The organism is Proteus terrae (assembly GCF_003144325.1).
Lineage (GTDB): Bacteria > Pseudomonadota > Gammaproteobacteria > Enterobacterales > Enterobacteriaceae > Proteus > Proteus terrae.
The window spans coordinates 115,343-173,013 of record NZ_PENS01000010.1; the positions used below are offsets into that span (position 1 = coordinate 115,343).

The 57,671-nt window shown below is 37.0% G+C and carries 56 protein-coding genes, 2 tRNA genes and 1 riboswitch (2 of these 59 running past the window's edge); of the genes, 42 read left to right on the forward strand and 16 right to left on the reverse strand.

Features of this window, described 5'->3' with window-relative positions:
- From DK857_RS11520 to DK857_RS11565, 10 genes are all read left to right on the forward strand, one after another.
- Window positions 1–190, forward strand: partial view of a hypothetical protein gene (locus DK857_RS11520; RefSeq protein ID WP_109393452.1) — the 3' end only. Its footprint begins 218 nt before the window's first position; the window shows 190 of its 408 coding nt (coding positions 219–408); its start codon lies off the left edge, out of view; its stop codon occupies window positions 188–190.
- Between the two features lie 310 nt (window positions 191–500).
- Window positions 501–896, forward strand: a complete 396-nt coding sequence (gene ybgC / locus DK857_RS11525; RefSeq protein ID WP_069370103.1) for a tol-pal system-associated acyl-CoA thioesterase — start codon at window positions 501–503, stop codon at window positions 894–896.
- A complete protein-coding gene (gene tolQ / locus DK857_RS11530) occupies window positions 896–1,582 on the forward strand; it encodes a Tol-Pal system protein TolQ (protein WP_075672726.1) in 687 nt (228 codons plus the stop codon). Before ybgC ends, tolQ begins: the two co-directional genes overlap by 1 nt.
- Window positions 1,583–1,604: 22 nt before the next feature.
- On the forward strand, window positions 1,605–2,030 hold the full coding sequence (gene tolR / locus DK857_RS11535) for a colicin uptake protein TolR (RefSeq protein ID WP_023581195.1): 426 nt from the start codon (window positions 1,605–1,607) through the stop codon (window positions 2,028–2,030).
- Between the two features lie 28 nt (window positions 2,031–2,058).
- Complete coding sequence (gene tolA, locus DK857_RS11540) at window positions 2,059–3,126, forward strand: cell envelope integrity protein TolA (protein ID WP_109402236.1); 1,068 nt, start codon at window positions 2,059–2,061, stop codon at window positions 3,124–3,126.
- A gap of 142 nt (window positions 3,127–3,268) precedes the next feature.
- Entirely contained in the window at window positions 3,269–4,564 is a 1,296-nt protein-coding gene (tolB, locus tag DK857_RS11545; protein WP_075672728.1) for a Tol-Pal system beta propeller repeat protein TolB, read from the forward strand.
- A gap of 45 nt (window positions 4,565–4,609) precedes the next feature.
- A complete protein-coding gene (gene pal / locus DK857_RS11550) occupies window positions 4,610–5,104 on the forward strand; it encodes a peptidoglycan-associated lipoprotein Pal (RefSeq protein WP_109393454.1) in 495 nt (164 codons plus the stop codon).
- Window positions 5,105–5,143: 39 nt separating this feature from the next.
- The gene (ybgF, locus tag DK857_RS11555) at window positions 5,144–5,881 is read left to right on the forward strand and encodes a tol-pal system protein YbgF (RefSeq protein ID WP_193528599.1); all 738 of its coding nucleotides are present in this window, start codon (window positions 5,144–5,146) and stop codon (window positions 5,879–5,881) included.
- A gap of 153 nt (window positions 5,882–6,034) precedes the next feature.
- A tRNA-Lys gene (locus DK857_RS11560) sits at window positions 6,035–6,110 on the forward strand.
- Window positions 6,111–6,141: 31 nt separating this feature from the next.
- Window positions 6,142–6,217 (forward strand) — tRNA-Lys (locus tag DK857_RS11565).
- Window positions 6,218–6,390: 173 nt separating this feature from the next.
- On the opposite strand, the gene DK857_RS11570 is transcribed toward DK857_RS11565, so the two are convergent.
- Window positions 6,391–7,278 (reverse strand): aminoglycoside 6-adenylyltransferase, encoded by an 888-nt coding sequence (locus DK857_RS11570; protein WP_109393456.1) that lies wholly within the window; start codon window positions 7,276–7,278, stop codon window positions 6,391–6,393.
- Window positions 7,279–7,530: 252 nt separating this feature from the next.
- Between DK857_RS11570 and pnuC the strand changes: the two genes are divergently transcribed.
- Together pnuC and aroG are read left to right on the forward strand one after the other, a co-directional pair.
- A complete protein-coding gene (pnuC, locus tag DK857_RS11575) occupies window positions 7,531–8,259 on the forward strand; it encodes a nicotinamide riboside transporter PnuC (RefSeq protein ID WP_109402237.1) in 729 nt (242 codons plus the stop codon).
- 243 nt (window positions 8,260–8,502) lie between these two features.
- Window positions 8,503–9,561: a 3-deoxy-7-phosphoheptulonate synthase AroG gene (aroG, locus tag DK857_RS11580; RefSeq protein WP_109393458.1), complete on the forward strand. Its 1,059-nt coding sequence runs from the start codon at window positions 8,503–8,505 to the stop codon at window positions 9,559–9,561.
- A gap of 72 nt (window positions 9,562–9,633) precedes the next feature.
- Here the strand turns inward: aroG and gpmA are convergent, their stop codons facing one another.
- Together gpmA and modF are read right to left on the reverse strand one after the other, a co-directional pair.
- A complete protein-coding gene (gene gpmA / locus DK857_RS11585; protein ID WP_036938379.1) occupies window positions 9,634–10,386 on the reverse strand; it encodes a 2,3-diphosphoglycerate-dependent phosphoglycerate mutase in 753 nt (250 codons plus the stop codon).
- Between the two features lie 389 nt (window positions 10,387–10,775).
- The gene (gene modF, locus DK857_RS11590; protein ID WP_109402238.1) at window positions 10,776–12,242 is read right to left on the reverse strand and encodes a molybdate ABC transporter ATP-binding protein ModF; all 1,467 of its coding nucleotides are present in this window, start codon (window positions 12,240–12,242) and stop codon (window positions 10,776–10,778) included.
- A 193-nt stretch (window positions 12,243–12,435) separates the two neighbouring features.
- Here modF and DK857_RS11595 point away from each other — a divergent pair, with 193 nt between their 5' ends.
- From DK857_RS11595 to DK857_RS11635, 10 genes are all read left to right on the forward strand, one after another.
- Entirely contained in the window at window positions 12,436–13,977 is a 1,542-nt protein-coding gene (locus tag DK857_RS11595) for a ShlB/FhaC/HecB family hemolysin secretion/activation protein (protein ID WP_109402239.1), read from the forward strand.
- 15 nt (window positions 13,978–13,992) lie between these two features.
- A complete protein-coding gene (locus DK857_RS11600; RefSeq protein WP_109402240.1) occupies window positions 13,993–19,302 on the forward strand; it encodes a DUF637 domain-containing protein in 5,310 nt (1,769 codons plus the stop codon).
- Complete coding sequence (locus DK857_RS11605; protein ID WP_082239479.1) at window positions 19,299–19,808, forward strand: contact-dependent growth inhibition system immunity protein; 510 nt, start codon at window positions 19,299–19,301, stop codon at window positions 19,806–19,808. Before DK857_RS11600 ends, DK857_RS11605 begins: the two co-directional genes overlap by 4 nt.
- A gap of 591 nt (window positions 19,809–20,399) precedes the next feature.
- On the forward strand, window positions 20,400–20,906 hold the full coding sequence (locus DK857_RS11610) for a contact-dependent growth inhibition system immunity protein (protein ID WP_109402241.1): 507 nt from the start codon (window positions 20,400–20,402) through the stop codon (window positions 20,904–20,906).
- A gap of 60 nt (window positions 20,907–20,966) precedes the next feature.
- Window positions 20,967–21,293: a zinc ABC transporter substrate-binding protein gene (locus tag DK857_RS11615; RefSeq protein WP_109402242.1), complete on the forward strand. Its 327-nt coding sequence runs from the start codon at window positions 20,967–20,969 to the stop codon at window positions 21,291–21,293.
- A gap of 11 nt (window positions 21,294–21,304) precedes the next feature.
- Entirely contained in the window at window positions 21,305–21,904 is a 600-nt protein-coding gene (locus DK857_RS11620) for a hypothetical protein (RefSeq protein ID WP_109402243.1), read from the forward strand.
- Between the two features lie 242 nt (window positions 21,905–22,146).
- On the forward strand, window positions 22,147–22,653 hold the full coding sequence (locus DK857_RS11625; protein ID WP_109402244.1) for a contact-dependent growth inhibition system immunity protein: 507 nt from the start codon (window positions 22,147–22,149) through the stop codon (window positions 22,651–22,653).
- A 287-nt stretch (window positions 22,654–22,940) separates the two neighbouring features.
- Entirely contained in the window at window positions 22,941–23,216 is a 276-nt protein-coding gene (locus DK857_RS19590) for an endonuclease toxin domain-containing protein (protein WP_326490321.1), read from the forward strand.
- Between the two features lie 3 nt (window positions 23,217–23,219).
- Window positions 23,220–23,726, forward strand: a complete 507-nt coding sequence (locus tag DK857_RS11630) for a contact-dependent growth inhibition system immunity protein (RefSeq protein WP_109393466.1) — start codon at window positions 23,220–23,222, stop codon at window positions 23,724–23,726.
- A gap of 60 nt (window positions 23,727–23,786) precedes the next feature.
- Window positions 23,787–24,119 (forward strand): zinc ABC transporter substrate-binding protein, encoded by a 333-nt coding sequence (locus DK857_RS11635; protein WP_109402245.1) that lies wholly within the window; start codon window positions 23,787–23,789, stop codon window positions 24,117–24,119.
- A gap of 438 nt (window positions 24,120–24,557) precedes the next feature.
- On the opposite strand, the gene modE is transcribed toward DK857_RS11635, so the two are convergent.
- Window positions 24,558–25,349 (reverse strand): molybdenum-dependent transcriptional regulator, encoded by a 792-nt coding sequence (modE, locus tag DK857_RS11645; protein ID WP_109393468.1) that lies wholly within the window; start codon window positions 25,347–25,349, stop codon window positions 24,558–24,560.
- A 159-nt stretch (window positions 25,350–25,508) separates the two neighbouring features.
- Between modE and DK857_RS11650 the strand changes: the two genes are divergently transcribed.
- The 4 genes from DK857_RS11650 to modC all read left to right on the forward strand — a co-directional run bounded on the left by DK857_RS11650 (window position 25,509) and on the right by modC (window position 28,675).
- A complete protein-coding gene (locus DK857_RS11650) occupies window positions 25,509–25,652 on the forward strand; it encodes an AcrZ family multidrug efflux pump-associated protein (RefSeq protein WP_071788544.1) in 144 nt (47 codons plus the stop codon).
- A 484-nt stretch (window positions 25,653–26,136) separates the two neighbouring features.
- Window positions 26,137–26,907, forward strand: coding sequence for a molybdate ABC transporter substrate-binding protein (gene modA, locus DK857_RS11660; RefSeq protein WP_109402247.1), 771 nt, complete (start codon window positions 26,137–26,139; stop codon window positions 26,905–26,907).
- A gap of 17 nt (window positions 26,908–26,924) precedes the next feature.
- Complete coding sequence (gene modB / locus DK857_RS11665) at window positions 26,925–27,617, forward strand: molybdate ABC transporter permease subunit (protein ID WP_075672738.1); 693 nt, start codon at window positions 26,925–26,927, stop codon at window positions 27,615–27,617.
- Window positions 27,611–28,675 (forward strand): molybdenum ABC transporter ATP-binding protein ModC, encoded by a 1,065-nt coding sequence (gene modC, locus DK857_RS11670; protein WP_109402248.1) that lies wholly within the window; start codon window positions 27,611–27,613, stop codon window positions 28,673–28,675. Before modB ends, modC begins: the two co-directional genes overlap by 7 nt.
- A 79-nt stretch (window positions 28,676–28,754) precedes the next feature.
- Here the strand turns inward: modC and DK857_RS11675 are convergent, their stop codons facing one another.
- Entirely contained in the window at window positions 28,755–29,576 is an 822-nt protein-coding gene (locus tag DK857_RS11675) for a pyridoxal phosphatase (protein WP_109393470.1), read from the reverse strand.
- 149 nt (window positions 29,577–29,725) lie between these two features.
- On the opposite strand from DK857_RS11675, the gene pgl reads away from it, so the two are divergent.
- The gene (gene pgl, locus DK857_RS11680; protein WP_109402249.1) at window positions 29,726–30,715 is read left to right on the forward strand and encodes a 6-phosphogluconolactonase; all 990 of its coding nucleotides are present in this window, start codon (window positions 29,726–29,728) and stop codon (window positions 30,713–30,715) included.
- 76 nt (window positions 30,716–30,791) lie between these two features.
- Here the strand turns inward: pgl and bioA are convergent, their stop codons facing one another.
- Window positions 30,792–32,066 carry an adenosylmethionine--8-amino-7-oxononanoate transaminase gene (gene bioA / locus DK857_RS11685; protein ID WP_109402250.1) on the reverse strand — a complete coding sequence of 425 codons (1,275 nt, stop codon included), beginning with the start codon at window positions 32,064–32,066 and terminating at the stop codon, window positions 30,792–30,794.
- Window positions 32,067–32,169: 103 nt separating this feature from the next.
- Between bioA and bioB the strand changes: the two genes are divergently transcribed.
- The 6 genes from bioB to DK857_RS11715 all read left to right on the forward strand — a co-directional run bounded on the left by bioB (window position 32,170) and on the right by DK857_RS11715 (window position 39,405).
- Window positions 32,170–33,207 (forward strand): biotin synthase BioB, encoded by a 1,038-nt coding sequence (gene bioB / locus DK857_RS11690; RefSeq protein WP_098943836.1) that lies wholly within the window; start codon window positions 32,170–32,172, stop codon window positions 33,205–33,207.
- A complete protein-coding gene (gene bioF, locus DK857_RS11695; protein WP_109402251.1) occupies window positions 33,207–34,370 on the forward strand; it encodes an 8-amino-7-oxononanoate synthase in 1,164 nt (387 codons plus the stop codon). The genes bioB and bioF overlap by 1 nt, the downstream gene beginning before the upstream one ends.
- Window positions 34,345–35,109 (forward strand): malonyl-ACP O-methyltransferase BioC, encoded by a 765-nt coding sequence (gene bioC, locus DK857_RS11700; protein WP_075672745.1) that lies wholly within the window; start codon window positions 34,345–34,347, stop codon window positions 35,107–35,109. Before bioF ends, bioC begins: the two co-directional genes overlap by 26 nt.
- Window positions 35,102–35,785 carry a dethiobiotin synthase gene (gene bioD, locus DK857_RS11705; protein WP_109402252.1) on the forward strand — a complete coding sequence of 228 codons (684 nt, stop codon included), beginning with the start codon at window positions 35,102–35,104 and terminating at the stop codon, window positions 35,783–35,785. The genes bioC and bioD overlap by 8 nt, the downstream gene beginning before the upstream one ends.
- Before the next feature lie 471 nt (window positions 35,786–36,256).
- The gene (gene uvrB, locus DK857_RS11710) at window positions 36,257–38,266 is read left to right on the forward strand and encodes an excinuclease ABC subunit UvrB (RefSeq protein WP_109393476.1); all 2,010 of its coding nucleotides are present in this window, start codon (window positions 36,257–36,259) and stop codon (window positions 38,264–38,266) included.
- Between the two features lie 188 nt (window positions 38,267–38,454).
- Complete coding sequence (locus DK857_RS11715; RefSeq protein ID WP_109402253.1) at window positions 38,455–39,405, forward strand: DUF1266 domain-containing protein; 951 nt, start codon at window positions 38,455–38,457, stop codon at window positions 39,403–39,405.
- 103 nt (window positions 39,406–39,508) lie between these two features.
- Here DK857_RS11715 and yvcK read toward each other — a convergent pair whose 3' ends face one another.
- Window positions 39,509–40,447 (reverse strand): uridine diphosphate-N-acetylglucosamine-binding protein YvcK, encoded by a 939-nt coding sequence (gene yvcK, locus DK857_RS11720; protein WP_109402254.1) that lies wholly within the window; start codon window positions 40,445–40,447, stop codon window positions 39,509–39,511.
- Window positions 40,448–40,726: 279 nt separating this feature from the next.
- A riboswitch (molybdenum cofactor riboswitch) is annotated at window positions 40,727–40,870 on the forward strand.
- Here yvcK and moaA point away from each other — a divergent pair.
- The 5 genes from moaA (at window position 40,860) to DK857_RS11745 (ending at window position 43,969) form a co-directional block, all read left to right on the forward strand.
- Complete coding sequence (moaA, locus tag DK857_RS11725; RefSeq protein ID WP_109402255.1) at window positions 40,860–41,840, forward strand: GTP 3',8-cyclase MoaA; 981 nt, start codon at window positions 40,860–40,862, stop codon at window positions 41,838–41,840. Its footprint overlaps the riboswitch before it by 11 nt.
- Before the next feature lie 39 nt (window positions 41,841–41,879).
- Window positions 41,880–42,359, forward strand: a complete 480-nt coding sequence (gene moaC, locus DK857_RS11730) for a cyclic pyranopterin monophosphate synthase MoaC (RefSeq protein WP_072062889.1) — start codon at window positions 41,880–41,882, stop codon at window positions 42,357–42,359.
- Entirely contained in the window at window positions 42,356–42,601 is a 246-nt protein-coding gene (gene moaD, locus DK857_RS11735) for a molybdopterin synthase sulfur carrier subunit (RefSeq protein ID WP_109402256.1), read from the forward strand. The genes moaC and moaD overlap by 4 nt, the downstream gene beginning before the upstream one ends.
- Before the next feature lies 1 nt (window position 42,602).
- Window positions 42,603–43,064 (forward strand): molybdopterin synthase catalytic subunit MoaE, encoded by a 462-nt coding sequence (gene moaE, locus DK857_RS11740; RefSeq protein WP_098943826.1) that lies wholly within the window; start codon window positions 42,603–42,605, stop codon window positions 43,062–43,064.
- Between the two features lie 194 nt (window positions 43,065–43,258).
- The gene (locus DK857_RS11745; RefSeq protein ID WP_036938325.1) at window positions 43,259–43,969 is read left to right on the forward strand and encodes a Bax inhibitor-1/YccA family protein; all 711 of its coding nucleotides are present in this window, start codon (window positions 43,259–43,261) and stop codon (window positions 43,967–43,969) included.
- Between the two features lie 109 nt (window positions 43,970–44,078).
- Here the strand turns inward: DK857_RS11745 and DK857_RS11750 are convergent, their stop codons facing one another.
- Genes DK857_RS11750 through cecR form a run of 5 tightly spaced genes read right to left on the reverse strand, consistent with a single transcriptional unit; the run spans window position 44,079 to window position 49,825 of the window.
- Entirely contained in the window at window positions 44,079–45,188 is a 1,110-nt protein-coding gene (locus DK857_RS11750; RefSeq protein ID WP_109393481.1) for an ABC transporter permease, read from the reverse strand.
- A gap of 13 nt (window positions 45,189–45,201) precedes the next feature.
- Window positions 45,202–46,353, reverse strand: a complete 1,152-nt coding sequence (locus tag DK857_RS11755) for an ABC transporter permease (RefSeq protein WP_075672754.1) — start codon at window positions 46,351–46,353, stop codon at window positions 45,202–45,204.
- Window positions 46,346–48,115 (reverse strand): ATP-binding cassette domain-containing protein, encoded by a 1,770-nt coding sequence (locus DK857_RS11760; RefSeq protein WP_109402257.1) that lies wholly within the window; start codon window positions 48,113–48,115, stop codon window positions 46,346–46,348. The genes DK857_RS11755 and DK857_RS11760 overlap by 8 nt, the downstream gene beginning before the upstream one ends.
- Window positions 48,116–48,128: 13 nt before the next feature.
- Window positions 48,129–49,115 carry a secretion protein HlyD gene (gene hlyD, locus DK857_RS11765; protein WP_109393483.1) on the reverse strand — a complete coding sequence of 329 codons (987 nt, stop codon included), beginning with the start codon at window positions 49,113–49,115 and terminating at the stop codon, window positions 48,129–48,131.
- 11 nt (window positions 49,116–49,126) lie between these two features.
- A complete protein-coding gene (gene cecR, locus DK857_RS11770) occupies window positions 49,127–49,825 on the reverse strand; it encodes a transcriptional regulator CecR (RefSeq protein ID WP_109393484.1) in 699 nt (232 codons plus the stop codon).
- A 371-nt stretch (window positions 49,826–50,196) separates the two neighbouring features.
- On the opposite strand from cecR, the gene rhlE reads away from it, so the two are divergent.
- From rhlE to DK857_RS11785, 3 genes are all read left to right on the forward strand, one after another.
- The gene (gene rhlE, locus DK857_RS11775; protein WP_109402258.1) at window positions 50,197–51,612 is read left to right on the forward strand and encodes an ATP-dependent RNA helicase RhlE; all 1,416 of its coding nucleotides are present in this window, start codon (window positions 50,197–50,199) and stop codon (window positions 51,610–51,612) included.
- Between the two features lie 9 nt (window positions 51,613–51,621).
- Complete coding sequence (dusC, locus tag DK857_RS11780; protein WP_109402259.1) at window positions 51,622–52,554, forward strand: tRNA dihydrouridine(16) synthase DusC; 933 nt, start codon at window positions 51,622–51,624, stop codon at window positions 52,552–52,554.
- Between the two features lie 210 nt (window positions 52,555–52,764).
- A complete protein-coding gene (locus DK857_RS11785) occupies window positions 52,765–53,013 on the forward strand; it encodes a GlsB/YeaQ/YmgE family stress response membrane protein (protein ID WP_088493367.1) in 249 nt (82 codons plus the stop codon).
- A gap of 76 nt (window positions 53,014–53,089) precedes the next feature.
- Here DK857_RS11785 and sseA read toward each other — a convergent pair whose 3' ends face one another.
- The 4 genes from sseA to metC all read right to left on the reverse strand — a co-directional run bounded on the left by sseA (window position 53,090) and on the right by metC (window position 56,995).
- Window positions 53,090–53,932 (reverse strand): 3-mercaptopyruvate sulfurtransferase, encoded by an 843-nt coding sequence (gene sseA, locus DK857_RS11790; RefSeq protein ID WP_109402260.1) that lies wholly within the window; start codon window positions 53,930–53,932, stop codon window positions 53,090–53,092.
- A gap of 13 nt (window positions 53,933–53,945) precedes the next feature.
- A complete protein-coding gene (locus DK857_RS11795) occupies window positions 53,946–54,131 on the reverse strand; it encodes a hypothetical protein (protein WP_109393488.1) in 186 nt (61 codons plus the stop codon).
- A 287-nt stretch (window positions 54,132–54,418) separates the two neighbouring features.
- Window positions 54,419–55,786: a C4-dicarboxylate transporter DcuC gene (gene dcuC / locus DK857_RS11800; RefSeq protein ID WP_109393489.1), complete on the reverse strand. Its 1,368-nt coding sequence runs from the start codon at window positions 55,784–55,786 to the stop codon at window positions 54,419–54,421.
- Window positions 55,787–55,819: 33 nt separating this feature from the next.
- Window positions 55,820–56,995: a cystathionine beta-lyase gene (gene metC / locus DK857_RS11805; protein ID WP_109393490.1), complete on the reverse strand. Its 1,176-nt coding sequence runs from the start codon at window positions 56,993–56,995 to the stop codon at window positions 55,820–55,822.
- A 403-nt stretch (window positions 56,996–57,398) separates the two neighbouring features.
- Between metC and purB the strand changes: the two genes are divergently transcribed.
- On the forward strand, window positions 57,399–57,671 hold the beginning of the coding sequence (purB, locus tag DK857_RS11810; protein ID WP_109393491.1) for an adenylosuccinate lyase. The gene runs 1,095 nt beyond the window's last position; the window shows 273 of its 1,368 coding nt (coding positions 1–273); the start codon lies at window positions 57,399–57,401; its stop codon lies beyond the right edge, outside the window.

A 57,671-nucleotide genomic window follows, 5' to 3' on the forward strand; every position in this document is an offset into this window, starting at 1 on the left:
GAAAATAAAAACGGGCGATTATAAAATAATTTACCAGTCCGATTGTTTGGCGCTTGTCAGATATCAAGAAATACACAGTGAAAATGAGAAAATTCTTATGCGTGAATCTGTGGTGTTATTGAGACGCAATTCTCATGATGAGTGTTGGCAATGGCACTATCTTCATGAAACACCAATCTCAAATAATTGATTGATTTATATGAAAAACCAGTTTTTAAACTGGTTTTTTTCTGTCATTAAAAATAATACTACTAAATAAGACAATCTATGAATTTCTAATTAGCAAGCATTTTTATGTTGTCTTAATAAAAATATTTTTTCTATTCAGAGCACAAAGCATATTGCGTGTTGCAAAGAAGAGTTTATGATTGGCGCCTGAAAACTGCGTTTTCTATTCTTTACGTTACTACGATTCCCTTAGAGCGACCTCTTAAGTATAGTTAGGTAACTTATAACTACATTCTTTATGGACTTAACTCGGGAAATGTAAGGGAGGTAATATGCAGTTTCTTTGGCCTGTTCGTGTTTATTATGAAGATACTGATGCCGGTGGTGTTGTTTATCATGCCAGTTATCTGAAGTATTTTGAACGTGCTAGAACTGAACTACTCAGAGAAAAAGGTTTTCATCAGCATGATTTACGGGAGTATGATCATGTTGTATTTGTTGTACGTAAATTATCAATAGAATATATTGCGCCAGCTCGACTTGATAATCTTTTGCAAATAGAAAGTGAAATTACCACATTGCGTGGTGCTTCAATGACATTTTCTCAAAAGATTATTAATGAAGATGGTTGTGTATTGTGTAGCGCAGAAGTGCTCGTTGTCTGCGTAGATTCATCAAAAATGAAGCCAGTAGCGCTTCCTAAGTCCATTATCGCGGAGTTTAAGTAGTGGCTGACATGAATGTTATCGATCTCTTCCTAAAAGCAGGGCTTTTAGTCAAGTTGATCATGTTGCTTTTAATCGGATTTTCTATTGCATCTTGGGCGATTATTATTCAGCGAACTAAAGTTTTGAATGCCGCCGATCGTGAAGCTGCAGATTTTGAAGATAAATTCTGGTCAGGTACTGATTTGGCACGTTTATATAAAGATAGCCAAGCTCGTCGTGATGAGTTATCTGGCTCAGAGCAGATTTTTCATTCTGGCTTTAAAGAATTTGCACGTTTGCATCAAGCAAGCGTTCATGCTCCTGATGCGGTTGTTAATGGTGCATCAAGGGCAATGCGTGTCTCTTTCAATCGTGAATTAGAATCTTTAGAAAATCATATTCCTTTCCTTGGTACTGTCGGTTCTATCAGCCCATATATTGGTCTGTTCGGTACAGTCTGGGGGATCATGCACGCATTTATTGCATTAGGTAGTGTTAAACAAGCAACATTACAAATGGTCGCACCCGGCATTGCTGAAGCTCTGATTGCAACAGCTATCGGTTTATTTGCGGCAATCCCCGCAGTTATGGCTTATAACCGGTTTACGCAACGTGTAAATAAACTGGAACAAAGTTACGATAACTTTATGGAAGAGTTTCTGACGATTTTACATCGCCAAGCTTTTGCCTCCGCAGAAAAGAAATAGTTAACGCAGAAGGAGAGAGCTGATGGCACGGGGTCGCAGTAGCCGCCGAGGCGTAAAATCAGAGATTAACATTGTTCCTTTGCTAGACGTATTATTGGTACTGTTACTTATTTTTATGGCAACAGCACCTATTATCTCGCAAAGTGTTGAGGTTGATCTTCCTGAAGCAACAGAGACACAAACTGTTTCAAGTAGCGATAACCCTCCTGTGATTGTCGAAGTTGCAGGTGTTGGGCAATACAACATTCGTGTTGATCAGGAAGTATTAGAATTATTACCACAAGAACAGATTATGGCTGAAGCCAAACGACAATTGGAAAAAAATCCGAAAGTTGTATTTCTTATTGGCGGTGCTAAAGATGTTCCTTATGATGAGATAATTAAAGCGCTCAACATGTTACGTCAAGCAGGTGTTAAATCTGTAGGTTTAATGACTCAACCTATGTAATTAGGTTGAAATAAGTTTGGATGATAGCGTGGGAAAGAAGACGAAACCAATCCGAAGTAAATTGAGCGGTTCAGTTATCTTGTCTACCGCCTTGCATTTACTCGTTATCGCATTGCTTATCTGGGGGTCATTAACTCAGAAATGGGATTTAGGTGGTGGCGGTGGAGAAGACGGGCAAGTTATTGATGCTATTATGGTCGATCCTAATGCTGTGGTACAACAGTATAATCAGCAGAAAGCGCAACAAGCTAACGTCCAAAAAGCCGAGCAAGTGCGTAAAGAGCGTGCAGAGCAACAAGAAGAAGAGTTGCGTCAGCAGCAAATGAAAGAACAAGAACGTTTGAAAACGTTAGAAGTTGAACGTTTACAAGCGAAAGAGGCGGCAGAAGCTCAAAAACGTGAAGCTGCATTAGCCGCTGCGAAAGCAAAAGAAGAACAAAAAGTTGCAGAAGAAGCAGCTGCGCAAGCGAAAGCAGAGCGTGATCGCATCTTAAAAGAACAAGCGGATGCTAAACAACAAGCTGAAGCCGAAGCAAAAAAACAAGCTGAGTTAGCAGCGAAACAAAAAGCGGAAGAGGCAAAAGCTAAAGCCGAGGCTGATGCTAAAGCCAAAGCAGAGGCCGATGCAAAAGCGAAAGCTGAAGCAGATGCTAAAGCAAAAGCAGCCGCAGAGGCAAAAGCCAAAGCTGCTGCAGAGGCTAAAGCAAAAGCCGCAGCACAACAGCAAAGTAAAGCGGTAGATAGTTTACTTGATGGCTTAATGGCTGATGGTAGTAAACAAAGTGGTGCTTCAGCAGCGGGGCAAGGCGGTGGAAATCGCACTGGTGCTAATAATGCAGGTGTTGCTACTTATATTGGACAAGTGAAAACGGCTATTGAGCAGAAGTTTATTGACCCTGAGTTGTATAAAGGGCGAACTTGTGAACTAAAAGTCAGTATTGCACCTGATGGCTTGCTAATCAGTGCGAAGGTTGTAGGGGGGGATCCTTCTTTATGTCAAGTGGCATTAAGAGCAGCGAATACCGCTAAATTACCTAAGCCACCGAAAGATGTTTATGAACAAGTAAAATCATCAGTAATTGAGTTTAAACCATAAAACTGTCTGATTGTAGGAAAACATACACTAATTTATAGCTATTTTAGAATGTTATTGATGCGTTGTATGGTGTTGTTGAAAAGCGTTTGTTACTATTCTGTGCGTTATTGCGTAATAACCGCAATAATAAAAGGGAGACATGATGAAGCAGGCATTAAATGTTATTTTCGGACTTTTAATATTATGCGTAACCACTCTGGCTAACGCTGAGGTTCGAATTGAAATTACACAAGGGGTGAATACTGCACGCCCTATCGGTGTCGTTCCTTTTAAATGGGAAGGTACTGGTCAAATGCCAGAAGATGTTGCTGGCATCATTGCAGCTGATTTACGTAATAGCGGAAAATTCAATCCGATTGATGTATCTCGTATACCTCAACAACCGGTTACTGCTTCTGAAGTCCAGCCTGCACTTTGGACTGCATTAGGCATTGATTCTGTTGTTGTGGGACGTGTGCAACCATCAGCGGATGGTCAATATTTAGTTAGCTATCAGTTAGTGGATGTTGCAGGCTCACCGGGTGCAGTTTTATCTCAAAGTGAGTTTAAAGTGCCATCGAAATGGTTACGTTACTCTGCACATACTGCTAGTGATGAAGTTTTTGAAAAACTGACTGGTATTCGTGGTGCATTCCGTACACGTATTGCTTATGTTGTTGTGACAAATGGTGGCGCATATCCTTATGAATTGCGCGTTTCAGATTATGATGGATTTAACCAAGATCGTGTTTATCGTTCATCACAGCCATTAATGTCACCAGCATGGTCGCCAGATGGTGCTAAACTTGCATATGTGACCTTTGAAAGTGGTCAATCTGCTTTAGTGGTACAAACATTAGCAACAGGTGAAATTCGCCAAATTGCATCATTCCCAAGACATAATGGTGCACCTTCATTTTCACCTGATGGTTCTAAACTTGCATTTGCTCTTTCTAAGAGCGGTAGCTTAAATCTGTATGTTATGGATTTAGCGAGTGGGAATATGACACAGGTAACCAATGGTAGAAGTAATAATACCGAGCCAACTTGGATGCCAGATGGACAAACTTTGGTCTATACTTCAGATCAAGGTGGAAATCCTCAGATTTATAAGGTTAATATTAACGGTGGAACACCAGAGCGCATTACTTGGGAAGGTAAACAAAACCAGAACCCAGCAGTAAGCCCAGATGGTAGTTTCTTAGTTATGGTGAGTTCTGAAAGCGGTAGGCAACATATCGCTAAGCAGGATCTGGAAACGAATTCCGTACAATATCTAACAGATACGTTTCTGGATGAAACGCCAAGCATCGCGCCTAACGGCACAATGGTTATTTATAGCTCTACACAAGGCTTAGGCACCATTTTGCAGCTAGTATCGACTGATGGACGTTTCAAAGCGCGTCTTCCGGCGACTGATGGTCAGGTTAAAGCACCTGCCTGGTCACCGTTTATGTGATGCATAAAAATTATGTATGGCAAACAAATAAAGGAACAAATAGAGATGCAATTAAACAAAGTGTTTAAAGGGTTGATGTTAGCATTACCACTCGTTGCTGTTGCAGCATGTAGCTCAAACAAAAACGACGAACAAGCTGATACAAACAATGTACCAGTTGTTGAACAAGGTCCTACTGCTGAAGAATTAGCACGTCAGCAATTAGAACAACTGAAACAGCAAAACATCGTTTACTTCGGTTTCGACAAATATGACATTAACTCAGACTACGCTAACCTGTTAGATGCACACGCAGCATTCCTGCGTGCAAATCCATCAGTACGTATCACTGTAGAAGGTCATGCTGACGAACGCGGTACTCCAGAATACAACATCGCTCTGGGCGAACGTCGTGCTAACGCTGTGAAAATGTACCTGCAAGGTAAAGGCGTATCAGCTGATCAACTGTCAATCGTTTCTTACGGTAAAGAAAAACCAGCTGTACTGGGTCATGACGAAGCCGCTTACGCGAAAAACCGTCGTGCAGTACTGGATTACTAAGAGAACGGCATGAACAACAGTAACTTCAGACCTTTCTTGATGAGTCTGTTGTTACTGGTTGGCGTAGCGGCTCCTGTAGCCGCTATTGCCCAAGCGCCAATCAGTAATATCGGTTCAGGTTCGACCGATGAACGACTCGCCCAACTTGAGCGTTTTTCAAATGCTCACAGCCAGCTTTTGACCCAATTACAGCAACAACTCGCTGATTCTCAGCGTGATATTGATATGTTACGTGGTCAAATTCAGGAAAATCAATACCAGTTAAATCAAGTTGTTGAACGCCAACGCAATATCTATCAACAATTAGATAGCCTTGGTGGCGGAGCTTCAACATCAACAGAAGCCACTCAACCTGATAATACTGCTTCTTCAGCATCTCCTGCTGCAACTAGCTCAGGGCAAGGTGATGAGAAGGCCGATTATAATGCAGCAATTGATATCGTATTGAATTCTAAAGATTACGATAAGGCAATTGTTGAATTAAACAACTTTATCAATAACTATCCAAAGTCTAGCTATCAATCAAATGCACAATTTTGGTTGGGTCAGATGTATTATCTAAAGGGTAATAAGGATCAGGCTGCAAGCACGTTTGCTATCGTTGTTAAAAATTATCCAAAATCTCAAAAAGCAAGTGAAGCCTTTTATAAAATTGGTTTGATCATGCAAGAGAAAGGGCAAAAGGATAATGCTAAAGCTGTTTACCAACAAGTGATTAAGCAATATCCAAATAGCGCTGGCGCTAAATTAGCGCAAAAGCAGCTAGGAACACTTTAATTATTGACCCCGTAATGTAAATGTTGCATTTTCGGGGTTAAATGATTGTTTTTTCAACGGTTGAACTTTTTTTTGAAAAAAAACGTTGCACAAAAACATTAAATCAGTATTATTACCCGCCGTTGCCACAGAGAATGTGGCGAGTTCGAAAAAGGGTCGTTAGCTCAGTCGGTAGAGCAGTTGACTTTTAATCAATTGGTCGGGCGTTCGAATCGCCCACGACCCACCATTTTCGAATACCAATCCGTTTTTATTGAAATGGGTCGTTAGCTCAGTCGGTAGAGCAGTTGACTTTTAATCAATTGGTCGGGCGTTCGAATCGCCCACGACCCACCATTTCAAACCTCTTCCTGTATATTTATTATTCCCTAAACTATCATTCCATAAATAATAAACAAACACTTAGCTTTCTGTTTCTGATAGTGTAATTTATCGCTTTATTAAACAATGAAGATAGTTTTCTCAAAATGGAAAAAACTACCTAACCTTAATCTAAAATGACATTCAAATCAGTAATGACAAATAATTGATGACGTGATTTGACTGTATTCATTTTCAGTCAAAAATTCATTATCGATTAACCAATCACTGACCAATTCTTGCGTTTTTATTGCTGTATCAATAGGGTGATTGAGGCGTTTCGATGCATCAAGAAAAAATGCCATCATAATTGAAAGTGTTGCTGCTGATTCATAGGGGGTACTCATTGCAAGAGTACTTTCCAATGAACGCAATGAATAAAATTTAGGTAGCCATTCTTTTAAGTTTTTCCCTTGATACCACACATCTTGTGTTGGCGCATTGTGTAACGCAACTTGTTCAAGTAACGCCATCAGCCATTCACGCATATCATGTATACGATAATTTGCAGACCAAAATTCATGGCGTAGAATGGCTATAGCGACTTGTGTCGCCTCAAACCAGAATTCTTGAGCATTATTACATGCTTGCTCTTTTGAAAGCGTAGGGGGTGTTATAGTGCCAATTTCAGGAAGCCCGTCACATAAACTCGTTTTATCAAGTAAGATTTGATACCCACGCTGGTAAATTGGGCTAAGCCCTTCAGTTTTCATGTTAAAAATACGCTCAGGCTCTGCCATCATAATGTCTATTTTGCGACCTTGAGCTAAAACATGTAAATAAATAGGCCAAAACTTACTTTTGGGATCTTCACACTCCAACTGTAAGCTGACAAGAGCATCACCGAATTGTGATAACCAATGTTGGTTTTTTGCGAGCTCTGTCGCACCATAACCGATAAGCTCTATATCAATATCAGAATAACTGTCTATCTTTCTATTGCGTCCTAACGATCCTGTTAGTACTACCGCTTCAATTCTAGGATCAAGGAGTGCAAAAGATAGCATGCGATCGATTAAACGTGTTGTTGGCTCCATATTTCTCTCTAATAAGTAAAATGTAATAAAGTTATTTGTCGTTTTTATTGTTTAAAAAGTAAAATTAGAATATTTTGTTTAATATATAAAACATTTGTTTGTTGTTTTTCTAAATCAGAAACACAATGTTTAATATTAGAAACTAAGTACCATTATAAATATGAATTTATAATATATCTTTACTACTTTGCAAAGATGTCGCAATAACCCATATTTTCTTTGTTTTTTCTATGATTAAGTCGGGGTTGTAAAATGGATGTGATGAGTTGGTTTAGTATCAATAATATTTTAGTCAATATCCCACTCGGAGACGGTGGATATCCACTCTCATGGATTGAAGCTGTTGGCACCATCGCTGGTTTATTGTGTATTTGGCTTGCAAGCCAGGAAAAAATTATCAACTATTTATTTGGACTTATTAATGTCACTTTGTTTGCCATTATTTTTTTCCAAATTCAGCTATACGCAAGCTTACTCCTTCAAATATTTTTCTTTGCCGCTAATATTTATGGATGGTATGCATGGAGCAGAGTGAATGACTTTGAGCAAGCTACGCTAAGAATACGTTGGTTAAAATCGAGTCATCGTCTATTCTTAATCGTTGTTTCGATAGCTGCCATTGCTGCTCTTACTTTCAATATTGATACTGTATTTGGTTATTTAGCTGTTGTTGCTGTTGATATATTAAATGTCTTTGGTGCAAGTTTAGCTACACCAGTTCTTGAACCTGATGCTTACCCATTCTGGGACTCTACAATGACGGTTCTTTCCATTGTGGCAATGATCTTAATGACGCGGAAATTAGTTGAAAACTGGCTAGTTTGGTCAGTTATTAATGTGATTAGTATTATTATATTCTACAAACAAGGCGTTTATGCAATGTCTGTTGAATATATCATTTTACTGGCTATCGCTATCAATGGTTCTCGTTTGTGGATCAAAACAGCAAAACGCTCTAGCAAAAATAATTATCTCTCCTAATAAAAAAGGCTGGTAGAGTTATCTTTCTCTCTAGCCTTACTATTCGTTGTCTTTATTCTTATTTTTACCGCAATTTTGAATCATTATTTCGCTTAAATACGCTATTTCCCTTTATGTTGAAATTTTTAGAAAGGTGACTATAGATGCTTTAGGTTGAAAGGGTGTTTACAGATAGAAAATGAATGGTTAGATTGGAAAAGCAATAATAACATTGACTAGATAACATAGAGTGGATACACGGGAATGAATTATCAAAATGATGACCTTAAAATAACACAAATTAATGAACTCTTACCGCCAGTTGCTTTATTGGAAAAGTTTCCAGCAACTGATAACGCGGCTTTTACAGTTCGTCATGCCCGTGAAGCTATTCATCAAATCCTCGCTGGAAAAGATGATCGTCTATTAGTGGTAATTGGACCTTGTTCTATTCATGATCCGAAAGCTGCATTGGAGTATGCGCAACGTTTAAGCCTCATCAGAGAAGAGCTTAAAGATAAACTTGAAATTGTTATGCGTGTTTATTTTGAAAAACCACGCACAACAGTAGGCTGGAAAGGCTTAATTAATGATCCTCATATGGATCATACCTTTGATATTAATGAAGGCTTGCGTATTGCTCGTAATCTTTTATTAACTATCAACGATAGTGGCTTGCCAACTGCTGGCGAGTTTTTAGATATGATAACACCTCAATACGTTGCTGATTTAATGAGTTGGGGTGCTATTGGTGCTCGTACTACTGAATCTCAGGTACACCGTGAGTTATCTTCAGGTTTATCTTGTCCTGTTGGTTTTAAAAATGGTACAGATGGAACTATTAAAGTTGCTATTGATGCAATTAATGCCGCAGGATCGCCACACTGTTTTCTTTCTGTCACTAAATGGGGTCATTCAGCCATTGTGCGCACAGCGGGTAATGGCGATTGCCATATTATTTTACGTGGTGGTAAAGAGCCAAATTACAGCGCTGAACATGTTGCAGTGGTAAAAGAAGGGCTTAAAAAAGCAGGTTTACCACAAAATGTGATGGTTGACTTCAGCCACGCCAATAGTTGCAAGAAATTTGAGAAACAAATGGAAGTTGGTGCCGATATTTGCCAACAAATTAGCGCAGGCGAAAAAGCATTAATTGGTGTTATGGTTGAAAGTCATTTAGAAGAAGGTAATCAATCATTAGAAAGTGGTGAACCTCTGGTTTATGGCAAAAGCATCACTGATGCCTGTATTGGCTGGGATGACACCGAAACGCTGTTACGCCAATTAGCAGATGCAGTTGTAGCACGTCGTAATAAAGCGTAATAATTAAATTTAAGTATAAAAATGCCACTTTTAAAAGTGGCATTTTTTATATAACTCAAAATAACAGTAAAATTACTTGGCTTTACCTTGGTTAGCAACAGCGGCTGCTTTTGCTGCGATTTCGTCAGCATTACCTAAGTAGTAACGTTTGATTGGTTTCATGTTTTCATCAAATTCGTAAACTAAAGGTACTGCTGTTGGGATATTCAGCTCAAGAATTTCATCTTCACTCATGTTGTCTAGGTATTTAACCAGAGCACGCAGTGAGTTACCGTGAGCTGCAATAATCACTTTCTCACCAGAAGCAACACGTGGTTTGATAACTTCTTCCCAGTATGGCGTTACACGGTCGATAGTTAATGCTAGGCTTTCTGTCAATGGCAGTTCTGCCGCAGTTAAAGATGCATAACGAGGATCTTTACCAGGGAAACGTTCATCGTCTTTAGTTAATTCTGGTGGAGTGATAGCAAAACCACGACGCCATTGTTTAACTTGCTCATCACCATATTTTTCAGCAGTTTCAGCTTTGTTTAAGCCTTGCAGAGCACCGTAATGACGTTCGTTTAATTTCCAGCATTTTTCAACTGGCAGCCATTGTTGATCAACTTGATCAAGAATGTTCCACAGGGTGTGAATTGCGCGTTTCAGAACAGAAGTATATGCATAGTCAAAAACGAAACCTTCAGCTTTCAGTAGTTTACCTGCTTCTTGCGCTTCATTACGGCCTTTTTCGGACAGCTCAACGTCAGTCCAGCCTGTAAAACGGTTTTCTTTGTTCCATACACTTTCACCGTGTCGAACTAGCACAAGCTTAGTTACTGCCATAGTTTAGACTCCTATAATTACTTTCTTAATATAAGTTTAAAATTAGCACTTCAATCATTATATGGATCATCGACAAGAACGCCAAACATAAGTGACAAAACAAGGGGGATTAAGTCAAAAATGTCGTTTATTCGATGAATTATTGCGCAGTTGTCACACCTTTTGCTTAATCGTTCAAGCTATTAATCTAGCTGGATCGGCGTAAAAAAACAAAATATCCGTTTTGTATGAAAAATAGACGAAAAAGACGTCCATAAAAACGACAGATCCTTTATTTATTATTGTTTAAATAACAAGCAAGAAAATGTCGATTTAAATAAAAATTCAGACCTAAGTTTAGCGTTAATTTATAAAATCATTGCCCTGATTATGGCAGTAAAAATCAACATTTAACAAATTTCTTGCTGGTAACGATAAATTTCGCCTTCTTTAATAAAAGTCAATCGATGAGTAATACATAATGGCGCATCTTCTTGATGGTGGCTTACAAACAAAAGTTGCGTATTACTGTGGCTTATCATGATATCAATAAAACGCTGTACTAAGAGTCGGTTTGTTGTGTCTAATCCTTGCAGTGGTTCATCGAGAATGAGCAAAGTAGGGTGCTTAACTAATGCTCTAACAATTAAAACTAAGCGCTGTTGACCCCACGACAAGGAATGGAATGGATGATTAGCATGTGCGGTTAAACCAATTAACGCTAACCATTCATCAGCGAGTTTAAGCTGTTTATCTGTAATTGCTTGATAAATGCCAATAGAGTCATGAAAACCTGAAATAATGACATTTTTTACCGTTGAAGAAACACGGTAACTCTGATGTAAGGCATTACTGACATAACCGATATGGCGTTTAATTTCCCATACTGTTTCACCACTTCCTCTTTTACGGCCAAATAGCGTTAAGTCATTGCTGTAGCCTTGAGGGTGATCACCCGTAATTAAACTTAATAGTGTCGATTTTCCTGCACCATTAGGGCCTAAAATCTGCCAATGTTGCTGAGGTTTTACCTCCCAGCTTAAATGGTGAAGAACAGGTTTGTCGTTATAGCTCACTACACCATCGTTTAGCACAATAGGAGAAAGAGTCGGCGATAGTTGAGGAATGGCATCAGGCGAATCTTGTTCAGGTAATGTGAGATTTTCTAGCGTTTCACTGTGAGATAATTGGCCTATTACTGAGTCAGATAAAACTTGTTCTTTCTTGCCGTTGGCTACCAATTCACAATTAATCAGTAGACCTGCATACTGAATAAAATCAGGAATATCGTTAAAACGATTTAGAATTAGTACGATAGTTAGATTTTGTTGATGTAATAGTGTTAACAATTCATTTAAAGCACGGCGAGAATCAACATCTAATCCATCAAAAGGCTCATCTAAAATAATTAAATCAGGTTTATTCATTAAAAGTTGAATAAGCAATATTTTTCGAGATTCACCTGTAGATAGATATTTAAAACGTCTTGATAAAAGGTATTCAACACCAAATTGCTTTGCTAATAAAAAGCATCTGTCATCATCTTTTACCTGCATTTGAATAACTTGAGCAACGGTTAAGCCAGTATCGTCTTCACCTTCACTTAATAAATCTGTGTTATTACGACGCCACTCTTCTTCAATCATTTTTTGCAGTTTTTCAAAAGAGAGACTAATCGGGCGAGAAAATGTATTGATAAACTCACCAGAGAGCAAAATACCTTCTTGGCATAATGCATTTGCTAAGGCGGTTTTGCCACTTCCATTACTGCCTACAAATGCCCAACTTTCACCTTCATTTATGGCTAAATTGTCAATTTGTAAACAGAGTTTATCGCTTAAGCGAAATTGTGTTTTGTTGAGTTGTAAGTGTTTCATTATTATTAGCCTTATTTTTTTAATGTAAGCTAAGTGCAAGTTAAGTATCTAGCAATATAGGGTTAATAGAAACTTGTCAATATTTGCTGAAAGAACTTTTTCCAAAAGCCTTATACATCTACTATTTAATGATAACCTTTAAAATGCGTTTCCTATGTAAATATATAAACATCTCTTTAAGGATGACTTATATATGCATAAATTTAAAAAAATAAACTTATTCTTCTTTATATTTTTACTCGTTAGCAAAAATAGTTTTTCTTTGAATAATAAAAATGTAAATAGTAATTGCTTTCTTATTGATAAAGTTGACCTTACAGGAAATACTTTATTAGATGATAGACAGAAATCTAAAGTAATTTCACCGTACCTGCAACAATGTCTAACATTAAATGATATGCAAGAGGTGGCTAAATCAATTACTAATAATTATATTAAAAAAGGTTACGTTACTTCCCAGGCTATTATACCAGAGCAAGATCTTTCTAATCATAAGTTAGTAATAAAGATTATTGAAGGCAGAATAAAAGATATTTCTATTAATGGTATTTCATCTAGATTAGTCGATATTATTTTTCCTTCCTCCAAAGGAAAAATTTTAAATCTACGAGATTTAGAACATGGATTAGAACAGCTTAATCGGTTAACGACAGCGCAATATGCCTTGGATATTCAACCAAGCGATAGTGTGGGATATTCATCTGTAACTATTAATCGAAAAGCTAAAAAACTCCCTTTAAAGAATCGATTAACAATTGATAATTCAGGAACAGAAACAACAGGAAAGATCTTACTTACTAACACGACAACAATAGATTCTTTATTTGGCTTGGGTGAACAGTGGATTTTTTCACTAAAAACAAATACAGATTTCCCTCATGCTCACTATTCTCGTGCTTATACTGCAAGTGTGAATATCCCTTATGGCTATTGGTTTTATCAATACCAGTTATCTGATAGTAGTTCGTCTTATTCCTTCCAAAATAATCACAAATATATTTATAAAAACAAAAATAGAGATCAGCAATTTGATATTAGTCGTCTAGTTTATCGAGATAATAAACAACGAATAACACTAAAGGGAACGTTAAAGCATAAGAAAGTAAAAACACAGTTAGTACAACAAAAATTATTAATAAATAGTCCCACATTGACTTCTTTATCATTCAGCCCTGAATATACTTTAAGTTTACATAATGGATATTTAATCATTAATCCAACTGCTGAGTTTGGGATCTCTCTTTTTGGTGCGACACCTGATTATATTGCTGATAATTCACCTCGTAGTCAATATCGAAAATTAAGTTTAAATTTAAGCTATCAATATTTATTGACTGATCAGTTTTCCTATCTTACTTCATTTCATAGTCAATATACGCCTGATAATCTTTATGGTTCAGAAAAAATAGCAATAGATGGAATAAAAGCTGTTCGTGGATATAAAGAAATAAATTTTAATGCTAATAGTGGGTTTTATTGGCGCAATGAAATAAATATATCACCAATAACTTCATTTTTAAGTAAGTGGAATTTTATTTTTGCACTTGATTATGGTGTCGCCCATTCAGATCAATATGAAACAGAAAAGAATAAAATAATTGGAAGTGCAATAGGTGCTTCTTTCTATCATTCCACTTTTTCTTCTCAGATATTAATTAATAAACCTATGTTTTATCCCAGATCATTAAAGCCAGATTGCTGGTCTTTTTATTGGTCCATTTCTCTTGCTATTTAAATGTTAGGAGTTTTTATGTGTGAAAAGGATATTTCTTGGAAACAACGTTTAATAAGTTATGGCATAGCTTATGTCATTGCTATTTATCCATTACATCCAGCTTGGAGCTCAGCAATTACGCCATCCGATAAAACGATTAAAGTTAATCAACAAAATACTGTTCCTATTATTAATATTTCAACACCTAATAATCTTGGTATTTCTCATAATAAGTTTCATTCGTTCAATGTTAGCAAGCAAGGTGTTGTACTTAATAATGCGACAACTTCTGTTAACACACAATTAGCCAAACAAGTGAATGCCAATACTCATTTAAAAGGTAGTGCTGCTCATTTAATTATTAATGAAGTGGTGGGAAATGGGCGCTCACAATTACAAGGAAAACTGGAAGTTGCAGGAGAACAAGCGAAAGTTGTTATTGCTAATCCAAATGGCATTACGTGTGATGGCTGTTCGTTTATAAATACCCCAGCAATTACGCTCACAACAGGAAAACCTCTTTTTAACCCTCAAGGTGCTTATTCGGCAATAGAAGTGAAAAAAGGTGGTGTTGTTATTGGTACGCAAGGTATAGATCTCCAAACTCAGGATTATGCCGACATTATCAGCCGTAGTATTGAATTAAATGGAAAAATTAACGCTAAAACCCTTTCTTTAATGCAAGGTAATAACCGTATCGATTTTGATAAAGGTACAGTAAATAGCATTAATGGTGAAGGCGTTAAACCTACGCTGTCTATTGATACGAAAGTGCTAGGTGGAATGTATGCCAATCAAATATGTCTAGTCAGTACAGAAAAAGGTGTTGGTGTTAATTTAAGTAATATTCAGACAAATCAAAACAGTGTGAATTTAACCGTTGATGGAAAAATTACCTTTAATGGCAATATTCAATCTGATCAAGATATTAATGTTAGTAGTAAAGAACTACAAATTAATAGTAATACAAAGTTAAAAGCAAAAAGAGATATTACTTTAGCAACTAATACGCTGATTAATCATAGTGAAGTTATCTCAGAGAAAGATATGCGTTTATTCGCAGATAAACTCACGAATAAAGGCGAAAAAGCGATTATTCAAGCGAAAGATAATTTATGGATACAGAGAAATGCGCAGGGTGATCCAAGTACTTTAATTGAAAATCAATCAGCCACGATAAAAACAGAAAAGGGTGATTTGATTATTCGAACTAAGAAATTGGTTAATGAATCTATAACACCTTTATTTAAAGAGATAAAACAAGAGCCTGATTCTAAACTCTCTATAAATATCGGTAATCACCTCCTCCTTCCATCTAGAAGTCCTACTGATGATTTTCTTTTAGTTATTACATTTCCTGAGTTGAAAAATTTCTCTTATAAAAAATGGTTTGATATTTTAGATTTAAAAAATAATGGAGGAGTTAATGTAGAACGTTCATATTTTGAAAAAAGTAATAAATATGTTCCTAGTATTATTTCTTCAGGAAATAATTTATATATACAATCTAATGATTTTATTAATAACCAATCTAGAATTATTGCAGATAATAATTTAATTGCAACAGGAAGCAGTGCAAGATTATATTATTATCGTTCTGCATATCTTAATAAATGGGAACATTATTCTAATGATAATGCTCATCTTTATTATCGGGATGATATAATAAAATATAAGCTTGATGAAGCTAAATTTAATAAGGTAAGTCATTTTGTTCCTTTTGTGAAAACGGGTAGTCATTATGAATTTTCTGTAAATGATGTCTCTGATTATATAATAAAAGCAGGTAATAATTTAGTATTAGATTTTAAAAACAGTATAGATTTAGAGCGTAAACTTCCATTTACAGAAAAAGAAATAAAAAAATTCAGAGGGTTATCAGATTTTGAAAATACTATATTAGCTAAAAATATATTATTAAATGCTAATAATGTGAATGTTTCTTTAAATTTAACAGCAAACGATTCTTTATCTATTATTGCTGATAAAAGTATAAACATAAATAATTCAAAATTGCTAGCTGATGAAAATATAAGTTTGACATCGATAGATACTATAAAATTTGAGAATATAGATGTAACAGCAAAATATTTTTCTGCTATAACTAAAAAGGGAAATATTAGTCATTTATTTAATCCTACCAAATTTTATACTCTAAAAGGTATTAAATCACCATATGTTGATATTCCTGAAAAAATATATTTTAATTCTGGGAAAAATATTGATATTTCAAATGTAATAATTAATAAATCCAATGAATTAAATTTATCTGCGCTAGAAGATATTAAAATAAATCGTGATGAATCTTTTCTTTTTAATTTAGTACCTTTTATTAGAGATAGTGGGTATATTCCAGCATTTTTAATTAACATGGGGATTTTGGAAAGTAATAATATAGCTTTTACTTCAGGTAAAGATATTATTAGTCAAGGAATAAAATATCATAGTGATAAAGGAATAACCTTTAATGCAGGGCAGGATATTTTCCTTGCTTCAAAATCAATAAAAGAAGCCGATCCTTTCTTTAGTGATATTTATTATCCTCAATTACAATCTAAGTTATTTTCAGACGATAACCTTATCTTAAATGCAGCGCGTGATGTTGATTTAAGTTCAACAGTATTAAATTCAAAAGATAAAGTCATTGTATTAGCTGGTAGGAATATAAAGCTGGGTGCAAATGCTTATTCTGCCATCAAAGACCCCCACGAAGATGCTCAAGACATTCAGTATAGCACAGCGGCTATTATAGGAAATAAAGGTATTTCTATTGCGTCATCAGGTGTGTTAATAACAGAAGGAAGCTCATTCAAATCAGATGGTGACATTACGATATCCAGTGGTGGTAATATTCAATTGGGATCGGTAAAAACACATTTTCGTAAAGAGTCGGGCTCTAAGTTAGAAGAAATTCACAAACAAGTTAGTACTGAAATTAATAGTGGCAATAATTTAACTCTATTATCTGAAGGCAGTATTTTATTTCAAGCATCAAAATTGACTGCCAATAAAGAGATAGATATTGCTGCTAAAGGTGGATTTCTTTACGCACAAGCGATGGAAGAATCGAGTTATTACGAAGAAGAGAAGAAAAAATGTAATCGATGGACTTTATGTACTACCAAAAAGAAATACACGAAAAAACGTCATAATACAAATAATAAAGTTACCGAGTTTATCGCTAATGGCGATATTAATTTATTTGCTAAAGATGATATTACCTTAGAAGCGAGCAAACTAGAAACAGCGAAGAATGCAAAATTAACCAGTAAAATAGGAAAAGTTAATTTTAAAGCAGTTAAAAATACAGCATTTAAGCAAGTTATTACTAATTCAAAAGATATTTATATTACTCAGCGCAATCAGGGATATATCAAAGAGAGTTGGGCATTGCCGACACTTTATATTGGTGGAAAACTGACTATTGATGCTCCTAAAGGTATATCTGCTGATATTAAAGCTCAAAAAGGACAATCACTAGAACAAGCATTAACAGTTTTAAGTAACACTCCAGAATATGCATGGCTTAAAGAGCTTCAACATCATCAAAACGTTAATTGGAATTTAGTTAAAGATACCTATTCTGATTGGGATGATAAAACAAAACAATTAAATCCTGTTGTTGGTGCGGTTATCGCTATTGCAGTGGGAGTTGCCACTTACGGTACAGCAACCGCGGCAACTATTGGTGGAATGGCAAGTAAAGCAACCATTGCGGCGGGTGCTTCAGCAAGCGTGGCTTCAACGGCATCGGTTGCAGCACAAGCAGGTTTTGCCTCTTTAGTTTCGCAAGCGGCGGTCTCTTTAGCTGAAAACCAAGGCAATATCTCTAAAACACTTGAATCACTGGGGCGTAGCGACACGGTCAAGTCTGTGGTGACGAGTATGGTGGTTGCGGGGGCACTTCAGGGTCTTGACCAATTTATGGGTTGGGATCAGGCAATCCAAGGTGGAACATTACCTTCAACAGGCAAGTTACTTGCGACCGATAGCGCAACATGGAATCAAGTTGCACAACGCGTTGCCTCTCATTCAGTCGTTAGTTCAACATTGGGCACAGCCATTCAAGGTGGCAGTTTTATTGATAATTTTAAAACCGCGCTATTAAGCAATATCGGTAGTCAGCTTCATGCCGAAGGCGCCAATTTAATTGGTGATAATGGCGCGGTATTAGGGCATGCAGGAAAGGTTTTAAGTCATGCAACATTATCTGGTTTATCTGCCCAAATTAGTGGAGGAAATATTAATGGTGCAGTTATAGGTAGCTTAGCTGCTGAAATTGCTGCTATTTCATTGGGTGATAACACTATTAAGGCTGAGGGATGGCAGAGAAAATCAGAATCACAAGCGCAATTTGTTAGATTATTTGGTGGTATTGCCGGTGGTGTTTTTACTGGTGAGCCAGGTGGTGTATATAGTGGTGCTAGTTCAGCTGAGAATATATTCCGTTTCAACCATTTATTTCATGATATTTCGATGGATTTCGATCGAGAAATACATAAATGTGGGTCTAATGCTGAATGCCTATCAAAGATAATCGACAAATATACAGTTTTTAGCAATGAAAATAGTTTAAAACTAGATGTTGAATTAAATACTAATCCGTTAGCAGTTATAGAGATCAAGAAAAAAAGAATTGAAAATGCACTTGAATTAACTAAAAGACCATATTGGGCTAGCTATCTTGGTGCTGATACAATGCAAACTGAGATAGCTAAACAATATGTTCAATATTGGAATTCGCAAGATTTAGATAAAATAGATGTAAACACTCCTTCTTGGTTAAAGTTTTCATCGTGGATCTCAGAGCCAGATAACCAGTTTTTTCTTGTTAGTGCTGGTTTTTTAGTTAAAGAATTAAGCGATTTTGCTATTAGATATTTTGGTAGAAATTCAGCAAGTAAAACAATTTCTGCTTCTGAAATTGGTATGAAATGGTCTTCTGGGGGAGGAAATATAAATACACAAGGAATGTCATGGGAAAACTCTATTGCGAAAAGCTTACCTGTTCACACTAGATTGCCAAAAAATTTTAAAACATTTGATTTTTATATTGCTAAAGATAAAGTAGCAATAAGTGCAAAAAGCCTAGATACTCAAACGATGAGTAAACTTAATCGACCAAAACAAATTTATAATACAATTAAAGGTAATATAGATGATGCTGCAAAATTTGAAGGTTATAGATTGTCAGGAGTTAATTTACATTCAGAAATGATAGCAAAACGAGAAATTTGGCTTGCTGTACCACAATCGACAACAAAGGCCCAATGGATTGAAATTAATCGTGCGGTAGCTTATGGAGAAAGTATGAATATTGAAGTAAAAATAACGCAGGTAAAATGATGACGTTTATTAACGATAATGAGTATTGTGCTTTGATAGTAATGACAGATAAATTTTTTTGCTTAAATACGGAATCTGGCTATGGGCTAATGACACTCGATCCTAATTTTTCATCAATTATACTTTCTTTAACATGTTCAAATAAGGAGCTTGGCGAAAGTTTAATTAAAGTTTTAGAGAATAGTCGAACTCAGCTCAAAGATGAGGAATATGACAAACTCTTTAAAAAGGAAAATATAAAAAAAAACTGGGATTCATGGCTAGAATTATTACAGTATAAATATAACTATCGCTCAAAACGTCAACTTTTAGCTAATATGCTAAATTGTTCTGTTTATCTTTCTAATAACAAAATATTAATTTCACCTTCTCACCATTCAAGTCTTGAAGGATGGGAAGGAATAGGGGCATCCCATAAGGTTATTTTATCGCTAGATAGCTCATCTGATGAGATAGGTTTGGGTATTCGGCTTGCATTTAGTCGGTGTACTACGAAGAGATTTTAACTTAATGAAAGTGAGTATTTTTGTATAATTGAAATATAATATATATGTGAATTATTAGGCAATAAATAATTAAATGTTTTTAATTTGATTTTTAATTGAATTGATAGTGATTTTTCTTTTTTGAGTTTTTAATGAATTATATGAGTACCGCCCAGTAGGGTATGAAGGAGAAAATAAAATTGGTGATTATTTTCGTTTTATTGTCCCTAGTATTTATGCTTCGATTGAAGATATTCCTGAAGATTTAAGAAAATATGTTGTAGTCTCTGATAATATTGATTTTACTAAAGATAGATTACTCGATAATAATAAGATTAATGATTATTTTACTCGTATGTACTCAAAATAATTTTAGTTACTAAATTTTAATGAGAAAATTATTTAATCCAAAAACTATTGCTTAATATGACAATTAGGTGATGGTTTTTTATTTAACGATAATTATCTAAGTTGTTTATAAAAAGGGAAGTAAAGATGATTATAAACTACTGAATGACAGGAATTAATCAATGGAAAATAATTAGCTATTCAATTAAAAATGCATCTTCAAAGAATATTAGGTTTAATATTACTGTAATTGAGGAGTAGTTAATGATTATATCGAAGGGCTATAATTTATATGCGGATATTTACTTTAATTATGATTACTATATTATAGTAACTATCTCGGGATGCTATATCCACTTTATGGATTTAAAAAATGGATATAACGTTTTATCTAAGAATATCACTGATGATAAGTTAGGTCATTATTCAAAAATTTCTTTAAATAATAGTAGAAAAATAGAAAGTAACTCACAAGAATTTAATGAGATATATAATAATAAAAAATCTTATTCAGAGTGGGTGAAAAAAATAATTAAAGAATATAGTTATAAAAATAAAACAGCTCTATTTGAAAATATGAACTTATGTGGTTTAAGCTTTATAGGTAATGAAATTATTATTAAGCCTCAAAACCATTTACGTATGGATCATTGGGTTGGTGAAGGAATACCTGATAGTGCAATTATTACATTAAAAAGCAATTGTAGTGATGAGGTTTTAGGTGCCTCAATAAAAGAAGCATTTACGCGTTGTATTAGTCGTAAAATTTAATTGTTAGGGATTGAATTCGTAATTATTTATATTATTTAAATACTAATGGATTGATTGTTAATGACTAAAAATGAAATATACATAGATATGATGTATTGGATTTTACCCCAACTAAGAAATATTCAATCTAGAGGAATGATAGCAAAAGATAAATTTTGTTATTATGAATTACAGTTAATTCATAATTTACCTAAAAAAATACTTAATCAAGACTTTGATGAAAGTGATATTTCATTTTTAAATTTTCAAGCTAAAACATATACTAAGAAATGTAGTTCAAAAATAAGTATATTGTATGATGGCAATGTAAAGTATATCAAAATGTTATTTGATTTGGTTCCCAATGAATTACGTAACCAATTACGATGGGATGGGCCTATCAATTAAGTTGAGGATATATGGTTTTACCTCTAAATCCAGAATGGGTACCAGGTTCATCTTATACGTATGCGTGGGTTGCCATGGATAATCAAGGGCATCTAGCTAAAATGTATAATAATAATAGTGGATGGCTACCTGAAGTATTATTATCGTTGAAGGATATTAAATTATATTTGGATCAACTATCTGAATATATTGATGGTGAATCAGAAGAATATCATAATTATATAAATAAGCATGGTAATTATACTATTGATTTATATTCAAGTTATATTTATAGAAATTACTATAAATCAAAAATAATAAAAGAGTTTGATTTGGAATTGAAAAAATGGAATGGAAATCATTGTGATGCTGGAGTTGGAGCTAAAATGGGGATGTTTCTTTTTGAAGCCCTAAATGAGTTATATGAAGATTATCCCATTGGTTATGACGGTGAAACGAAAATGGGTGATTATTTTCGTTTTATTGTCCCTAGTATTTATGCTTCGATTGAAGATATTCCTGAAGATTTAAGAAAATATGTTGTATTCTCTGATAATATTGATTTTACTAAAGATAGATTACTCGATAATAATAAGATTAATGATTATTTTACTCGTATGTACTCAAAATAATTTTAGTTGCTAAATTTTAATGAAAAAATTATTTAATCCAAAAACTATTGCTTAATATGACAATTAGGTGATGGTTTTTTATTTAACGATAATTATCTAAGTTGTTTATAAAAAGGGAAGTAAAGGTGATTATAAACTACTGAATGACAGAAATTAATCAATGGAAAAGAATTAACAATTCTATAAAAAATGCATCTTCAAAAAATATAAAAGTTAATATTACGATAATTGAGGAATAATTAATGTTTAAATTAAAAAACAATAAATTAAGAGCAAGTGTTTATTATAATGACGCTCATTATATTTTATTAACTTTTTCTGGTCATTCTATCTATATAATGGATCTAAAAAAAGGCTATAAAGTTTTACCTAATGATATTCTTGATGAAGAATTAGGTTGTTATGCAAAACTCGCTCTGATTAAAAGTGAACAAATTAAAGGAAGTTCAGATAAGTTTAATCAAATGTATAATGATAAAAAACCTTATCAAGATTGGATAAAAAAAATAATTAAAGAGTATGATTATAAAAATAAAACAGCACTTTTTAATAATATGAATCGATGTAGCTTAGAGCTTACAGATGATGAAATTACTATTAGTCCTCTAAACCATTTACGTATGGATCATTGGGTTGGTGAAGGAATACCTGATAGTGCAATTATTACATTAAAAAGCAATTGTAGTGACGAGGTTTTAGGTGCCTCAATAAAAGAAGCATTTACGCGTTGTATTAGTCGAAAAGTTTAAATGGATACTAAATAAAATTACCTTATGCTAATTATAGGTAAGGTGATTTTTTTATTATATGAATTTTTCTATGAAAAATTCATATAATAAATGATTTACACGCTATATATCCAGAGTTCCCTATAAATAAAATAAAGGGGTATTCTGATGATGAGATAAAAAAATTTGAACGTTTATATCGTATTAACGTAACAGAACAACTATATGATTTTCTAAGTTGTATGGGGCGTTGCAGTGGTGGTTTTTTGGGGTGATCCTTTCATTATGATACTAATACAGGTGAATATATTAGTGTAAAGACATTAAATACCCAAACAGCCTCAAGGATTAAAAATCCAAAATCAATAGAAAATACATTAAATACATATATTTCAACTATAGATAAATATTCAGGAGAAAGAAGGGGAAGAGCTGAGATTTTACCAAGTGATGTTAAATCAAAAACTCTAGAACTAGGTGTTCCTGCAAGAACAACCAAAGAACAATGGGATGCTATTAATGACTCTATCAAAAATGCATCTTCAAAAAATATTAAGATTAATATTACAATAGTTGAGGAGTAAATAGTGTCTATATCAAAAAAAAATAATTCAAGAGCAAATGTCTATTTTAACAATGATTATTATATTATAATAACCCTTTCAAAAAGTGGTATTTATTTGATGGATTTTAAAAAAGGTTATAAGGTTTTATCCAAAGATCCACTTGATGCTGATTTGGGTTTTTTTACAAGAAATGCATTAATCCAAAGCGAAATATTAGATGCTAATTCATCTGAATATCATGAAATGCGTAATGATGAAAAATCATATTCTGAATGGATAAAGAAAATAATTAAAGAGTATGATTATAAAAATAAAACGACACTATTCAAAAATATGAACTTATGTAGTGTAAATGTGACTGATGGTATCATATTTATTATTCCTTATGATCACTTACGATTGGATAATTGGATTGGTAAAAGCATACCTAACAACGCAATTATTACGTTAAAAAGCAATTGTAGTGATGAGGTTTTAGGTGCCTCAATAAAAGAAGCATTTACACGTTGTGTTAGTCGAAAATTTTAATTTTTTAGGATTAAAATCATAATAATTTATATTGCTTCTTTATTAAGTAATTAAGTGTTAATGACTAAAAATGAAATATATATAGATATGATATATTGGATTTTACCTCAATTAAGAAATATTCAATCTAGAGGAATGATAGCAAAAGCAAAAGATAAATCTTGTTATTATGAATTACAGTTAATTCATAATTTACCTAAAAAAATACTTAATCAAGATTTTGATGAAAGTGATATTTCATTTTTAAATTTTCAAGCTAAAACATATACTGAGAAATGTAGTTCAAAAATAAGTATATTGTATGATGGCAATATAAAGTATATCAAAATGTTATTTGATTTGGTTCCTAATGAATTACGTAACCAATTACGATGGGATGGACCTGTTATCTAGAGTTTTTTATAATATTATTCATAAATTAAAGGAAAAAAGATGATAGATTCTAACTTTAAAATCGACTTTTTAAGTGACAATAAATATGAGAATATTACTGTCGAAATTTCATAAAAAATAAATACTTTGTCAATTAAATAAAGATAGTGGAATCGATAAAATAGAAATTGAATTTTTAATGATAGCCGATTTTTAAGTAAAGATGTAAAGCGTAAATTTACTTTAGATGATTTTATAACTATTTTGAATAGTGCCAAATTAGATTTAACTAATGCTTAATATTAATCTATCTTCTATTTTAGAATATGAGCCTATGCGGTTTAAGTATTGTAGGTAATGAAATTATTATTAAGCCTCAAAACCATCACTTAATATTATTGTTAAAATAATAACTAAGTGATGGTTTTATTTTTTATTTAAAAGCAATCATATTAATGATTAACACAGTGTTGCGACAATCACCTGATCAGCATTAAATAAAGCGGTTACGCTATCATTAATATGCAGTTTTTGCTCTTTAACGTGCTGATTAGAACATGTGGCACAAACTTCTTGTCCACCTTCTAATGTCACCACTAATTCGCTGTTTTCACTTCCGGTCTCAATTTGAGTGAGTGTGCCTGAAAGCGCATTGTCATATTGCTGTGTTAAAGAAGTTCCTTTTTCAATATTGACCCAAGGTGCCTTAATTAAAATCAGTACTTCTTTACCTTTTTTAAGCCCTAGGCGATCAGCGCTTTTCTCTGTTAAAGCTGCACGAATAGTTGTTTTTTTATCTGCAAGTTGCACATTAACATGCTGTTGAACTTGCAGGTTATCACGCTCAATAATCGTACCAAAAAATTGGTTTCTAGCGCTGGTTTGTAATGAAAAACGAGAAATAGCGGCTAAAAGACTATCCAGAGGGAGTGAATCATCTTTCAATACATCAAAGGCTTTTTGCTGAATTTGACCGAGCAGATCGTAAAGTTGAAGTAAGCGCTCACAATAATGTGTGAGAGTTGCACCACCGCCACCTTTACCGCCTGTTGCTCTATCAACAAGAAGTTCGTCTGCGAGTTGATTCATTTCATTAATGGCATCCCAAGCACTTTTATAACTAATGCCCGCCATTTTTGCCCCTTGGCTAATTGAACCCGTCGCCTTGATCTGTTTTAACAATGCTACGCGACGAGGATCGGCAAAGAGCTTATCTTGAAGTTTAAGAGTTAATAATATTTCTGCTTGCATAATGATAGGCTTCTTCTTTTTTTGTGTGTTTATCGCATTTTTTGTGCCGACACAAAGCGATAATTCTCTAGAATATATACATCTATAGCGTTATTATTCGTCATTCGTGAAGAAATGCCAACTCTGGCTTTCCGAATATACCATGATAAAGAGGTTATCATGCTTGAATTGTTGAAAAGTTTAGGGTTTGCTCTCTTGATGGTACCTGTTGTAATGGTACTGATTATGGGCATCATTTATGGTTTAGGTGAAGTGTTTAACTTGATTTCACCAAGTCAGCCAAAAGCAGACAAAAAATCATAATTTCTCCCTCCCTGATTTAGAACAGCCCTTTATTTTGTAAAGGGCTGTTTTTTTATCTACGCGTACTTGCCATATTTCAAGCCACGGCGTTCATTCGCACTAGCCACACACTCATGATACTCGTCATACTTCAAGCCACAGCGTCGTTGACTGTGTTCATTCGCACTAGCCACATACTTATGATACTCGTCATACTTCAAGCCACAGCGTTGTTGATGGCGTTCATTCGCACTAGTCACATACTTGTGTATGCTCCTAGCGACTCATTCACTTGTCGCCTAGCTGTGACTTGAATTATTTAGAGTATCTATTCACACATTTCAAATTGTCGTGTTGTTGAGTGCGCATCTATCTCCATTTTCTGTTTCTTTTTAATGGTTATATTTATTGATATATAACCAGTTTCTAACATCTAATTCTTTCATTTTACGCTATATTTTGGTATATACAGCGTGTCATCCTTTAATTTAAGTGGAATTAGAACATGAAAAAATTATCAGGCAAGTTACTTGCTGGCGCAGTTATCTCTTTTGCTTTAGTAAGCCAAAGTTTTGCATCGGAAAAAGTAACGGTATTTGCTGCCGCTTCTCTTACCAATGCTCTTAATGAAATTTCGGCACAATATAAGCAAGAAAAGCAAACTGAAGTTGTTGCATCTTATGCGTCTTCTTCAACGCTGGCTCGCCAAATTGAACAAGGTGCACCTGCAAATCTGTTTATTTCAGCAGATCAGCAGTGGATGGATTACGCAATCGATAAAAATTTAATGGTTGCAGATTCACGTCATACACTATTAGGTAATGATTTAGTACTCATTGCCCCTAAAGATAGTAAATTAAATGACGTTGTTATTAATAAGGAAACCAAATGGAAATCCTTACTTAATGGCGGAAAACTAGCTGTTGGCGATCCGGACCATGTGCCTGTTGGTATCTATGCAAAAGAATCATTAGAATATTTAGGTGCATGGGATACAGTAAGCCCAGATATGGCTCGTACTAATAACGTACGTAGTGGTATGGCGCTGGTTGAACGTGATGAAGCACCATTAGGTATCGTATACGGTTCTGACGCGGTTGCGAGTGATAAAGTGAAAGTGGTCGGCGTATTCCCAGCTGATAGCCACAAATCTGTTGAGTATCCAATGGCAGTTGTAAAAGGTCAGGACAATAAAGCAGTTCGTGATTTTTATGACTATCTGAAAACACCTCAAGCCGCAGAAATCTTTAAGAAATACGGCTTTAGCCCACTGTAGGAATTATACTTTTGGAGATGTTAAGTGAATACGAATGGCAAGCCATCATACTAAGCCTTAAGGTATCGACTATTGCAGTTATTATTAGTCTACCTTTTGGTATTTTTATGGCTTGGCTTTTAGTTAGGGTACGTTTTCCTGGTAAATCATTGCTTGATAGCATTATTCATTTACCTTTAGTTCTACCTCCTGTTGTGGTCGGTTATCTTTTACTGATCAGCATGGGAAGACGTGGATTTATTGGTGAATGGTTGTATGACTGGTTTGGTTTTAGCTTTACCTTTAGTTGGCGAGGCGCAGCACTTGCATCCGCGGTTGTTGCATTTCCACTGATGGTTAGAGCGATCAGATTAGCATTAGAAGCTGTCGATCAACGTATGGAACAAGCGGCGAGAACCTTAGGGGCATCACCGATACGCGTCTTTTTTACCATAACGTTACCTTTGTCTATGCCAGGGATCATCGCAGGAATTGTGTTGGCATTTGCGCGCTCATTGGGAGAATTTGGCGCAACAATCACTTTCGTCTCCAATATTCCGGGGGAAACAAGAACGATCCCTCTGGCAATGTATACCTTAATTGAAACACCGGGTGCGGAAATGGATGCTGCCCGTTTATGTGTTATTGCAATTATTTTGGCGCTCGTCTCTTTAATGGCTTCAGAGTGGCTAACTCGTTGGGGTCGTAAAAGATTGGGGGGCGTATGCTAGAAATGAATTTTAAACAGACGCTAGGATCACTGCGTCTGGAAGTCAATATTGAACTACCAACAGAAAGTATTACCGCTGTCTTTGGTTTATCCGGAGCTGGTAAAACCTCACTGATTAATGTGATTGGTGGTTTAACCAAGCCAGATTCAGGACGGATTGTATTAAATAATCACACACTGGTTGATACAGAAAAGAAAATTTATCTACCACCTGAAAAACGCAAAGTGGGTTATGTATTCCAAGATGCACGACTGTTTCCTCATTACACAGTAAAAGGAAATCTGCTTTACGGTATGTCTCCAACAATGAAAGTGCAATTTGATCGCATTATTCATTTGTTAGGTATCGAACATTTACTACCGCGTTTTCCTATCACCTTATCAGGTGGCGAAAAACAGCGTGTTGCTATAGGGCGAGCGTTGTTAACAGCTCCCGATATTATGCTAATGGATGAGCCTTTAGCATCGCTTGATTTACCGCGTAAACGTGAGTTACTGCCGTATTTAGAAAAGCTCTCACAAGATGTACAAATTCCTATTTTGTATGTGAGCCATAGCCTTGATGAAATTATTCGACTTGCAGATAACGTTATTGTAATGGATGCAGGAAAAATTAAGGCAACAGGTAAGCTGGAAGATGTATGGGCAAGTAGTGCATTACGTCCGTGGTTACAAAAAGAGACACTCAGCAGTATCGCGAATGTGATGGTAGTAGAACACCATAGCCATTACGAGATGACAGCAACGGCTTTCGGTAACCAAGTGCTGTGGTTGCCTCAAATCGAGGCTAAAATTGGTCGTGATGTGCGTGTCCGTATTGATGCTTCTGATGTATCACTGACTACCACTCGTCCATCAAATAGCAGTATTCGTAATATACTGCATATGAAAGTAGTTGAAACCATTAAAAATGATGGTCAAGTTGATGTGAAACTTGTCAATGATGGCAATTATTTATGGGCGAGGATCACGCCTTGGGCAAAAGATGAATTGAATATTCAAGAAGGGCAATGGCTTTATGCGCAAATAAAGAGCATTTCGCTAAGTCGTCATCTTTGATTTATCAATTGTATTTGTCGATAAAAAAGACCTTATTTAAAATGAGGTCTTTTACTTTTGGGGAATGGTAAAAATAAGACTAAGACAAAATATATTTATGAATAGTCTCTGCAATACCCGGTTGTGAATTCACTTTAGTGACCATTTTAGCTCGCGCTTTCACTTCATCTGAAGCATTACCCATTGCAACACCTAATCCCACATGTTCTAACATACTAAGATCATTAAAATTATCACCAAAGGCAATAACATCACTCATATTCATGCCATTCGCTTCAACCCAACGTTGTAAACGACGACCTTTACTGTTGCCTTTTTTGGCGATATCAACTTGATCAACCCAAGACCATTCGCACTCTAAACCGACTTGTTGCTCAATTTTTTCAACTAAAGTGCGTAACTCATCGTGATCTGGCGTTGTTGTCGCAATTTTCCAAATGGCATTAACATCATGCATGGCTTTATAGAAATCATCGACTTTAACGAGGTTAGGGCGCTGTGTCAGAGGAAGAGTATCAGCCCAATTAAGTGTGCGTTGTACTGCTGAGGTAAGTTGGTCATACATCATTGCATCGTCAGCATACACTAAATGGTGTACATCAGTTTGTTTAACGAGATCTAATACTGCTCTGGTTTCTTGTGTAGTTAGTGGGTCCGATTCTAATACTTTTTTACCAATGTAATCATAAAGGTAAGTTCCATTACAGCAGATCGCAGGGGTATCAAGATCGAGTGCTTGATAGAATGGATGAATAGCAACGTGATGACGACCTGTTACAATTAAAACTTTAACACCTGCTTTTCTTGCAAGATTGAGTGCTTCTAAAGATTCTGGCAGGATACGTTTTTGGTCATCAAGCAGTGTGCCATCAAGATCCAAAGCAATAACGCGATATGACATAAATAAGCCCCTTGATAGTATTAAGATGCAATGTCGTTGATGGTACACGTTAACCAATAAAAGATAAACTAGCTTAATCGTGACAGGTTATCGTTAGCTGTTCTATTATTCTTTATAAATCAATGGGTAATCTGTTTTAAGGAGAAGGAATGAAACAGGTAGTCTACATAGCAAGTCCAGAGAGCCAGCAAATCCATGTTTATGCATTAAACACTGAAGGTGAAATGGATTTATTGCAGGTTGTTGAGGTTGTAGGACAAGTACAACCGATGATTGCAAGTGCAGATGGAAAATACCTTTATGTAGGTATTCGTCCTCATTTTAGTGTGGTGACATTTGCTATTGCTGCCGATGGTCAATTAGAGCAAAAGGCTATCACTTCCATTCCAAGTACGCCTGTTCATTTATGTTTAGATAAAACAGGGCGTTTCTTATTTGTCCCTTCTTATCATCAAGGCAATTTGGCTATTTTGCCTATTAATGAAAAGGGGATCCCTCAATCAGCTATTCAAATTATTGAAGGGTTAAATAAGCCTCATTCATCCAATATCGATTGGAATAATAAACAACTGATTGTTCCTTGCCTAGGTGAAGATCATATTCGTTTATTTAATTTATCAGAAAACGGTCATTTAACAGAGGCGGGCACTGAAGAGCTGACAACAGTACAGAACGCAGGTCCTCGTCATATGGCATTTCATCCTAATGGTGATGTGTTTTATTGCCTGAATGAATTAGATGCGACAATTAATGTATACCGTCGTATGGGGGATTTATATCGTTTAATGCAAACGGTCGATATCGTTCCTGAAACCTTTAACAGTACCCGTTGGGCGTCAGATATTCATATTACACCAGATGGCCGTTTTCTTTATGCCAGCGAGCGCTCAGAAAGCTTTATTTGTGCGATGGCAATTTCAGAGTCGGGCGATTATCTGCAACCTGTGGGTTATTACCCAACTCAAACACAGCCTCGAGGTTTTAATCTTGATAATACAGGAAATTACCTGATTTCTTGTGGTCAAAAATCAGATTTTGCCTCTGTCTCTCGTATTGACAAACACACTGGTGCATTAACTGAATTAGCGTGTTACCCAGTAGGTAAAGGCGCAATGTGGGTTACCGTCGTGACGAAATAACTGTCACAGTATAAAAATTACTGTGAACCTCTAGCAGAATATTGCCTTGCTAGAGGTTTATTTTTTTATGAAAGATTTATGAGAGACTAACCACTTTTTCAATAGCTTGAGTGAGTTTAGTGAGGCTTACTGGTGGCATAATAAACGGTGGCATAATATAAATAAGTTTGCCAAAAGGTCTGATCCAAACCCCTTCATCAACAAAGATTTTTTGTAATTTTGCCATATTGACTGGCTCGTTCATTTCGACCACACCAATCGCACCTAAAACGCGCACATCTTTGACACTTTTAGCCTGTTTTAACGGTAATAGCTCGCGTTTTAGTTGTTTTTCAATTTCTGCAACTTGGTTTATCCAATCGCCTTTTGCTAATAGAGATAAACTGGCATCAGCAACAGCACAAGCCAAAGGATTTCCCATATAAGTAGGGCCATGCATAAAACATCCTGCATCACCTTGACTGATGGTTTCTGCGATATGACGTGTAGTTAAGGTGGCTGATAAAGTCATATACCCACCTGTTAATGCTTTACCTACACACATGATATCTGGCGATATTTCAGCATGTTCACAGGCAAATAACTTACCTGTTCGACCAAAACCAGTGGCTATTTCATCGGCAATGAGTAGTACATCAAACTCGTCACACAAAGCTCTTGCGTGTTTTAAATATTCAGGATGATAAATTCGCATTCCACCTGCACCTTGAACAATTGGTTCAAGCATAACGGCCGCAATTTCTTGATGATGTTGTTCTAGTGTTGAGCGTAATGAGTTGATATCAGCCGGATCCCACTCTTCATAAAAACCGGTTTTTGGTGCATCCACAAAGAGATGATTAGGTAAGTAACCTTTGTAGAGACTGTGCATCGAGTTATCGGGATCACACACTGACATAGCACCAAATGTATCACCATGATAGCCCTGTTTTAACGCCACAATACGTTGACGTTTTTCACCTTTAGCTTGCCAATATTGCAACGCCATTTTCAGTGCGACTTCAACAGCAACCGAACCTGAATCTGCTAGAAATATGCATTCAAGAGGCGCTGGTGTTATCGCTAATAATTTACGACAAAGAGATACTGCTGGGGGATGAGTAATACCACCAAACATAACATGAGACATATTGTTTAATTGTGTGGTAACCGCATCATTAAGTTCAGGATGATTATATCCATGAATTGCTGCCCACCATGAAGACATTCCATCAATCAGTTTTCTACCATCAGCCAAGACTAATTCAATGCCTTTTGCACTGACAATAGGGTAAGCAGGCAACGGATTACTCATCGAAGTGTATGGATGCCAAATATGGCGTAAATCAAAAGCGATATCTTCAGGTGTCATTATATTTTTCACTTAATCATGTAAACCAAAGGTGATCAATTTTAGTTGACATGATAACCCTATTATTTAAACTGGCAATCACTTTTAAACAGGAGATTGCATTGTGAGCGCACTAAAACGTTGGACACTAAAAGAAGCCAGAGCACTGTTTGATATGCCATTTTTAGATTTGGTTTTTCAGGCACAACAAGTTCACCGTCAACATTTTGACCCTTCACAAATCCAAGTGAGTACGTTACTTTCCATTAAAACAGGAGCTTGTCCTGAAGATTGTAAGTATTGTGCCCAAAGCGCGCGGTATAAAACGGGATTAGAAAAAGAGCGCTTAATGGAAGTGCAACAAGTGATTGAATCTGCAAAAAAAGCCAAAGCAGCCGGTTCAACGCGTTTTTGTATGGGAGCAGCATGGAAAAACCCTCATGAGCGCGATATGCCTTACCTTGAGCAAATGGTGAAAGAAGTTAAAGCGTTGGGTATGGAAACCTGCATGACACTCGGAAAATTAGATGATTCACAAGCTAACCGCTTAGCAGATGCCGGGCTGGATTTTTATAACCACAACCTTGATACCTCTCCTGAATTTTACGGCAGTATCGTGACAACACGTACCTATCAAGATCGCTTAGATACGCTTGATAAAGTACGCAATGCTGGCATTAAAGTGTGTTCTGGCGGAATTTTAGGGTTAGGAGAGGAAGTTAAAGACAGGGCAGCAATGTTGGTGCAGTTAGCTAATTTGCCACAGCCTCCTGAAAGTGTGCCGATCAATATGCTTGCCAAAATAAAAGGGACACCACTTGCAGATAATGAAGATGTCGATCCTTTTGATTTTATTCGTACTATTGCAGTTGCTCGTATCATGATGCCTCGCTCTTATGTGCGTCTTTCTGCGGGGCGTGAGCAAATGAGTGAACAAACACAAGCATTCTGCTTTATGGCTGGGGCTAACTCTATTTTTTATGGTTGTAAATTATTAACGACAACCAATCCAACCGAAGATAAAGATCACCAATTATTCCGCAAATTAGGCTTAAATCCTGAACGATTAGCAGTATCTATGGGCGACAATCAGCAAGAAGAGGCGTTAATACAAGCAGTTGCCAATAAAGACACTGAACAATTTTATAACGCGGCACTGTAATGAGCTGGCAAACCTATATAGATGAACAACTTAATGTGCGTAGAAATACGCCATTATGGCGAAAGCGCAAAGTGATCAAACAAGCGGATGGGCGTTTTTTGATCACCACATCCGGTGAAAAATACCTTAATTTTTCAGGCAATGATTATTTAGGCATGAGTCAGCATGCGGACGTCATTAAAGCATGGCAACAAGGTGCTGATGAATACGGTGTAGGTAGTGGCGGATCAGGACATATTACAGGATTTACACAAGCTCATGCGCAGTTAGAGCAGCGTCTTGCAGATTGGTTAGGTTATGATAATACGCTGTTATTTTCATCCGGTTACAGTGCTAATCAAGGTGTCATTTCGGCATTACTTGAAAAAGACGATGCAATTATTGCAGATAAACTTTGTCATGCTTCTCTAATGGAAGCTGCAGTATTATCACCTGCTACATTATGGCGATTTTTACACAATTCTCCTGGCTCTTTATCTCAACGGCTTAATAAAACGTCAGCTAATAAAACCTTAGTGGTAACAGAAGGGGTATTTAGTATGGATGGAGATAAAGCACCATTAAGAGAAATAGCAACAATAAGCCAAAAACATCATACATGGTTAATGGTCGATGATGCGCATGGTATTGGCGTTTTAGGTAAAGAAGGTCGAGGTAGTTGCGATGATGCAGGGATTAAAGCTGAAATATTGGTAGTCACTTTTGGTAAAGCGTTTGGTGTCAGCGGGGCGGCTGTGCTTTGTAATAAGCCAACCGCAGAGTTTTTTGAACAATATGCTCGGCATCTTATTTACAGTACATCAATGCCACCAGCACAAGCTATAGCCTTAAACTCTGCTTTGAATGTTATTAAGCAAGCGGATAATGAACGGGAATATCTTCAACAATTAATTGATACCTTTCGCCAAGGTGTAATTTCACTTCCGATTAAATTATTACCTTCAAAAACGGCTATTCAGCCATTAATTATTGGTGATGAACAATTATGCCAAACACTTTCAGATTATCTGCAATCTAAAGGACTTTGGGTAAAAGCAATTTTTCCACCCACCGTACCCCCTCAAAGTGCACGTTTACGAATAACGTTAACTACTCGCCATCACCTTTCAGATATTAAGCTGTTAATCGAGACGCTTCATGCTTTCTTCAGTCAAAACAGATAAACAACGTATAGCTCAAACTTTTGGTAAAGCAGCTATTCATTACGATAATCACGCTAATATTCAGCGCTATAGTGGCAATAAATTAATGGATTTAGCGCATCATGATAGTGGCAATATTGTGTTAGATGCAGGATGTGGAACAGGATATTTCAGCCAAAAATGGAAGCAACAAGGCAAGTTTGTCATCGCACTTGACCTGTCACACAGCATGCTACAAGTAGCAAAACAACAACAGCGAGCTGATGGTTACTTACAAAGTGATATCGAACACTGCGCGATTGCACCACAAAGTGTGGACATTGTGTTTAGTAATTTAGCGATGCAATGGTGTGAGGATTTATCTGGTGCTATTAAAACATTAATGAATACAGTCAATGTAAAAGGTGCACTTTATTTCTCAACACTCACTACGTTGACACTGCAAGAAGTTAGAGATGCTTGGCAATCTCTTGATAAACACCCTCATGTAAATCCCTTTTTATCGCTTCAAGATATTGAGAAAGCGTGTCGTGGTTTTCATTGCCAATTTTCTACTGAAACTGTCACTGAACAATACGACTCATTACATGCGCTCTTTGCTTCTTTGAAGGGGGTTGGCGCCAATTTTGTGCAGGGTGATCGACAAAAGGGGTTAATGACACGACAAAAATTCCGTGCACTAGAAAATGTGTGGAAAACAGAATCAGGCAAATATTTACTTACCTATCAAATTGTTATAGGAAAAATATCACATGGCTAAGACATGGTTTTTAACAGGTACAGATACAGAAGTAGGTAAAACTGTGGTAAGCAGTGCTCTGTTACAATGTGCAGCGTATCAAGGATATCAAACTGCGGGCTATAAACCTGTTGCATCAGGAAGTGAGTGGCTAAATGAAGGTTTACGTAATTCAGATGCACTTATACTGCAAAAATTCAGTACGGTAAAATTAGATTATCAGCGTGTTAACCCTTACTGTTTTGAAACGCCTACATCGCCACATATTGTTAGTCAAGAAATGAACCAGCCTATTGATTTTGATGTGATGTCAGAAGGATTGTCTTACTTAAAACAACGAGTTGATTGGGTTTTAGTCGAAGGAGCAGGGGGGTGGTTTACACCACTATCAGAAAAACAATTTTTCTCTGATTGGGTTATCAATGAAAAGCTACCTGTTATTTTGACTGTGGGTGTTAAATTGGGTTGTATTAATCATGCGTTATTAACGCAACAAGCAATTATTCAATCTGGTTTAACATTGGCGGGTTGGATTGCGAACGAAGTTGAGCCAGCAGGGCGATATCAGAAAGAGTATCTAGCAACATTAAAACAGCATATAAAGGCTCCTTTTTTAGGCAAAATACCCTATTTAAACGAAGTAAAAGAGCATAATTTCACTCCTTATCTCGATCTTTCCTGTTTAAAACTAAGTTGATAGGCCATTATTAAGTAAGTTATAAAAGTCCATTTTTTATACCAATAAAAAAATAAAAAAAATAAATTTCGCCAATTTTGAGGGATATTTTAAGGTAGAAAAAAAGACGTAACCTACCGAGAGATAACAACTTTGTGTAGTTATCCACTATTCCTGTGGATAACCTTGTGTATTACCATTATAAAAATACTCTGAATAGAGAGAATACAAGGCATTGCTAAAGATTGGTGTTATTCTCAACTTTTATTTTTAATTCTTATATATCAATTAATTAAATAAAATCAATAGAGCGAATGGTGTCAGTGTGTCTCTTTGAATAATTCACAAAAAAGGGGGTTGCTTTTTGAAAAAATTCCAGTTCCAAAACTGGGGATAACTTATGCTGAATTATTCAGACAAATTTTATTAGATAGAGATTGAAGCTGGATTTTTATCCAGTATCATAAGGAGTGTCAGCGAGGAGAAGAAAATATGAGCAAAGATTTTAAACTGCATTCTGAATTTAAACCAGGTGGTGATCAACCTGCTGCTATTGCCTCACTTTGTGAAGGATTAGATGATGGTCTTGCTCATCAAACTCTTTTGGGGGTAACAGGTTCAGGTAAAACCTTTACGATTGCCAATGTGATTGCCAACCTAAATCGTCCAACTATGGTGTTGGCGCCAAATAAAACATTGGCAGCACAGCTTTATAGTGAAATGAAAGAATTCTTCCCTGAAAATGCAGTGGAATACTTTGTTTCTTATTATGATTATTATCAGCCTGAAGCGTATGTTCCAAGCTCTGATACCTTTATTGAAAAAGATGCATCTGTTAACGAACATATCGAACAAATGCGTCTATCAGCCACTAAAGCCTTGCTAGAACGTAAAGACGTTATTGTTGTATCATCGGTTTCTGCTATCTATGGTTTGGGTGATCCTGATAGCTATTTAAAAATGATGCTTCATCTGACTAACGGCATGATAATCGACCAACGTGCCATTTTACGTCGCCTTGCTGATTTACAATATACTCGCAATGATCAAGCTTTTCAGCGCGGTACATTTCGTGTCCGTGGTGAAGTGATAGATATCTTTCCTGCTGAATCTGATGATTATGCATTACGTGTTGAGCTTTTTGATGAAGAAGTCGAACGTCTTTCACTGTTTGACCCTTTAACGGGGCAAATTCACTACAATGTGCCCCGTTTTACCGTTTATCCTAAAACGCACTATGTCACCCCGCGTGAACGTATTCTTGAAGCGATGGAAGAAATCAAAAAAGAACTCGCAGAGAGACGCAAAGTGCTTTTAGCTAACGATAAACTGGTAGAAGAGCAACGCGTGACACAGCGCACTCAATTTGATCTCGAAATGATGAACGAGTTGGGGTATTGCTCCGGTATCGAAAACTATTCCCGCTATTTGTCAGGTAGAGGTCCCGGTGAGCCACCTCCAACTCTGTTTGATTACCTTCCTGCTAACGGTTTATTAGTGATTGATGAATCACACGTTACTATTCCTCAAATTGGTGGAATGTATAAAGGCGACCGCTCTCGTAAAGAAACCCTAGTTGAATATGGCTTCCGTTTACCTTCTGCACTTGATAACCGCCCATTACGTTTTGAAGAGTTTGAGGCATTAGCACCACAAACAATTTATGTTTCAGCAACACCGGGTAAATATGAGCTTGAAAAATCGGGCGATGAAATTGTTGAGCAAGTTGTAAGGCCAACAGGCTTACTTGATCCCATTGTCGAAGTGCGACCAGTTGGAACACAAGTTGATGATTTACTTTCTGAAATTCGTATTCGTGCAGCAAAAAATGAACGTGTGCTGGTGACAACACTGACAAAACGAATGGCTGAAGATTTAACGGAATATCTTGAAGAGCATGGCGAGCGTGTTCGTTATTTACACTCTGATATTGATACTGTTGAACGTGTCGAAATTATTCGTGATTTGCGCCTAGGTGAGTTTGATGTCTTAGTGGGTATCAACTTACTTCGAGAAGGTTTGGATATGCCAGAAGTCTCTTTAGTGGCGATTTTGGACGCTGATAAAGAGGGCTTCTTACGTTCAGAGCGTTCATTGATTCAGACCATTGGTCGTGCAGCTCGTAACCTAGAAGGTAAAGCGATTTTATATGGCGATAAAATTACTGATTCAATGGCGAAAGCCATAAGCGAAACCGAACGCCGTCGTGAGAAACAACAACAGTTTAACCTTGAGCATGGCATTGTGCCTAAAGGGTTAAACAAGAAAGTGGGCGATATCCTTAAGATTGGTCAGCCTTCTCAAGGACGTAATAAGAAAGGGCATAAGGCAGCGGATATTCATGAAAATTATCCGTTGTTATCAACGGCTGAATTGGAGAAAGAGATCCAACGCTTAGAAGCCGAAATGTACCAATATGCAAAAGATCTTGAGTTTGAGAAAGCGGCGAGTACTCGTGATAAGTTGCAGGCATTACGCGCTCAGTTTATTGCTAACTCTTAATCAAAGAAATTAAGCTCACAAATTGATAAAGGGATATCCGTATTTTTACAGGGATTATCCCTTTTTATCTTCTATCTTCCATTTTTTGCCTTGTTTGATATTCCCTTAATGGCGTTCAACTGTTTAAATACCACAACAAACAAAGCGTCAATTATTTACAAAGATAAAAAAGACATTAAGGACAGTGAATGAGTGGTTATGTTTATGCAGGGTTTCCCAGCTCTGCAGGGGTAATTCTTGGTGTTATTCTTCTTATTATGCTTTTTAAATGGCTACGCAAATTTGCTGTACAAGATAGTGAGTTACAAAAACCATCAACAGCAGGGCAGGAGCCCATTTTATCTGAAGCAGAAAATACGTCAGGTCAGTTGTTGCCCAATGAATGGGGGTTATATGTTGCAGCACCTTATGCCGCAATGAATGAGTGGGCATATAACGAATACGAACCAGGTAAAGATGATGGTGGATTATCAGCAGGTTGGGGAATTAACGACCGTTGGGATTTAGTCTATCAACTATTTTGGTTGCTCACTCAAGGTCACACTAATGATTTTTATCAGCTACGTGACCAAATTTTGAATGGCAAAGAGGACGATATTCAGTCATTAAAAAATGATATTTTACTTTCTGAGTTAACTGAACACGATAAAAATGAGCGTTTATGGCAAATCGATATGATGAGTACAAATCGCATGAATATCCAAAATGTGAAATATCTTATTTGGGATCTCTGCCGTTTTAACAAGCTCTGTTTAGAAGGTTGCCAGCAAGGTTATATTACTCAACAAGAAGCCCAAACATGGTCATTAATGAGCGCATCAATGTTGCGTCGCATTTATGATGGTTGGGAAGATATGTGGAGAAACTTTATTGCTGCTCGTTGGTTTTGGGCAAGTGGTGATCAAGATTGGGTATCTTCTCATCAAGCTTTTACGGATGTTATACAAAATATTCTAAATGCTGAAGATACACTAGCAACAGAAGAGAATTGGATCATGGATTTACCGCCATTAGATTTAATGTCGTTTTCTCGTACTGTTGCAGGTCTTGGTCTGATGAAAAATGATGTACCAATGACACTTGATGAAATTGAAGAAGCGATTAGCCAGCGTATTACATTAAAACAACTTAATAGCTAATAACGCGCTGAAAACCAATAGTGATATTGTTTTTTACCAACAAAAAACCGCACTTGCTGTTTATTGCAGATGCGGTTTTTTTATGAAAGTAGGTAATTAAATCCTATTTAACAGCTTGAGGTGATGAATTACGTTGTCCTAATTGCTGCAACGTTAACTCAATAGCTTTGCCTAATAGATGGCGGTCGTGACGATAAGGAATATCTTTGGCTTCCAATTGCGCTTGTACAATTAATCGACCTTTCATCGATTCATATTGAGTTTCAGGACTAATAATCACCGCGTCTATTGTTTGTAAACCAATATAATTCTCCATCATGGCGATTTTATCAGACATTGTCATACTGGCAGCCGCAGGGCTTAGCTCTTTGCCTAAATTACCAATGTAAATCGTTGTTGCACTGCTACGGCGTAATGCTTGCGCAAGTTCTGGCAGTAATAACAAAGGCATTAAGCTGGTAAAAAAACTACCCGGACCAATTAAGATCAAATCTGCTTGTTCAATCGCTTCAATGGCTTCTCGTGTAGTCGGGACTTTAGGGTAGAGATCAAGTTTTTGGGGGATCTTAGGTAAATTATCAACATTGACTTCACCATAAATCTTATTTCCTTGGTCGTCTATCGCCATAAGATCAACGGCTTGTTCTGACATAGGAATAAGATGAGCATTAACTCTCAATAATCCACGGATAAGATTAATGGCTTCTAAAGGGCGAACACTTAAGTTATCGAGTGCTTTAAGCATAAGATTACCTAAATTATGCCCAGCCAGTTCACCAGTACCAGAAAAACGGTATTCAAACATTGCAGAAGCAACGGAAGGTTCTGTAATTAACTGATTAATACAGTTGCGCATATCTCCCCACGCAATACCGCCTTCCTCTTGGCGAATACGGCCAGTAGAACCGCCATTATCTGTTGTTGTAACAATACCAGTAAGACGAGAGCCTAAGTAGGAGAGTGCTGAAAGCACACGTCCAAGGCCATGACCACCACCAAGGGCAACAACACGATCTAAATCACTTAGCGTGCGATTTCGCATATTTGTTCTACTCATCTTTAAAAATTTGCCGCTAATTTATCACAATTAAATTTTAAGCCTATGATCACGACGTGATTTCATCACATTCCTAGTTTAATTTTATTTTTAATAGATTGATATTTAATCAATGAAAGTGCTTTTACTTATGTTATTAGAGAGACTAAAGTGTCGTAAGTCGTTGTATTATAAATTATATAGCGAAAACATTATTCGCTTTTTGAAAAATTAGCAGGTAGAATCCACAATAAATATATAGGTATTAGAAACCTGTGAAAAACAGGTAAAGATTAACTCCTAGCCTTAACGTCTAAGTCGTGTGTTTACAAGATATGATGTTCTGGCCGTGACGAAACAAGTCACCAGGGTGCAAGGTAGAAATGCCAGCATCTCCCGAATTTGGAAAGGTGTTACTATGCAACAACTCGTTGATGCGTTTTCCCGCAAATTTTTCTATTTACGTCTTTCAATTACAGACGTTTGTAATTTCCGTTGTACTTATTGCCTGCCTAATGGTTATAAGCCTAACGGTCATAAATCATTTCTTTCGTTAGATGAAATCAGCAGACTGACACAATCTTTTGTCGCATTAGGAACAGAAAAAATTCGCCTAACAGGTGGCGAACCTACGATGCGTCGTGATTTTACTGATATTATCGCAACCATTAAAGACAATGCATCTATCAAAAAAATCGCAGTAACAACCAATGGCTATCGTTTATCCAGAGATGTTGTCCAATGGCGTGATGCGGGTTTAAGTGCGATTAATGTGAGTGTTGATAGCCTCGATCCTCGCCAATTCCATGCTATTACTGGGCAAGATAAATTTAGCCAAGTGATGGAAGGTATTGATGCTGCATTCACTGCTGGTTTCGAAAAAGTAAAAGTTAACGTTGTGCTAATGCGCAATGTGAATGATAAAAATCTCCCTAATTTTCTTAATTGGATCAAAGACAGACCTATCCAACTGCGCTTTATCGAATTAATGGAAACTGGTGACGGTAGTGATATTTTCAACCGCTTTCATTTATCTGGTGAAGTTATTCGCCAACGCTTACTCAATGAAGGTTGGTTACAAATTCCTCGCGCTCGTAGTGACGGGCCTGCTCAAGTATTTACCCATCCTGATTATCAAGGTGAAATTGGTCTGATCATGCCTTATGAGAAAGACTTTTGTTTAACTTGTAACCGTTTACGTGTTTCCGCTATTGGTAATCTCCATCTTTGCCTATTTGGTGAAAATGGTATTCCTCTACGCGACTTACTTGCTGATGATAGTCAACAAGAAGCATTACAACAGCGTATTCAGGGTGGTCTTCTTCATAAACGAGAAACCCATTTTCTTCATCAAGGCGATAGCGGTATTACACCAAACTTATCTGTTATTGGTGGGTAGTTTTTCGCTCTGTTATTTCGTTAATTTCAGGAGTTGTGCATGTCTCAACTAACTCATATTAATGCTGCCGGTGAAGCTCACATGGTGGATGTTAGCGCTAAAGCTGAAACAGTGCGAGAAGCGCGTGCTGAAGCTTTTGTTGAAATGTCAGCAGAAACATTAAGCATGATCACCGAAGGCAAGCATCATAAAGGTGATGTATTTGCGACGGCAAGAATTGCAGGAATTCAAGCAGCAAAAAGAACATGGGAATTAATCCCGTTATGCCATCCGCTGTTATTAACTAAAGTTGAAGTGCGTTTAGAAGCACTGACAGAATCTAACCGTGTACGCATTGAATCTGTTTGCCGTTTAACGGGTAAAACAGGCGTTGAAATGGAAGCATTAACTGCGGCATCGGTAGCAGCATTGACCATCTATGATATGTGCAAAGCCGTTCAAAAAGATATGGTGATTGGGCCTGTACGTTTATTAGAAAAAACAGGTGGCAAATCTGGTCATTTTAAGGTGGAAGCATGATTAAAGTTCTCTTTTTTGCTCAAGTCCGTGAATTAGTCGGCGTTGATTCTATTGAATTAGATTGTGAGTACCACACGGTAGACGATTTACGTAAGGCATTAATCACTAAAGGTGAACGTTGGTCACTCGCGTTAGAAGATGGCAAGTTACTCTCTGCGGTAAACCAATCCTTTGTTCAAAGCTCTCACGTTATTAATGATGGTGATGAAATCGCCTTTTTCCCACCTGTTACAGGAGGATAAGATGAGCGCATCAACTCGTATTTCAGTACAAACCGAAAATTTTAGCGTTGGTGATGAATACCAATGGCTTTCAGAGTGTGACAGCGATGGTGCTGTTGTGACATTTACTGGTAAAGTTCGCAATCATAATCTCGGTGATGAAGTGAGTACGCTCACGCTTGAACACTATCCGGGAATGACTGAAAAAGCACTAACAGATATTGTAAACGAAGCCCGCTCTCGCTGGCCTCTACAGCGTGTAAGCGTTATTCACCGCGTAGGAACTCTGCATATTGGTGAAGAGATAGTGTTTGTCGGTGTAACCAGTTCTCATCGTAATAGCGCCTTTGAATCCGCCGAATTTATTATGGATTTCTTAAAAACACGCGCGCCATTTTGGAAAAAAGAAGGACTTTCTGAAAATAACGATAGATGGGTTGATGCACGCCAAAGTGATTATGACTCAGCCGAGCGCTGGGAATAAATCACCACACTCAATTTAATGCTACAAAACTTTACCTCAATTTATTTTATGATGACATTTCATACAGTTTATTTCATGGAAATGTAAAATCAGTGTGATAAAATTAAATTCTAATGAGCTCATAATGGGCTCTTTACTGAAATAAACGTTATCGTTAAACCTAACGTTATCACTATGATTAAAGGGTAATCATCATGGATCGATTTTCACGTTCTAATGATTCAATCGTACAGCGCACAGGTTCTGGCCTACAAACCTTTATGGCTCAGGTTTATGGTTGGATGACTGTTGGTCTGTTATTAACTGCGTTTGTAGCACTCTACGTTGCATCAAGCGAAGCATTATTATCAATGATTTTTTCTAGCAAGGTCGTCTTCTTTGGTCTGATCATTGCTCAGTTAGGGTTAGTTTTCGTGTTATCAGGTATGGTTCATAAAATGAGTGGTGCAGTTGCAACCTCATTATTTATGCTATATTCCGCATTAACAGGGGTAACTATCTCTAGTGTATTAATTATTTACACTGCATCATCAGTTGCGAGTACATTCTTTATTTGTGCGGCAATGTTCGGTGCATTAAGTGTTTATGGTTACACCACTAAGCGTAGCTTAACGGGTATGGGTAGCTTCCTGTTTATGGGGCTTATCGGTATCATTATTGCTTCTATCGTTAATATCTTTATGCAAAGCTCAATGATGAGCATGGTTATCTCTTACGCGGGTGTGTTAATTTTCGCTGGCTTAACTGCTTACGACACACAAAAATTAAAAGACATGGGTAATGAGATTAATCAAGAAGATAAAGAAAATATGCGCCGTTACTCCATTATGGGTGCATTAACGCTTTATTTAGATTTCATCAACCTGTTCTTAATGTTACTGCGTATTTTAGGCGACCGTCGTTAATTTTAACGATATTTACGTGCAAACGTAGTTTAACAACAGCATAAACAATAAATCCCATAACTTAATAAGTTGTGGGATTTTTTTATTTAATAAATTAATGGCTATCGTTTTAAGCTATTTTTCTTTGGAAAAGATAATACGCAAAAGTACCAGTGCCGGCTGCAATCACTAATAAAGGCCATAAACTGTGCCATATAACGGTGATATCGGCATTTTTAAGGTAAATCTGTTTTGTAATATCAGTGAAATGACGAATTGGGTTTATCCATGTGGCATGTTGTAGCCAAACGGGCATATTTTCTACGGGGGAAATATATCCGGATAATAAAACGGCTGGCATCATAAACACGAATACACCAATAAAGGCCTGCTGTTGAGTCGAACTTAATGCGGATATTAATAAGCCAAAACCCACCAGCGATAAGCCATAAATAAGCATGGTAAAGTAAAACAGGATTAATGAACCTGAAAATGGAATTTGATAACCGAATATCCCAATAATTAATACGATGGTGCCTTGAACAGCAGCCACAATCATTGCTGGAACCGCTTTGCCGACAAAAATTTGCCATGTTGATAGTGGCGAAACTAACAGTTGATCTAATGTACCTTGTTCACGCTCTCTAGCAACAGAAAGTGACGTAACTATCATCACGCCAATGGTAATAATCAATGCTACTAAAGAAGGCACAATAAACCATTTGTAATTTAAATTCGGGTTATACCAATTGCGAACAACAAGTTCTGTTTTATTCAGTAAAGAAGGTGTATTACCTGCTAATTCAGTTTGATAATTTTGTACGATTTGTTGCACATAATTAGCGGCAATTTGCGCACTATTAGAATTTCGACCATCTAGGATTATTTGCAATTTAACAGGAACATGGCTTTCTAGGTCAGCACTAAAATTCTGCGGAAAACGAACTAATAAAAGCGCTTTACGATTATCAATAGTCTCTTTTATTTCATGTTCATTTTTAAGCAAAAGAGTTTGAGAGAATGCACTCGCTTTGGCGATACGTTGGGTTAACTCAATAGATTGTTTACCATTGTCCTCATCAAAAATGGCAATAGAGGCATTGGTAACATCTAATGTCGCGGCAAAAGGAAATAAGATCATCTGAAAGATAACCGGCATTATTAAAATAATACGCGTTTGAGGCTCTTGTAATAATGACTGTAACTCTTTCATTATCAGGGTGAGAAGGCGATAAAACATAAAAACTCTCCCTTTAATCTAATCGACGACGTGTTGCTAACGCCGTTAATCCAATAAAAAATATCGCCGATACAATTAATAACCACATATCTAGCATCAATATCAACGGAATATCGCCAGCTAAAAATAGCGTTTGCAAACTACTCACAAAATAACGTGCAGGAATAAAATAGGTCACCACTTGAATAAATATGGGCATACTATCAATTTCAAAAACAAAGCCTGATAACATAATTGCGGGTAAAAATGCGGCATTTAGCGAAATCATCGCGGCATTAAATTGATTACGCGTTAACGTGGAAATAAGCAATCCCATGCCTAAAGCGGTAGCTAAAAAGAGTGAGGTGATCCCGCCTAAAATCCACAACGATCCTCGATAAGGTACGCCAAGCACAAACACGGTGACTACCATACATAACACCATGACAAAACTGCCTAACACTTGGTAAGGAATAAGTTTTGAAAGTAAGAGTTCTGTGCGTGTTATTTGGGTGGAAAGTAGGGCTTCCATAGTGCCTCTTTCCCATTCGCGGGCAATCACTAACGAGGTAAGAATAGCGCCCACTACGGTAATAATAATAGTGACAGCACCCGGAATAATATAGTGTTGGCTAATTGCTGCGGGGTTAAACCAATAACGAGGCTCTATTTCAATTAATGGCGTAGTATCAATCCCTTTACTGATAGCTTGTTGTTGCAACCAAATTTGCCAAACCCCTTTGGTATAAGCTTGAACAAAGTTTGCGGTATTGGGCTCGCTGCCATCGGTGATCACTTGAATAGGGGCTTTAGTATCTTGTCGAGCGAGTAATTCGGCAAAATTAACGGGAATAACCACAATGCCTCGAATTTGCCCTGCCTGCATTTTATCAATTAATAATTGTCGATTATCGCTAATAGTTGCATTGATATACGGTGAATTCGTGAAGGTATAAACTAACTCTTGTGCTGGTTGGCTTTGTTGATTAGTTAAAATACCAATATTTAATTTGCTTGAGTCTAAATTGATGCCATAACCAAAGATAAACAGCAAAGTAAGTGGGATAACAATAGCAATTAAGGCACTACTGGGATCACGAGTTATTTGCTTTGTTTCTTTTAAACACAAGGCATATAGACGTCGCCAAGAAAAGCGTGCATGAGAGGATTGAGCTAAATTACGCATGTTTTTCGCTCCCTTTATCATTTTCACTTTCAAGTTTTTTATCATAATCCAGCACTAATCCAATAAAAGCATCTTCCATTGAAGGGGTTGGATTATCGTTACTAGCAACCATTTTTTTGAGAGAATCAGGCTCGCCTGCCGCAATGATTTTTCCGCGATAAACCAAACCAATACGATCACAATATTCTGCTTCATCCATAAAGTGAGTGGTAACCATCACGGTCACTCCTTTATCAACCATGCCATTAATATGTAGCCAAAATTCTCGTCGCGTTAGTGGATCAACGCCTGATGTGGGCTCATCTAAAAAGAGAATATCAGGTTCGTGCATTAATGAGCACGCAAGAGCAAGGCGCTGTTTATAACCTAAAGGTAAGGTTTCAGTGATTTGATTTACCATCGGCTCTAAGCCAAAGGCAGTTATCATATCGTTGATTTTATCGCGCTGTTGTTTGCCATGTAAGCCATAGACACCAGAGAAGAATTTCAAGTTTTGTCCCACTTTTAAATTGCCATAAAGTGAGAACTTTTGTGCCATATAACCTAAATGTTGACGTGCTTTACCTGAGCTCTCTTTTAAGTCCATACCTAACACAAGCGCTTTGCCACTAGTGGGGACTAATAAACCACACATCATTTTGAAGGTTGTCGACTTACCAGCACCATTAGGGCCCAGCAAACCGAAAATTTCACCTCGTTTAACTTGGAAATCAACATGATCGGTCGCTGCAAATTGACCAAACATTTTGGTTAACTGTTGTGCTTCAATTACCGTTTCATTAGGTGCAGGAGGGATCTGCGGCATAATTTCAGCTAATTCAGATTTATGAGAAGGGCCGCCTCCTAATAAATCTATAAAAGCATCCTCAAAGCGTGGTGTAGCGGGAATAAGCTTCGCATCAGGTTTACCCAAAGCGTTCAGTAATTCAGTTTGATTACTCTGTTTTTTTAAGATCAAACGAACGGATTGTCCTTGAATAACGCCATCAGTAACTTGAGGTTGAATAATTGCTTGTTGCAATACTTTTCTACGCTGATGACCTTCAACATTGAGTAGAAAAGAGCGACCTGCCATTTTTGCTGTTAGATCTTGAGGAATGCCACTGTAAAGTAGTTCTCCTTTGTTAAGTAAGAGAATGTTTTTACATTGCTCAGCTTCATCAAGATAAGAGGTGCTCCATAGTATCAACATACCATCGCTGGCCAAAGCATGTACCATTTGCCAAAGTTCACGGCGTGCAATGGGATCGACTCCCACGCCTGGCTCGTCAAGAAGCAGAACTTTAGGGCTACCTAATAAAGTACAAGCAAGACCCAGTTTTTGTTTCATCCCTCCTGAAAGATTGCCTGCTAGGCGAGATGTAAAGCGAGTGAGATCGGTAAAGGTGAGCAGTTGGTGATAAACTTTTTTGCGCTCATCGCCGACAACATTTTTTAAGTCAGCATAAAGATTGAGGTTTTCTAATACCGTTAAATCTTCATAAAGACCAAATTTTTGTGGCATATAGCCAAGAATAGCTCTGACATCAACACTCTGCTTTTGCGGATCCATTCCTAAAATATGAATATCACCCGCATCAGGCTTTAATAAACCTGCAAGCATACGGATTAAGGTTGTTTTGCCTGCACCATCTGGGCCAACTAAACCTGTTACAGAGCCACCTGTAATGGTGGCTGTTAATGACGAAACTGCAGGGCTTTCTAGCCCTGTAAAGCATTTCTCAACACCTTGAAGTTGGATAGTGTAATCAGTGTGTTCCATTTTTCCCCCACACTTAATGAGAGGAGGCAAATTTTAAGGTGACAGGCATACCTTGGCGCAATGCATCATCAGCATCCGTTACAACCACTCTGAGACGATAAACTAAATCGGTTCTTAACTCCGGTGTTTCAACACTTTTTGGGGTAAATTCAGCTGTTGGTGAAACAAATCCAATCGTACCGTGATAAGGCTTATCTTTACGCCCATCGGTGTATAGATAAACTTCTCGATTAGGAACGGCTTCGCTTAAGTGAGTTTCGCTGATATAAGCTCTGACCCAAACGGGATTAGTTAATGATACTGTAAATACAGGGCTTCCAGCGGATAACATCGTTCCGGGCTCTACAGCTCGAGTTAAAACAGTACCTTGTGATGGAGAGATTAATTGCGTGTCTTGGAGGTTTAATTCAGCTTGAGCAACGGCAGCTTTAGCTTGCATAACTTGTCCTTTTGCCGCATCAATGTCTTCTTTTCGATAACCGTTTTGATATTGATTTAGCTTATCTTGTGCTGCTTTTAAGGCAGCTGCTGCTTGATTACGATTATTTCTTGCACTATCTAAATCGTTGGCTGAAATCACTTTTCGGTTAGCAAGATCTTGTTGACGTTTATAAAAGTTATCTGCGTATTGCCAAGCGGCCTGCTTTAATGACACATCAGATTGAGCTTGCGCGATTTCCTCAGTGCGATATCCCGCTTCCATTAAAGCGAGTGAAGCAATTGCACTATCACGCTCACCATAAGCTTTATTTAGTGCATTGCGATAGGGCGCATCATCAAGCTTGCCTAATAATTGCCCTTTTTGAACAGGCGCACCTTCATCAACTTGTAATGTATCTAATCTTCCAGCAACACGAAAACTAAGGTTGACTGTACGTATATCGACATTGCCATAGAGTACTAATTCAGACTCTTTGTTTTCTTCGTAATAATAGATACCTGCAACAATACCGATAATAATCATTAAGATAATAAAGAAACTGACTTTTTTAGTTTTCATAATAACTCTATTTATACGTGATGGGTGTTAGTGTAAATCTCTCTTAATCCGTTGAGTAATAAAGTAATATGAGTTTTTAAAGTATTGGAGATAATCTGATACTCATTTTTACCAATTCTATCCCATCCAGTTTGTCTTAGGATTGTTTCCCTAACTAAACGAAATGATAACACTTCTCCCAAAATAGCGTGAGTATGTAACATCGTTGTAGGTAGTGAAGGATCTAAACCAATATAGATAGCTAATAGTTTGTTTACGCGCGTTAAAAGAGGCGATAATGCTTGCTGGTGGATCAAGGAATATGCTTCGGTTGGAACAAGCTGTTCTCTTGCCATAATGCGACTAAGATGAATATTGGCTTTATCAAGCACCAGTTGAGCATATTGTAAAAAGCTATCTGTAATAAGCGTTTGCAGTAATGGGAGATGTTCTGTTGGGTTAGGCCGCTCAAGAAATTCGTCAAGAATGGAAACTGTAGGTTCAAAATCAAGGCGAATAAGATCAGCAATATGCTGTGCAACGGCGAGATATAACCCTTCTTTAGAACCAAAATAATAAGCGATAGCGGCAATGTTTTGTTGAGCAGCTTGTGCAATTTGGCGTGTTGTGGCGGCATCTGGCCCATTTTTACCAAAGATCTCACATGCCGCTTCCAATAATTGTCGTTTTGCTAGTTCACCGCGCGTCGTCTTCTGTTGGGTGTCTGACATAATAGAAGATACCTTACTTAAGTAAAATGTAACAAAACCAATGATATTAAAAACAGCGATAACAAGACGTATTATATTAGATGATATTGAACAATAGGGAAAATTTGTGATAATAATCGAATAAAGGTGATGTGTAATAAAAAAAGAGCAATCTATTATTGAAAATTATTTTTGTATTCTGAATACAGCAAAAACTGTTAGAATAGGGGTTATTAGGTTAACCTAACAAGGTTCATTCTCTTTCACCACTGTCTATATCGAGAAATGATAGCACCTATAGAGTAATATTACCTATAGATTGACAGTATGAAAGCCCGTCATTTTAATTTCAATCACCGTGTTATACGTTCTGGTTGTAGGAGACTACTGTTTTGACCGATTTTACATCGCTTGGTTTAAGTGAGGCGCTTCTCCGCGCTATTGATGAACAAGGGTATAAAACCCCAACCCCTATTCAACAACAGGCGATTGAGCCGATTTTGGCGGGTAAAGACGTATTAGCGAGTGCACAAACGGGCACAGGTAAAACAGCTGCTTTTACATTACCAATATTGGAAAAGCTGTCTCAATCAGCAGAAAAAATAAAAGGTCGTCAACCCGTTAAAGCGCTGATTTTGACACCAACGCGTGAGCTAGCGGCTCAAATTGCTGAAAACGTAAAAGCGTATAGTCGTTATATTCCAATTCGTTCACTAGTTGTTTTTGGTGGAGTAAGTATTAATCCACAAATGATGAAATTACGCGGTGGTGTTGGTGTACTGATTGCAACACCGGGACGTTTACTCGATCTTGAACATCAAAATGCGGTTGATCTTTCTCGCGTTGAAGTTTTAGTGCTTGATGAAGCTGACCGTATGTTAGATATGGGCTTTATCCACGATATTCGCCGTGTAATTAGTAAATTACCGAAAAAACGTCAAAATTTACTATTTTCAGCGACATTCTCTAAAGAGATCACTGGTCTTGCCAATTCGCTATTAAATGATCCGGTGAGTATTTCCGTTGCACCAAGAAACTCAGCCGCAGAATCTGTTGATCAACATGTGCATTTAGTTGATAAAAAGCGTAAAACCGAGCTGTTATCACATTTAATTGGTTTAGAAAATTGGTCTCAAGTGCTGATTTTCACCCGTACTAAACATGGTGCGAATAAACTTGCTGAACATTTAAATGCAGATGGTATTAAATCAGCTGCTATTCATGGCAATAAAAGCCAAGGTGCGAGAACTCGCGCATTAGCTGATTTTAAAGATGGCAAATTAAAAGCATTAGTTGCAACAGATATTGCCGCTCGTGGTCTTGATATCGACCAACTGCCGTATGTTGTCAATTTTGAATTACCACAAGTCGCAGAAGATTATGTTCACCGTATTGGTAGAACAGGCCGCGCTGCTGCAACGGGTAAGGCTATTTCACTTGTCTGTGTTGATGAACATGGTTTATTAGCTGATATTGAGCGTTTATTAAAACGTGAAATTCCACGTTTAGCGTTAGAAGGTTACGATCCTGATCCTTCAATTAAAGCAGCGCCTTTGCATAAAAAACCAAAGAATAATGCACCACGTAGAAGTGGTGGTCGTGCAGATATTCGTGGTAAAGACAATCGCAACAATAGTCGTAAAGACGGCGATAGTGAAGGCAAAGAGTCTGGACGTAATAAAAGCAAAGAAAACTACCGTAATAAAGATGGTTCTCGTACCGGAAAATTAGGGCCTCGTCGTTCACGTAAAAGTGATGAAGGTAATGATAATCAAAGCCCTTGGTCAAAAGCTAGAAAAGAGTTTTGAGGTTAAAAAGTGCGAGTTTTATTAGCGCCAATGGAGGGGGTTTTAGACCCCCTTGTGAGAGAGTTACTCACCTCGATTAACGATTACGATCTCTGTATTACAGAGTTTGTACGAGTTGTAGATTCATTATTGCCAACGAAAGCATTTTACCGTTTATGCCCTGAATTGCAGACAGAAAGCCGCACAAAAAGTGGCACGCTTGTACGGGTGCAATTATTAGGACAACACCCACAATGGTTGGCTGAAAATGCCTTTAGAGCCGTTTCTTTAGGCTCTTGGGGGGTTGATTTAAACTGCGGTTGCCCTTCAAAAACAGTCAATGGTAGTGGTGGTGGCGCTTCACTTTTAAGACAGCCAGAAACGATTTATCAAGCAACAAAAGCAATACGTGATGCAGTGCCTTCAGAGTTGCCTGTATCTGTTAAAGTGAGACTTGGCTGGGATTCTTCTGCGTATAGCCATGAGATTGCAGATGCAGTGGTGCAAGGTGGTGCTACAGAAATCACTGTACATGGCAGAACAAAAGAAGATGGTTATAATGCCGAAAAAATTAACTGGCAGGCCATTGGAGATATTCGTCAAAGACTTTCAATACCTGTAATTGCTAATGGCGAAATTTGGAACCGTGAAGATGCATTAGCCTGCTTAGCCACAACAGGTTGCGATGCGATAATGATTGGCCGCGGTGCAATGAATACCCCTAACTTAAGCCGTGTTGTAAAAGGCATAGAAGCTAGAATGCCTTGGCAAGAGGTGATTGAATTATTAAAGCGCTATGTTCGATTAGAAAAGCGTGGTGATACGACTATTTATCATGCGTCACGTATTAAGCAGTGGTTTAGTTATTTACGCAAAGAGTATCCAGAAGCCAATGAGTTATTTAGACAAATTAGAACATTAAAAACGTCGCCAGAAATAGCAGTAGCAATAGAGTCTCTGTAGTTTAAAAATAATCTTAACCAATAAAAAATAGCGCTAATTAATCAGCGCTATTTTTTTATTCATTAAGAAATAATCCATCCACCATCCATTTATCTTAAATATTATGTAATTTATTTCTAATAATTGGAAATAATCACTTTTTCGACTTACACTCAATAAGTGACATTTTTTAGGTATGTTGTTTATATCAAGACTATTTTAGGGGGGAATATGGGAATTATTGCTTGGATTATCTTTGGTTTGATCGCGGGTATTTTGGCGAAATTCTTAATGCCAGGCTCTTATGATATTGGTCTGATATGGACTTGTATTCTGGGTATTGTGGGTGCGGTTGTTGGTGGTGCGATTAGTAACTTTTTTGGCAAAGGTAAAGTTGATGGATTTAACTTTGGTAGCTTTGTTGTTGCTATCATCGGCGCCATTGTCGTGCTCTATCTTGCAAAAATCTTCGCAAGTTAATACCTCCATACCCAATAGATATTGATAATAAACCCGCATAATGCGGGTTTACTTTTTTAAGCATAAACGGATTAAATTAGCATTCACAAGGAAGAGCACTTTCAGCTCCCCATTGCGCCCAAGAGCCGTCATAGAGCGCAATAGATTGGCAACCCAATACGGTCAATGCTAAAAATAAAATTGCCGCAGTCATACCTGAGCCACAAGTAACAATAATAGGCTGTGATAAATCAACGCCCGCTTGTTCAAATATCAGCTTTAACTCAGCTTTCTGTTTTAACTGCCCATTAATAACTAACTCATTCCACGGAACGTTTTTACTGCCAGGAATATGTCCACTGCGCAAGCCCGGACGAGGCTCTGGTGCTCTACCATAAAAACGATCAGCTGAGCGAGCATCGATCATCTGTTTTTGCTTAGTTTCTAAATTATCAAGAAGTTGTTGTTTATTGGCATAGCGTTGTGCATGACGTTCAACCACAAAAGGAGACTGTGCTGGTACTTTTATTGCCTCACCTTGTTCTGTTGCAAACCTAGCCTCAATCCATGCTTGTAAACCACCAGCAAGAATACGCACATTACGACAACCTAGTGTTGTTAATGTCCACCAACCTCTTGGTGCAGAAAATAAGTTACCTTGATCGTAAATAATAACGGTTGTGGTATTAGAGATACCTAATTGTGTCAATGTTTCTGAAAATAGGGTATCAGAAGGCAACATATGTGGTAGTGATGTAGTTTTATCTGCGACTTCATCAAGATCAAAAAAATGGGCATGTGGAATATGACGCTCAAGGTAAAGCGCTTGATAGTCAATCTGTTGAGTTGGCATTGGTGCGCTGACATCAAGGATCACAAGATCAGCATCATTTTGATGTTCAAATAACCATTGGGGAGTAACAAAGTAATCGTATTCCACGGTGCGACCTCATTTATTTAGCAGAATGTGAGCTGTCAGGGATAGCTGGAAATTGCTGTGTAGGTGGTGTTTCAGGTTGAGTCTGCTCTGTTTCTATTGGTGTTGTGGAGCGCGTATAGATATTTAAGCCAGCAAGGAAAACACCACCGATAGAACCAAAAGCAAGTAGCGCGATAATCACAATAATTATTTTTTTCATAATGTTCATTTGCAGATGAATGTTGCGCAAAAGTATATCGAGATATGAAGTTGAAACAAGTACTAAGTCGGTTTAATCAACAAATGATAGTGGCTAAAACGTCTTATTTTTAGGCAAAAAAAGGGGGGATGATAGATAAATAAACAGGCTATTTATTTTTTATAAATAGCCTGAGTAGAGTTAATGTTGACGTTAATTATTTCAATCAAAGGTTACAGTCAATGATAAGAAAAAATCCCTTAAACTCAGGAGTAAATGAGTTTAAGGGGAAGGGTAACGCAACTTAATTAGGAATATAAAAACCAGAATGTCATTGCTAAGTTCACAATAGCCGCGACAGCCATAGGAATGGCGGTACGTTTAACTATTTGGAAAGGTGAGACATTCGCAATACCTGCAATGGCAACAATCGCGGCGGTAATTGGCGAAACAGTACGGCCAAAGCTGGTCATTATTTGCATTGGTAAAATTAAGGTAATGACATCAACTTTTAAGAAGGCGGCAATTTTGGGCGTTAAGGCGGCAAATGAGAAGAATGCTGCATTACCTGAGCCCATTAAAAAGGCCGCTAATGCAAGAATGGCGCTCATTACAATGATCATGGCTGCAATACCAAAACCCGCGTCTTGAGCTGAGCTAATTAACGTATCGACGGCACCACTTTTTAGTAAACCATTAGCAAAGAACTCACCAGATACAATTAACGATACCACTAAGACAAATTGCTTACCCATTCCTTCAAAGAACAACATAAAGCTATTCATTACTGCTTTTGCATCGCGTAAGCGAACATATTCAAAAAGAAGTGCAATCACGGTACTAATAACCATCGCTGTGGTGACTTCTAATTTAATATACGGGTGTAACAAAGGGCTGAAGCCGATAATGAGAATTAAAGGGATGACAGGTAATAAGGCATAAGACAGTGGAATTTTATTGCCTTCTTCCTTTACAGCATCAATGGTTGTTGGGTCAAAAACAAATCCTTCACGTTTATCCCACCAGCGTTGAATAAAGAAATGAGTGATCGCAACGGCAATAATAATAGGAATTGTGATCGGTAACTGGTGTTGAACAAAGTAGACGGCAGGTTCTATATCCGCTGTTTTCGCCGCCATAATCACGTTACCAGAGCCAGGGCCATGGTCGATAAATTGGCAGCATCCAATTACGGCTAAAGCGGAAAGTGGGCTAATACCAGAACGAATTAATATCGGATACATGGTGACCATTAACAGCATACCTAAACCTGCATGGCTAGGAATAAAGATAACCAAGATTTGGGTGACTAAAAATGAAATCACTAATAATAAGTAAGGCGATTTTATCGCTTTTAATGGTCTTTCAAAAATAGCGAATAAAGCGCGACTTGCGCCAACGTGTTCCATATAACGAGAGAAACCCGCAATTGCCATTAATGTTAAACCAAGACCCGCTAGGCGAGAACTCATAATATCCGTAAAGATTTGGAAAATATCAAAATATTTAAATTGGGTGGATTTATTTTCTGGCAATAACGGATTAAGGTCGAGAGATGCTGTTAAGAGTAATAGCAATAATCCGCCGAGTAATAATACTGGCTGAGGTTTATAACCTCGCGCCAGTAAATAAACCACCAACGCTGTTACCAGCGCGGCAATGATTAAACCTGTCATAGTGAATTCCCCGGTAATGATGCAATATTTTTGTTATTGGTTTAATGCTGAAAAAGCTTGTGTAATATCTGCAATAAGATCATCCGTTGCTTCAAGGCCAATATGTAAACGGACAAAAGGACCATGACCTTCACGCCAATCAGATGCTGTTCTCGCACCGATAACATTGGCAGGTAAAGCGAGGCTTTCAAATCCCCCCCAAGAAGCACCAATGCCAAAAAGCTCAAGCGCATCAATAAATTGTTCTGATTGTTTAGCGGTATATTCTTGTTTAAATTCAATGGTTAATAGACCGTTACTGCCTTTGCAATCACGTTTCCATAAATCATGACGAGGATGATTAGGTAATTCAGGGAACCAGACTTTTTCAACTTCAGGGCGAGTCTCTAACCACTGTGCAATGGCTAGTGCTGATTTACCATGTGCTGCGATGCGTTGACCTAATGTCCTCATACCACGAAGAACTAATGCTGCATCATCTGGGCTACTGGCTTGCCCTAATGCTTCAGGTAATGCACCAATTTTTTTCCATGCTTTTTCATTCGCAACCATAATGCCCATCATCACATCAGAGTGACCGCATAAATATTTGGTTGCCGCGATAACAGAGACATCCGCGCCTAATTCCAGCGGGTTATAGAGCCATGCAGAGCCCCAAGTATTATCAACACCGACAGGAATATCTTTCTCATGAGCAATACGGCAAATTTCAGGCAGGTCTAGCATTTCATAAAGGAGTGAGCCCGGTGATTCGACAAAAATAAGCTGTGTATTTTGTTGAATTTTTTGTTCAAAATCAGAACCATCGGTTTTAAAGAAACTATAAGCGATATTATTAGGCTCAAGAAAAGCCGATGCAATTTTACGAACAGGCTCATAAACAGAATCAGCAAATAAAACATGTCCACCACTGCGGGCATATCCCATAATTGTGACGGCAATAGCGGCTAACCCAGTAGGGAATAACTGAGCACGATAACCGCCTTCTAATTCGGTTACTAAAGCTTCAAGGGCAAATGCGGTTTCTGTACCACGCGCACCGTAGCTTAAAACACGCTCTGTTGCACGACGATCACGAACATCACGCCAACTCTTAATCGAATCAAAAACGATGGTACTGGCTCTCATTACGGGTGGATTAATAGGGCCTGAAGTTTTGATTTCTTGACGTCCACTGTGTATCAGTTTTGTTTGTTTATTTTGTTTCATTATTAATATCTCCAAATATAGAAATAGAGTTCCCCGGTAATTAAATAAAAGGATTAATTACTGTTTGCGCTTATTTTGTTTCTATTATTTATAACAAACTTATTTATTTTTAAAATAGCTATTTTCTAAAAATGATGATCTTCCTCTAACTTTTTAGCATTAATTATTCTAATTAAATCTTAAATAACATTTAAGATTCAAAAGTTATAAGTAATAAATAAAGGGTTGTTTATAACTAATTGAATTAATGCTACTTTTTAATTGATTAGAAATATTTGAAATTAGATTAAAATTATCAAAGTGTTTTTATTGAGATTATATTGCATAAATAAAATAACAATCTAACAAGTCGTTTGATTAAAAAAACGATTTTTTTATTATTCTTTTAACAGGGGAAATAATTATGGGAACCAGCGTTTTTGATTCGGTTTTATTAAAGAATTTATGGTCAACAGAAGAGATGAGAATTATTTTTTCTGATAAAACTAGAATGCAAAATTGGCTTGATTACGAAGCCGCATTAGCGATTGAGCAAGCTGAATTAGGTTTGATCCCAAAAGAGGCTGCAAAAGTGATTGCAGACACCGCGAAACTTGAAAAGCTCGATATGGATTATGTATTAGAACAAGTGCGTCTTACTCGCCATCCATTAGTGCCAACAATTCGTGGTTTAGAA

Coding starts and splice junctions, on each gene's coding strand:
- ybgC (WP_069370103.1), top strand. CDS start 501: ATGCAGTTTCTTTGGCCTGTTCGTGTTTATTATGAAGATACTGATGCC.
- tolR (WP_023581195.1), top strand. CDS start 1,605: ATGGCACGGGGTCGCAGTAGCCGCCGAGGCGTAAAATCAGAGATTAAC.
- tolB (WP_075672728.1), top strand. CDS start 3,269: ATGAAGCAGGCATTAAATGTTATTTTCGGACTTTTAATATTATGCGTA.
- pal (WP_109393454.1), top strand. CDS start 4,610: ATGCAATTAAACAAAGTGTTTAAAGGGTTGATGTTAGCATTACCACTC.
- ybgF (WP_193528599.1), top strand. CDS start 5,144: ATGAGTCTGTTGTTACTGGTTGGCGTAGCGGCTCCTGTAGCCGCTATT.
- DK857_RS11570 (WP_109393456.1), bottom strand. CDS start 7,278: ATGGAGCCAACAACACGTTTAATCGATCGCATGCTATCTTTTGCACTC.
- pnuC (WP_109402237.1), top strand. CDS start 7,531: ATGGATGTGATGAGTTGGTTTAGTATCAATAATATTTTAGTCAATATC.
- aroG (WP_109393458.1), top strand. CDS start 8,503: ATGAATTATCAAAATGATGACCTTAAAATAACACAAATTAATGAACTC.
- gpmA (WP_036938379.1), bottom strand. CDS start 10,386: ATGGCAGTAACTAAGCTTGTGCTAGTTCGACACGGTGAAAGTGTATGG.
- modF (WP_109402238.1), bottom strand. CDS start 12,242: ATGAAACACTTACAACTCAACAAAACACAATTTCGCTTAAGCGATAAA.
- DK857_RS11595 (WP_109402239.1), top strand. CDS start 12,436: ATGCATAAATTTAAAAAAATAAACTTATTCTTCTTTATATTTTTACTC.
- DK857_RS11600 (WP_109402240.1), top strand. CDS start 13,993: ATGTGTGAAAAGGATATTTCTTGGAAACAACGTTTAATAAGTTATGGC.
- DK857_RS11605 (WP_082239479.1), top strand. CDS start 19,299: ATGATGACGTTTATTAACGATAATGAGTATTGTGCTTTGATAGTAATG.
- DK857_RS11610 (WP_109402241.1), top strand. CDS start 20,400: ATGATTATATCGAAGGGCTATAATTTATATGCGGATATTTACTTTAAT.
- DK857_RS11615 (WP_109402242.1), top strand. CDS start 20,967: ATGACTAAAAATGAAATATACATAGATATGATGTATTGGATTTTACCC.
- DK857_RS11620 (WP_109402243.1), top strand. CDS start 21,305: ATGGTTTTACCTCTAAATCCAGAATGGGTACCAGGTTCATCTTATACG.
- DK857_RS11625 (WP_109402244.1), top strand. CDS start 22,147: ATGTTTAAATTAAAAAACAATAAATTAAGAGCAAGTGTTTATTATAAT.
- DK857_RS11635 (WP_109402245.1), top strand. CDS start 23,787: ATGACTAAAAATGAAATATATATAGATATGATATATTGGATTTTACCT.
- modE (WP_109393468.1), bottom strand. CDS start 25,349: ATGCAAGCAGAAATATTATTAACTCTTAAACTTCAAGATAAGCTCTTT.
- DK857_RS11650 (WP_071788544.1), top strand. CDS start 25,509: ATGCTTGAATTGTTGAAAAGTTTAGGGTTTGCTCTCTTGATGGTACCT.
- modA (WP_109402247.1), top strand. CDS start 26,137: ATGAAAAAATTATCAGGCAAGTTACTTGCTGGCGCAGTTATCTCTTTT.
- modB (WP_075672738.1), top strand. CDS start 26,925: ATGTTAAGTGAATACGAATGGCAAGCCATCATACTAAGCCTTAAGGTA.
- modC (WP_109402248.1), top strand. CDS start 27,611: ATGCTAGAAATGAATTTTAAACAGACGCTAGGATCACTGCGTCTGGAA.
- DK857_RS11675 (WP_109393470.1), bottom strand. CDS start 29,576: ATGTCATATCGCGTTATTGCTTTGGATCTTGATGGCACACTGCTTGAT.
- pgl (WP_109402249.1), top strand. CDS start 29,726: ATGAAACAGGTAGTCTACATAGCAAGTCCAGAGAGCCAGCAAATCCAT.
- bioA (WP_109402250.1), bottom strand. CDS start 32,066: ATGACACCTGAAGATATCGCTTTTGATTTACGCCATATTTGGCATCCA.
- bioF (WP_109402251.1), top strand. CDS start 33,207: ATGAGCTGGCAAACCTATATAGATGAACAACTTAATGTGCGTAGAAAT.
- bioC (WP_075672745.1), top strand. CDS start 34,345: ATGCTTTCTTCAGTCAAAACAGATAAACAACGTATAGCTCAAACTTTT.
- bioD (WP_109402252.1), top strand. CDS start 35,102: ATGGCTAAGACATGGTTTTTAACAGGTACAGATACAGAAGTAGGTAAA.
- uvrB (WP_109393476.1), top strand. CDS start 36,257: ATGAGCAAAGATTTTAAACTGCATTCTGAATTTAAACCAGGTGGTGAT.
- DK857_RS11715 (WP_109402253.1), top strand. CDS start 38,455: ATGAGTGGTTATGTTTATGCAGGGTTTCCCAGCTCTGCAGGGGTAATT.
- yvcK (WP_109402254.1), bottom strand. CDS start 40,447: ATGCGAAATCGCACGCTAAGTGATTTAGATCGTGTTGTTGCCCTTGGT.
- moaA (WP_109402255.1), top strand. CDS start 40,860: ATGCAACAACTCGTTGATGCGTTTTCCCGCAAATTTTTCTATTTACGT.
- moaC (WP_072062889.1), top strand. CDS start 41,880: ATGTCTCAACTAACTCATATTAATGCTGCCGGTGAAGCTCACATGGTG.
- moaD (WP_109402256.1), top strand. CDS start 42,356: ATGATTAAAGTTCTCTTTTTTGCTCAAGTCCGTGAATTAGTCGGCGTT.
- moaE (WP_098943826.1), top strand. CDS start 42,603: ATGAGCGCATCAACTCGTATTTCAGTACAAACCGAAAATTTTAGCGTT.
- DK857_RS11745 (WP_036938325.1), top strand. CDS start 43,259: ATGGATCGATTTTCACGTTCTAATGATTCAATCGTACAGCGCACAGGT.
- DK857_RS11750 (WP_109393481.1), bottom strand. CDS start 45,188: ATGTTTTATCGCCTTCTCACCCTGATAATGAAAGAGTTACAGTCATTA.
- DK857_RS11755 (WP_075672754.1), bottom strand. CDS start 46,353: ATGCGTAATTTAGCTCAATCCTCTCATGCACGCTTTTCTTGGCGACGT.
- DK857_RS11760 (WP_109402257.1), bottom strand. CDS start 48,115: ATGGAACACACTGATTACACTATCCAACTTCAAGGTGTTGAGAAATGC.
- hlyD (WP_109393483.1), bottom strand. CDS start 49,115: ATGAAAACTAAAAAAGTCAGTTTCTTTATTATCTTAATGATTATTATC.
- cecR (WP_109393484.1), bottom strand. CDS start 49,825: ATGTCAGACACCCAACAGAAGACGACGCGCGGTGAACTAGCAAAACGA.
- DK857_RS11785 (WP_088493367.1), top strand. CDS start 52,765: ATGGGAATTATTGCTTGGATTATCTTTGGTTTGATCGCGGGTATTTTG.
- DK857_RS11795 (WP_109393488.1), bottom strand. CDS start 54,131: ATGAAAAAAATAATTATTGTGATTATCGCGCTACTTGCTTTTGGTTCT.
- dcuC (WP_109393489.1), bottom strand. CDS start 55,786: ATGACAGGTTTAATCATTGCCGCGCTGGTAACAGCGTTGGTGGTTTAT.
- metC (WP_109393490.1), bottom strand. CDS start 56,995: ATGAAACAAAATAAACAAACAAAACTGATACACAGTGGACGTCAAGAA.